This is a genomic window from Fibrobacter succinogenes (assembly GCF_902779965.1).
GTDB classification, from domain to species: Bacteria; Fibrobacterota; Fibrobacteria; order Fibrobacterales; family Fibrobacteraceae; genus Fibrobacter; species Fibrobacter succinogenes_F.
Genome location: NZ_CACZDK010000003.1, coordinates 115,343 through 173,013, shown reverse-complemented (window position 1 = coordinate 173,013; position 57,671 = coordinate 115,343). Strand labels below are relative to the sequence as shown.

General features: G+C 48.2%; 46 protein-coding genes and 4 tRNA genes (2 of these 50 running past the window's edge). 37 read left to right on the top strand and 13 right to left on the bottom strand.

Annotated elements, in window-relative coordinates; all coding sequences use genetic code 11:
* The 15 genes from HUF13_RS02385 to HUF13_RS02315 form a co-directional block, all read left to right on the top strand.
* On the top strand, positions 1-949 hold the 3' portion of the coding sequence (locus HUF13_RS02385; protein ID WP_304038726.1) for an OmpA family protein. The gene continues 569 nt to the left of window position 1, outside the view; only the last 949 of its 1,518 coding nucleotides appear in the window; its start codon lies off the left edge, out of view; it ends in the stop codon at positions 947-949.
* Positions 950-960: 11 nt separating this feature from the next.
* The gene (locus HUF13_RS02380) at positions 961-3,192 is read left to right on the top strand and encodes a tetratricopeptide repeat protein (protein WP_173473641.1); all 2,232 of its coding nucleotides are present in this window, start codon (positions 961-963) and stop codon (positions 3,190-3,192) included.
* Between the two features lie 78 nt (positions 3,193-3,270).
* Positions 3,271-7,149 carry a tetratricopeptide repeat protein gene (locus tag HUF13_RS02375; RefSeq protein WP_173473640.1) on the top strand — a complete coding sequence of 1,293 codons (3,879 nt, stop codon included), beginning with the start codon at positions 3,271-3,273 and terminating at the stop codon, positions 7,147-7,149.
* 190 nt (positions 7,150-7,339) lie between these two features.
* Entirely contained in the window at positions 7,340-7,978 is a 639-nt protein-coding gene (locus HUF13_RS02370) for a MotA/TolQ/ExbB proton channel family protein (protein WP_072829222.1), read from the top strand.
* Between the two features lie 38 nt (positions 7,979-8,016).
* Complete coding sequence (locus HUF13_RS02365) at positions 8,017-8,907, top strand: biopolymer transporter ExbD (RefSeq protein ID WP_173473639.1); 891 nt, start codon at positions 8,017-8,019, stop codon at positions 8,905-8,907.
* 2 nt (positions 8,908-8,909) lie between these two features.
* The gene (locus tag HUF13_RS02360) at positions 8,910-9,404 is read left to right on the top strand and encodes a biopolymer transporter ExbD (RefSeq protein WP_072829218.1); all 495 of its coding nucleotides are present in this window, start codon (positions 8,910-8,912) and stop codon (positions 9,402-9,404) included.
* 3 nt (positions 9,405-9,407) lie between these two features.
* Positions 9,408-10,334 carry an AgmX/PglI C-terminal domain-containing protein gene (locus HUF13_RS02355; protein WP_173473638.1) on the top strand — a complete coding sequence of 309 codons (927 nt, stop codon included), beginning with the start codon at positions 9,408-9,410 and terminating at the stop codon, positions 10,332-10,334.
* Between the two features lie 161 nt (positions 10,335-10,495).
* Positions 10,496-11,803: a hypothetical protein gene (locus tag HUF13_RS02350; RefSeq protein ID WP_173473637.1), complete on the top strand. Its 1,308-nt coding sequence runs from the start codon at positions 10,496-10,498 to the stop codon at positions 11,801-11,803.
* Between the two features lie 156 nt (positions 11,804-11,959).
* Complete coding sequence (locus HUF13_RS02345; RefSeq protein ID WP_304038725.1) at positions 11,960-12,322, top strand: hypothetical protein; 363 nt, start codon at positions 11,960-11,962, stop codon at positions 12,320-12,322.
* Between the two features lie 63 nt (positions 12,323-12,385).
* Entirely contained in the window at positions 12,386-13,408 is a 1,023-nt protein-coding gene (locus HUF13_RS02340; protein WP_173389078.1) for a rod shape-determining protein, read from the top strand.
* A gap of 20 nt (positions 13,409-13,428) precedes the next feature.
* Entirely contained in the window at positions 13,429-14,256 is an 828-nt protein-coding gene (mreC, locus tag HUF13_RS02335) for a rod shape-determining protein MreC (RefSeq protein ID WP_173473635.1), read from the top strand.
* Complete coding sequence (gene mreD / locus HUF13_RS02330) at positions 14,249-14,734, top strand: rod shape-determining protein MreD (protein ID WP_173473634.1); 486 nt, start codon at positions 14,249-14,251, stop codon at positions 14,732-14,734. The genes mreC and mreD overlap by 8 nt, the downstream gene beginning before the upstream one ends.
* The gene (mrdA, locus tag HUF13_RS02325) at positions 14,727-16,577 is read left to right on the top strand and encodes a penicillin-binding protein 2 (RefSeq protein ID WP_173473633.1); all 1,851 of its coding nucleotides are present in this window, start codon (positions 14,727-14,729) and stop codon (positions 16,575-16,577) included. The genes mreD and mrdA overlap by 8 nt, the downstream gene beginning before the upstream one ends.
* Positions 16,574-17,821, top strand: coding sequence for a rod shape-determining protein RodA (gene rodA / locus HUF13_RS02320; protein ID WP_173473632.1), 1,248 nt, complete (start codon positions 16,574-16,576; stop codon positions 17,819-17,821). The genes mrdA and rodA overlap by 4 nt, the downstream gene beginning before the upstream one ends.
* A gap of 412 nt (positions 17,822-18,233) precedes the next feature.
* Positions 18,234-18,962, top strand: coding sequence for a ComF family protein (locus HUF13_RS02315; RefSeq protein WP_173473631.1), 729 nt, complete (start codon positions 18,234-18,236; stop codon positions 18,960-18,962).
* Between the two features lie 91 nt (positions 18,963-19,053).
* Here HUF13_RS02315 and HUF13_RS02310 read toward each other — a convergent pair.
* A tRNA-Ser gene (locus HUF13_RS02310) sits at positions 19,054-19,134 on the bottom strand.
* Between the two features lie 88 nt (positions 19,135-19,222).
* On the opposite strand from HUF13_RS02310, the gene HUF13_RS02305 reads away from it, so the two are divergent.
* The gene (locus HUF13_RS02305) at positions 19,223-20,395 is read left to right on the top strand and encodes an HD-GYP domain-containing protein (protein ID WP_173473630.1); all 1,173 of its coding nucleotides are present in this window, start codon (positions 19,223-19,225) and stop codon (positions 20,393-20,395) included.
* A gap of 167 nt (positions 20,396-20,562) precedes the next feature.
* Here the strand turns inward: HUF13_RS02305 and HUF13_RS02300 are convergent.
* Positions 20,563-20,635 (bottom strand) — tRNA-Phe (locus tag HUF13_RS02300).
* A gap of 166 nt (positions 20,636-20,801) precedes the next feature.
* On the opposite strand from HUF13_RS02300, the gene HUF13_RS02295 reads away from it, so the two are divergent.
* The 5 genes from HUF13_RS02295 to HUF13_RS02275 all read left to right on the top strand — a co-directional run bounded on the left by HUF13_RS02295 (position 20,802) and on the right by HUF13_RS02275 (position 26,295).
* Positions 20,802-23,300, top strand: a complete 2,499-nt coding sequence (locus HUF13_RS02295) for a CotH kinase family protein (protein ID WP_173473629.1) — start codon at positions 20,802-20,804, stop codon at positions 23,298-23,300.
* Positions 23,301-23,476: 176 nt separating this feature from the next.
* Positions 23,477-24,340, top strand: a complete 864-nt coding sequence (locus tag HUF13_RS02290) for a class I SAM-dependent methyltransferase (protein WP_173473628.1) — start codon at positions 23,477-23,479, stop codon at positions 24,338-24,340.
* On the top strand, positions 24,337-24,903 hold the full coding sequence (locus tag HUF13_RS02285) for a UbiX family flavin prenyltransferase (RefSeq protein ID WP_173473627.1): 567 nt from the start codon (positions 24,337-24,339) through the stop codon (positions 24,901-24,903). The genes HUF13_RS02290 and HUF13_RS02285 overlap by 4 nt, the downstream gene beginning before the upstream one ends.
* A 293-nt stretch (positions 24,904-25,196) precedes the next feature.
* Complete coding sequence (locus HUF13_RS02280; protein ID WP_173473626.1) at positions 25,197-26,087, top strand: 4-hydroxybenzoate octaprenyltransferase; 891 nt, start codon at positions 25,197-25,199, stop codon at positions 26,085-26,087.
* Positions 26,074-26,295, top strand: a complete 222-nt coding sequence (locus tag HUF13_RS02275; RefSeq protein WP_173473625.1) for a hypothetical protein — start codon at positions 26,074-26,076, stop codon at positions 26,293-26,295. Before HUF13_RS02280 ends, HUF13_RS02275 begins: the two co-directional genes overlap by 14 nt.
* 60 nt (positions 26,296-26,355) lie before the next feature.
* Here HUF13_RS02275 and HUF13_RS02270 read toward each other — a convergent pair whose 3' ends face one another.
* The 5 genes from HUF13_RS02270 to HUF13_RS02250 all read right to left on the bottom strand — a co-directional run bounded on the left by HUF13_RS02270 (position 26,356) and on the right by HUF13_RS02250 (position 34,073).
* Positions 26,356-30,069, bottom strand: coding sequence for an FISUMP domain-containing protein (locus HUF13_RS02270; protein WP_304038723.1), 3,714 nt, complete (start codon positions 30,067-30,069; stop codon positions 26,356-26,358).
* A 298-nt stretch (positions 30,070-30,367) separates the two neighbouring features.
* Positions 30,368-31,318, bottom strand: a complete 951-nt coding sequence (locus HUF13_RS02265) for a biotin--[acetyl-CoA-carboxylase] ligase (RefSeq protein ID WP_173473623.1) — start codon at positions 31,316-31,318, stop codon at positions 30,368-30,370.
* A gap of 104 nt (positions 31,319-31,422) precedes the next feature.
* Positions 31,423-31,821, bottom strand: a complete 399-nt coding sequence (locus tag HUF13_RS02260; RefSeq protein ID WP_304038722.1) for a hypothetical protein — start codon at positions 31,819-31,821, stop codon at positions 31,423-31,425.
* A gap of 267 nt (positions 31,822-32,088) precedes the next feature.
* On the bottom strand, positions 32,089-33,096 hold the full coding sequence (gene tsaD, locus HUF13_RS02255; protein WP_173473621.1) for a tRNA (adenosine(37)-N6)-threonylcarbamoyltransferase complex transferase subunit TsaD: 1,008 nt from the start codon (positions 33,094-33,096) through the stop codon (positions 32,089-32,091).
* A complete protein-coding gene (locus HUF13_RS02250; protein WP_173473620.1) occupies positions 33,093-34,073 on the bottom strand; it encodes a YbbR-like domain-containing protein in 981 nt (326 codons plus the stop codon). Before HUF13_RS02250 ends, tsaD begins: the two co-directional genes overlap by 4 nt.
* Before the next feature lie 45 nt (positions 34,074-34,118).
* Between HUF13_RS02250 and HUF13_RS02245 the strand changes: the two genes are divergently transcribed.
* The 6 genes from HUF13_RS02245 to HUF13_RS02220 all read left to right on the top strand — a co-directional run bounded on the left by HUF13_RS02245 (position 34,119) and on the right by HUF13_RS02220 (position 44,186).
* Entirely contained in the window at positions 34,119-35,006 is an 888-nt protein-coding gene (locus tag HUF13_RS02245; protein WP_173473619.1) for an ABC transporter permease, read from the top strand.
* A complete protein-coding gene (locus tag HUF13_RS02240) occupies positions 35,006-36,319 on the top strand; it encodes a murein hydrolase activator EnvC (RefSeq protein WP_173473618.1) in 1,314 nt (437 codons plus the stop codon). Before HUF13_RS02245 ends, HUF13_RS02240 begins: the two co-directional genes overlap by 1 nt.
* On the top strand, positions 36,301-37,440 hold the full coding sequence (locus HUF13_RS02235) for an AAA family ATPase (RefSeq protein ID WP_304038720.1): 1,140 nt from the start codon (positions 36,301-36,303) through the stop codon (positions 37,438-37,440). Before HUF13_RS02240 ends, HUF13_RS02235 begins: the two co-directional genes overlap by 19 nt.
* Entirely contained in the window at positions 37,440-39,152 is a 1,713-nt protein-coding gene (recJ, locus tag HUF13_RS02230) for a single-stranded-DNA-specific exonuclease RecJ (protein ID WP_173473617.1), read from the top strand. The genes HUF13_RS02235 and recJ overlap by 1 nt, the downstream gene beginning before the upstream one ends.
* A 4-nt stretch (positions 39,153-39,156) precedes the next feature.
* Entirely contained in the window at positions 39,157-39,675 is a 519-nt protein-coding gene (locus HUF13_RS02225; protein ID WP_173473616.1) for a hypothetical protein, read from the top strand.
* A gap of 119 nt (positions 39,676-39,794) precedes the next feature.
* The gene (locus HUF13_RS02220; RefSeq protein WP_173473615.1) at positions 39,795-44,186 is read left to right on the top strand and encodes an InlB B-repeat-containing protein; all 4,392 of its coding nucleotides are present in this window, start codon (positions 39,795-39,797) and stop codon (positions 44,184-44,186) included.
* A 330-nt stretch (positions 44,187-44,516) separates the two neighbouring features.
* Here the strand turns inward: HUF13_RS02220 and HUF13_RS02215 are convergent, their stop codons facing one another.
* Positions 44,517-44,942, bottom strand: coding sequence for a hypothetical protein (locus HUF13_RS02215; protein WP_173473614.1), 426 nt, complete (start codon positions 44,940-44,942; stop codon positions 44,517-44,519).
* A gap of 38 nt (positions 44,943-44,980) precedes the next feature.
* Positions 44,981-45,063, bottom strand: a tRNA-Leu gene (locus HUF13_RS02210).
* A 218-nt stretch (positions 45,064-45,281) separates the two neighbouring features.
* On the opposite strand from HUF13_RS02210, the gene HUF13_RS02205 reads away from it, so the two are divergent.
* On the top strand, positions 45,282-45,830 hold the full coding sequence (locus tag HUF13_RS02205; RefSeq protein WP_173473613.1) for a Tfp pilus assembly protein FimT/FimU: 549 nt from the start codon (positions 45,282-45,284) through the stop codon (positions 45,828-45,830).
* Between the two features lie 7 nt (positions 45,831-45,837).
* Positions 45,838-46,296, top strand: a complete 459-nt coding sequence (locus tag HUF13_RS02200) for a type II secretion system protein (protein WP_173473612.1) — start codon at positions 45,838-45,840, stop codon at positions 46,294-46,296.
* A 143-nt stretch (positions 46,297-46,439) separates the two neighbouring features.
* Here HUF13_RS02200 and HUF13_RS02195 read toward each other — a convergent pair whose 3' ends face one another.
* Positions 46,440-47,828 (bottom strand): toxin-antitoxin system YwqK family antitoxin, encoded by a 1,389-nt coding sequence (locus HUF13_RS02195; RefSeq protein WP_304038718.1) that lies wholly within the window; start codon positions 47,826-47,828, stop codon positions 46,440-46,442.
* Between the two features lie 34 nt (positions 47,829-47,862).
* Between HUF13_RS02195 and HUF13_RS02190 the strand changes: the two genes are divergently transcribed.
* The 8 genes from HUF13_RS02190 to HUF13_RS02155 all read left to right on the top strand — a co-directional run bounded on the left by HUF13_RS02190 (position 47,863) and on the right by HUF13_RS02155 (position 55,454).
* Positions 47,863-48,651 (top strand): hypothetical protein, encoded by a 789-nt coding sequence (locus HUF13_RS02190; RefSeq protein WP_304038717.1) that lies wholly within the window; start codon positions 47,863-47,865, stop codon positions 48,649-48,651.
* A gap of 9 nt (positions 48,652-48,660) precedes the next feature.
* Positions 48,661-49,281, top strand: coding sequence for a hypothetical protein (locus HUF13_RS02185; protein ID WP_173473609.1), 621 nt, complete (start codon positions 48,661-48,663; stop codon positions 49,279-49,281).
* On the top strand, positions 49,278-50,075 hold the full coding sequence (locus HUF13_RS02180; RefSeq protein ID WP_304038715.1) for a hypothetical protein: 798 nt from the start codon (positions 49,278-49,280) through the stop codon (positions 50,073-50,075). Before HUF13_RS02185 ends, HUF13_RS02180 begins: the two co-directional genes overlap by 4 nt.
* A 141-nt stretch (positions 50,076-50,216) precedes the next feature.
* Positions 50,217-50,300, top strand: a tRNA-Leu gene (locus HUF13_RS02175).
* A gap of 296 nt (positions 50,301-50,596) precedes the next feature.
* Positions 50,597-51,196 (top strand): GNAT family N-acetyltransferase, encoded by a 600-nt coding sequence (locus HUF13_RS02170; RefSeq protein WP_173473608.1) that lies wholly within the window; start codon positions 50,597-50,599, stop codon positions 51,194-51,196.
* 321 nt (positions 51,197-51,517) lie between these two features.
* Positions 51,518-52,363 carry a TIGR02147 family protein gene (locus HUF13_RS02165; protein WP_173473607.1) on the top strand — a complete coding sequence of 282 codons (846 nt, stop codon included), beginning with the start codon at positions 51,518-51,520 and terminating at the stop codon, positions 52,361-52,363.
* On the top strand, positions 52,360-53,634 hold the full coding sequence (locus HUF13_RS02160) for a carbohydrate binding domain-containing protein (RefSeq protein ID WP_304038713.1): 1,275 nt from the start codon (positions 52,360-52,362) through the stop codon (positions 53,632-53,634). Before HUF13_RS02165 ends, HUF13_RS02160 begins: the two co-directional genes overlap by 4 nt.
* Positions 53,635-53,723: 89 nt before the next feature.
* Positions 53,724-55,454 (top strand): alpha-1,4-glucan--maltose-1-phosphate maltosyltransferase, encoded by a 1,731-nt coding sequence (locus HUF13_RS02155; protein ID WP_173473606.1) that lies wholly within the window; start codon positions 53,724-53,726, stop codon positions 55,452-55,454.
* 93 nt (positions 55,455-55,547) lie between these two features.
* On the opposite strand, the gene HUF13_RS02150 is transcribed toward HUF13_RS02155, so the two are convergent.
* The 3 genes in view from HUF13_RS02150 to HUF13_RS02140 are tightly spaced (at most 30 nt apart) and all read right to left on the bottom strand, a layout consistent with a single transcriptional unit that may run on beyond the window.
* Complete coding sequence (locus HUF13_RS02150; RefSeq protein ID WP_173473605.1) at positions 55,548-56,237, bottom strand: aspartate/glutamate racemase family protein; 690 nt, start codon at positions 56,235-56,237, stop codon at positions 55,548-55,550.
* A gap of 12 nt (positions 56,238-56,249) precedes the next feature.
* Positions 56,250-56,585, bottom strand: coding sequence for a DUF3795 domain-containing protein (locus HUF13_RS02145; RefSeq protein ID WP_173473604.1), 336 nt, complete (start codon positions 56,583-56,585; stop codon positions 56,250-56,252).
* A 30-nt stretch (positions 56,586-56,615) separates the two neighbouring features.
* Positions 56,616-57,671, bottom strand: the 3' portion of a protein-coding gene (locus tag HUF13_RS02140) for an NAD(P)H-dependent oxidoreductase (RefSeq protein WP_173473603.1). The gene runs 210 nt beyond the window's last position; only the last 1,056 of its 1,266 coding nucleotides appear in the window; its start codon lies off the right edge, out of view — the gene reads right to left on this strand; the stop codon is at positions 56,616-56,618.

The following is a 57,671-nucleotide window of genomic DNA, read 5'->3' as shown; positions in this document are numbered from 1 at the left end:
GGAAAACCACTACTACGGTGTGTTTGCTGACCCGGCTGCCGGTCAGACGAAGGTGGAATACAACAACATCTACAAGAACTACTATCCGTTCAACCAGTTCATCAAGGTGAACCGCACGAACGTTTCTTTGGACCCGAAGTTCAACAATCCGTCTCTCGGAAATCCGAACTTCTTCTGCCAGTCCACTTCCCCGATGCTCAAGCGCGGTAAGGGCAAGTTGGATATCGGTCTTACTGCAACTGACGTCGTCAAGGAAGAAGAAGCTGTCGAAGAAACACGTAATCCGGATACCGATGGTGATGGTCTCTGCGATCCGTGGGTTTCTGAAGAAGGTCTCTCCGAAAAGTACGCCGGCACTTGCACGGGCTTTGATAACTGCCCGGAAGAAGCTGAAGACTTCGACGGTTTCCAGGACGACGATGGTTGCCCGGATCCGGACAACGACCGCGACGGTCTCTGCGACCCGTGGGTTGAAGCTAAGGGCTTGCTCCCTCAGTTCGCTCACATCTGTAAGGGTGTGGACCTCTGCCCGGAACAGTCTGAATCTTTGAACAACTACAAGGACGACGATGGTTGCCCGGATGAAGTTCCGCAGCCGCCGAAGAAAGTCTTCGTTCTTGAAGGTGTGAACTTTGAATCTGGTAAGGCTACCATCACTCAGGACTCCTACATCTCCTTGATGAAGGTTGTCGATATCATGGAAACCTTCCCGGAAGCTACTTTCGAAATTGTGGGCCATACCGATAACATCGGTAACAAGGACAAGAACATGACTCTCTCCGCAGATCGTGCGAACTCTGTGAAGAACTTCCTTGTCGAAAAAGGCATTGCCGAAAGCCGTATGACTACAAAGGGCTTGGGCGATACTAAGCCTGTTGCATCCAACAAAACACCTGAAGGACGTGCGCAGAACCGTCGTATTGAGTTCATCCGCACGGATATTAAGTAAAGGAGTAGGTGATGTTGCGTACTAGTTTCATCAAGACGTCCGCTCTCGGACTTGCCGTAGCCAGCACTTCTTTGTTTGCAGAGGCAACCTACACGCCGAATAAGTATCAGCAGAATGACTGGTTTGCCGAATATGGTGGTAACACCGCGATGTATGTGAACCCGGCTGGTATTTCTGAAACTGATCAGCTCGAATTCAGTGCTGCTTTCTTTAGCACCATTAGTGGCGAAGCTAGCCAGGAATATGTCAGCTTGACATACCCGATTGACTACAAGCACACTTTGGGCTTCTCCCTTTTCGAAAACGGTGCTTCCATCGAAGGTGGCGAATCCTATAGCGAAATTGCCGTTCAGTTCGGTTACGCTTATAGACTCTTCCACTTGCTCTCTCTCGGTGTTGACCTCTCTGTCTTGTACATCAACCAGTTTGATGAACTCAAGCAGCTCACGATTGGTGCCGACGTAGGTTTGAGCTGGAACCCGCTCGCTTCTTCGAAGTATGGTTACTTGCTCATTGGCGTTGCCGTGCAGAACCTCCTTGCTCCGGCTGTCAGCGAAGCTGATGGTGACGGTAGCTTCAAGTTCGTGTTCATGGGCGCTGCCGATGCTTACAAGATTCCGACGAACTTGAACCTCTCTTTGTTCTATCGCGGATTCAACCGTCTTCTCGAATTCAAGGCCGAACTCTCCGTGATTGACCTTATCCACGATTCTAAGGAAGGTGGTAAGGGCTGCAACCTCGAAATGAGCTTCTCCTTGACCTATTATCTTTCTTCTCACCTCGGTGTCCGTGGCCGCTTTACTAAGGAAGGCTACCCGGTTATCGGTGCTACGGTTAACGTTAAGGATGTCAGCATCTTCCGTTACCTCGCTCTTGACCTCGAAATGTCTCACGACGACCTCTGGGCTAAGAAGAACCGTGGCTTTGTGTGGGCTGTCAAGCTGACTTCTCGCTTCGGTGATACCCGTGAAGAGAAGATTGGTGAAGAACGTTATCGCCGTTTGAAGATCGAACCTGAAAACGACTACCGTGCTGCAATGCGTCTGTACTTGAACCGTCAGTTCCTCGAAGCTGCTTATGCCTTCGGTAAGGTTCAGACCAAGTACCCGGCATTCCACCTTGTTGACCAGGCTGCTTTCTACAAGGCAAAGTCTTTCGAAAACCTCCGTATGCACAAGGCTGCTAAGAACGTCTACGAAGACGCTATCAAGCGCTATCCGCAGAGTGACCAACGCGCCAAGTATCACTTCCAGTTGATGAACATCGACTATAAGGAAGGCAAGTACACGGAAGCTTTGAACAAGTACCAGAATATTGCTCAGAAGTTCGGTGAAAGTGACGTGAAGGCTGACGCTGACTACGTTGCTGGCCAGATCAAGTTCGAACAGGGCCTCTATCAGGAATCTGTTGACCTGCTTGCTTCCATTCTTCCGGGTAACGCCAACTACTTCTACGCTCGCTATACCATGGGTATCGCACACAGCCGTATGAGCAAGTTCGACGAAGCTGAAAACTGCTTCCGTGATATTACGGAACAGCCGGTTTCCAACCAGTCTGAACGCGACCTTCAGGACGCTGCAAGAGTTAAGCTCGGCCACCTCTTCTTCTCTGGTGAAAAGCCGGACATCGCAGCAGCTGCTCAGATGTATGGCCAGGTCCAGAAGCAATCTCCGGTGTACGACGAAGCTATGCTCGGTATTGCATGGTCCTTCCTCAAGGTCAACAAGCCGGATGAAGCTATCAAGCCGGCCAAGTGGATTATCAGCAATCTTCCGGAATCCTTCCTCGTGTCTGAAGCATACCTCGTTATGGGTTACTGCTACTTCATGAAGAAAGACTACCAGAACGCTCTTGACGCTTTGACCCAGGCTGAATCTCGTACGGAACAGCCGATTGTGTCCGTTGCTTCTCGCGACAGTGCTCGTCAGGCTTACGATTCCATGCAGAGCCAGTTCGACTCCGTTCAGGTTCTTGCCTTGGATCTCGCTCGCCAGTTGCCGACTCCGCGTGTGGAAAGCAAACGCGAAGCTTTGCGTCCGACATTCAACAAGGCTAACCAGGCTATTGAAGATTACGCAACGTTCATGCAGAGAGCTATCCAGAGTGACCGCTTTGAATCTAATCGTAAGCGCATTTTGGAAGACGCAGGCTTTACCAAGGCTACCATCATGTCTAAGATTGGTGGTGCAGGCGGTGGAAAGAAACCGGATCTTCCTCCTGTTGAATTGGAAGACGACCTCTAATCGAGTATAATTCGGACCCAGTATAAAGCTGGGCCCGTCACTTTTATTTTTAAGAAAATCATAGGTGGATAGAGAACGATGAAAAATCTATTGCTCGTCTCAGCAATTGTATGCTCCATGGTTGGAACTTCTTTTGCTGCATCGGATCCGTGTAAGGAAAAAACGACCGAAGCAAAGAATCTTTACGCAAAGTGCAAGTCTATCGGAAAAGGCAATGCTGGTTATGATCAGTGCGCTAGCTCCTATAGAGTGATTAAGAACCAGGCTGAACAGGCATGCCGTTCTGGTGGCCTTGATGAAGATGGCATGCGTAAAGCAATTGAACAGTGGCAAAAGCAGGTTGACCGCTGCGCCGGCAAGATTAGTAACCGTTGCGCTAGCTCCTTGCAGCAACTTGGCCACTATCAGTTCCAGCTCGAAGAAAAGCAGTTCCTCGACAAGAACGCCCAATACGAAGAAGATGTTGCTTGGTGCGCTGACCGTGATAACAAGCCGGCAAAGTGCGCTAACATCGGCCAGTTCCCGAAGCCGGATCACCAGAAGTCCTTGGGTTACTTCCTTGAATACATCGACAAGTATCCGAAGGAAGCTAAGGCTCCGACCGTGATTTACCAGGCTGCAGCTGTGCAGGAAGCTAGCGGCGAAGACGACAAGGCATACAAGCTCCGTATGCAGCTCGTCCGCGACTTCCCGGACAACGGTCTTGTGCCGAAGGCATGGCTCCGTATTGCAGAATACCACTTCATGAACCGTAAGTTCAAGGATGCTATCACTGCTTATAAGAAAGTGACTGGCTTCGAAAACCTCACGGGTAAGGAAGCTGCACTTGCCATGTACCACTTGGCAGAATCTTACTACAACACTGCTGAATACGAAATCGCTGCTAAGCAGTACTTCGACTACATCGTCGGTGCTGACAAGGGTAAATATCCGAACGACTTGCGCGCTGAAGCTATGGACTTCATGGCAGCCTCCTTCTCTGACTTGGAAGGTGGTGGCGTTCAGGAAGCTGAAGCTTTCTTGAAGGACAAGAAGGTTGCGTTCAAGGACTCTGTTTACTACCGTATCGGTATGAAGAACAAGGACCATGACCGTAACGAAGAAGCTGTCCAGTCCTTCAAGCGCTTGATGAACATCAACCCGGACTATATCGACGCTCCGCTCGCCGATATTGCTATGATCGAAATCTTGATCGTTCAGCAGAAGTTCGAAGATGCTCAGGCTCACCGCTACGAAGTGGTGAAGCGTTACGACCGCAATTCTTCTTGGTACAAGAAGAACCAGAAGTATCCGGAATCTGTGAAGAATGCTGAAGCTGCTATCCGTGGCGCTATGCTCGACATTCCGCAGTACCATCACGCTCAGGCTGCTAAGCTCACCAAGGAAGGTGATATCGAAGGTGGCAAGAGACAGTATGTAAAGGCTATCGAAGCTTACGAAGCCTTCCTCAAGCGCTATGCCAAGGAACCGACTTGGGACGAATACAAGGTTCACATCAACCTCGCTCTCGTTTATCAGGAAATGGGCCAGCATGCTAACGCTGCCAAGATGTTCAACTGGATCGTTGATACCGATACGACTCGTTACGGCCGTCGCGAAATGGGTTCTGCCGCTCTCCTCTCCAAGGATGAAGCTGGTTATAACGCCGTTCTCATGATGGACCAGGCTCGCGAAAATGCTCGCAAGTCCAAGGCTAACGATGATGCTGTTCAGGCTTACAACTTGCCGGAAACTAAGGCATACTTCGACCAGGTCGATAAGTACATGGCTAAGTTCGGTAAGAATAAGGAAGCTGCAGAACTTGCATACAACGCCGCTATCGTTCATTACGATGCTAAGCAGTTCAGTGTTGCTGTGAACGTTCTCCGCAAGCTCAAGAAGGACTTCCCGAAACACCAGTACATTTTGCTCATCAGCCGTATGCTTGCTCAGTCTCTCTTGGAATCCAACCAGCTCGATGAATCCCTCACGGAATTCGAATGGCTCCTCAAGCAGTACAAGGCCAAGGAAACTCGCAACGACTCCATGGCTGCTGAAATCGAAAAGGCTATCGCTTACGTTCTCTTCCAGAAGGCTGAATCTTCTGTCAAGGCTGGTAAGAATGAAGCTGGCGCCAAGGCTTACTTGGACCTCGTAAAGCGCTACCCGAACATCGACATTGCTGACAAGGCAATCTTCGAAGCTGCTGCCGCTTACGAAGCCACCAACCAGTACAAGAAGGCTGCTGAAACCTTCATGCTCCTCCCGAAGAGCTATGCTAAGTCTCCGCTCACTGTTAAGGGTATCTTGCGTGCTGCAAGCAACTACAAGAAGGACAAGCAGCCGGTACAAGCTGCCAAGACGTTCTTGTTCATTACGGATAACTTCCCGCAGGATTCTATGGCCTTCCCGGCAATCGGCTTTGCTGCTCAGACCTACGACTCCATCCCGGACAAGAAGCAGGCCGCTATTACCTTCGAACTTGCTTACAAGCGTTACCCGCAGAACGAAGAAACTCCGTCCTTCCTCTATAGCGCATGCTTGAGTTATGACGAAGCTAAGATGACTAACGAAGCTATCCGCTGCTCCAAGGACCTCGTCCGCGACTATCCGAAGAGCTCTTACGCTGTTGACGCTGCCTTCTCTATCCCGATGGCATACGCTAACGCTAAGAAGTGGGACCTCGCCATCCAGGAATATCGCAACTTCATCAAGATGTACCAGGAAGACAAGGAAAAGCTCATTGCCGCTTACATCGGTATCGCTCGCGCTTACCGCAATGTGAAGGACATGGAAAACTCTGTTGACGCTTACAAGAAGACTCTTGAAGCTTACGACAAGTACGGTTTGCAGATCAAGAACGCAGACGCTGCTATTCCGGCTGAAGCTGCTTTCTACATGGGTGAATACGAATACAACAAGATGACTCCGGTTGTCTTGAAGGGTAAGGAAAAGGAAAAGGCTAAGATCATCAAGAGCTTGGTCGAAATCCTCCAGAAGGCTATGGGTCACTACTCCAAGTCTGCTGCCTATGCATCTGAAAAGTGGACCTTCCGTGCCACTAACAAGATGGGTATGCTCTTCGTGACGATGGCTGCAAAGATTCGTGAACAGCAGCTCAACGGTAAGAAGGAAGAAGAAAAGTTCGCCGAACGTATCGGTATCGTGCAACAGCTCCCGTCTTACTACGAACAGGCTCGTCCGATCTTCCAGAAGAACATCGACCTTGCTCGTGACCAGGGCTTCTACAACAAGGACGTGATTGCTGCAGAAATGGGCTACATCGAAATGTACTACCAGGGCTGCGCTGTGTTCGTCGAAGTTGCCGATGCATTCGCCAACTCTCCGCTTCCGGATAGTGCTTTGATCGTCCGCGAATACGTGGGCCAGGGCATGGTGAAGGATGACGCTATCATGGCTGCTCACGAAGACTTGGAAGCTTACCGCGAAGAATTGAACAGCCGTTCTGATGCCGCTAAGCAGCTCGCTATCCCGCAGTGCGCAACCGGTATCAAGGCTTCTGCTCACTACGGTATCGACAACGAATGGACGAAGAAGCTCTTCGAAACCTTGAGAACTTTGGACGAAAGCAACGAAGATCTCAATACCCAGATTGAAAAGTTCGACCCGTCTACGCTCTTTGCTGACCCGACTTACTTCAAGATGAAGGCTCGTATCGAACAAATCGAACAGTCTGACGCTATGACTCTTGAAGAAAAGGTTGCCACCTTCCGCAACATCGTCAAGGAAACTAAGGACGATCGTACAAAGCTCGAAGAAGAGCTTGCCAAGCTGAAGCAGTGGATGGCTGATCCGAGCCAGATCCCGGCTTCTGAAAGAGGCGTTGAATCTACTTCTGAATCTTCTAGCGACGACGAAGCCGTTGAAGATACGCCGAAGAAGGGCAAGAAAGGCAAAAAAGCCAAGGCTGAATCCAAGAAAGCCAAGAAAAAAGCCAAAAAAGGCAAGAAAAAATAGCGGTAAAAACTATTTTACGGGGAATCCTGGTTCATGGGATTCCCCTATTTTATTGGGCTTGAGAGCGATTTGAGTGCGGTAAAGAAAGTTTTACTACTAAAATTTCCCACAATGCTCAAAAAAAAAATAAATATGAACGAAGATTATCAAAAACAACAAAAAAACAATAACTCAATTAAAGGAGTCTCTAATGTCTAAATTGCTTCAATCCTTCAGCCCTGAATCTGATGGTTACCAGTTCATGTGGATCATCTTGGTCGTGTTCATCATCGGCCTTGGCTTCTCCCTGGAACGTGTTACCTACATTATGATTAAGAGCTCCAAGGGCCGCGCTAAGTTTATGGCTGATTTCGGTAAGCTCGTTATGCAGAACCAGCTCGAACAGGCTCTCCAGTTCGCTAAGAGCTCCAAGCTCCCGATCGCTAAGGTCATGGACGCTATCGTCGGTGCAAAGCTCAACTGCAAGGATGCTGACAAGGCTCGTGACATGATGACTGCTGCTTCTGACGCTGTGTTCCTCACTGAAGCTCCGCGCCTCACTCGCTACATCTCCATCATTTCCGTTATGGCTTCCATCTCCACGTTGCTCGGACTTATGGGTACGATTTACGGTCTGATCTACACCTTCGACGCTGTTGCTAACAAGCCGGCTTCTGAACGTGCTAAGGCTCTTGCTGATGGTATTGCTATCGCTATGGGTACTACGCTCCTCGGACTTCTCTCTGCAGTTCCTCTCCTCGTTATTGTCGGTCTTCTCAACATGAACTCCGAACGCCTCATCCAGGAAATGGAAGAAAAGGGCCTCAAGATTATCAACTCCCTCGCTTAATCATTCAGAGAGTTTAATTTTAACTGGAGTTTAAAAACATGGCAAAACAAATCAAGAAACCAGGAAAGGTCGAAGAACCGGATTTGCTTCCGGCGATGGGCTTGTTCACCATCTTGATTCCTATGCTTCTGACCATGACTGCTTTCTCCAAACTTGCCATTGTCGAAGTGAATCTGCCTGAACGCAGCCAGATGATCATGGACAATGACGTGCCGCCTCCACCTGATGAGCAGGCATTGAACTTGTCACTCGCTATCGCTAACAACTACCTTGTTATCGGTGCACGCGGTGGTTTCCAGCCGAACGTCTATTTCAAGGAAATGTGGACGTTCCGTTGCAAGTCTGATGCTCAGCTCGTTACCTATGCGATGGAAGACGTGAAGTCGGCTGTTGAAAGTGGACATGGACCGAAGTGCAAAGATGGTTCCGAAATGGATAAAGAGAAGTATCTCTATGAAATCGAAACCATCGAACTTTGGGCTATTCAGAAGGAATCTGAAGAAGACCCGGGTAAGGTCATTTGGGCCGCTTATAAGAACGACGGAAGTGCTGAAGAAGCTCACGCTGACAGTGCTTTCGTAGATGGCGCTAACAACTTCTTGTCTCTTCCGGGTGAAGGCGTAGGTGGTCTTCAGAAGCCGGCTGCTCTCAAGGCTCCGACTCCTGGCATGGCTCTCGCAACGCTTCAGCCGAACTCTGCCCGTACTCTCAAGCCGGGTGACAAGACTATGGTTTATCCGCTTTCCGCATACGATCTCATTGCTAAGGACTTGATCGCTATCCATACTCAGTTCATCGACTTGGACGACGTTGATAACATCATCATCGTTGCAAACGACGATACTCAGTTCGATAAGATCATCCAGCTCATGGACCGTGCTAAGGAAGCTGGTTTCAGCAAGATCAACCTTGCTAAGTTGGGAGGTTAATCATGGCTAGAAAATCTCGTAAGTATAGCGAAGACGTACCTTTCTCCTTAACGTCCATGATGGACATGATGACCATCATCTTGGTGTTCATGATTAAGAACATGGACGCTGAAGGTCAGCTCTTGACCCAGGCAGAAAACTTGATTCTTCCGATCTCTACCTCTAAGGTTCAGCCGAAGGAAGTGTCTCTGACTGTCGTGGTCGATGCTAACTACGTTATCGTTGACAATGAAAAGGTCGTGCCGACCGCTGACGTTCTCGCTCAGGAAGACCTCCTCGTTACGAAGGTGGACGAAATCTTGAAGGATCGTCGCGCAATCGAACAGGAACACGCTCTCAAGATGGGCCTTCCTGCTGACGAAGCCGGTCACATCATTGTTCAGATTGACAAGAACATCCCGTATGATGCGATGTATAAGGTCATGGCTACTTGTGGCTTCTCCGGATACACGAACATCGCATTCGCCGTGATGCAGAAGAACGGCGGGGAGGAATAATCAATGGCTAAGAAGAACATAGATCCGTTTATTGCGTCGCTCATGCCGGAATCCGACAAGAAGATGGGCGCAATCGCCGGTGTCTCTCTTGTGATCGCTTTGGCTATGTGTATTTGGGCTTCCATGTACGAACAGGTCGTTGCTGAAGTCGTATTCGACAACGCTGATTCCGTGGACCTTACTACTTCCATGCAGATTGAGCAGAAGGAAGAAAAGAAGGAAGAAAAGAAGAAGCCTGAACCGAAAAAGCCTCGTAAGAAAGCTGGTGGTGGTGGTAAGCCGCGCGGTAAGGGCCAGCCGAACGCTCCGCAGACTCGCGGCGTGCTCAAGCTCCTCACTGCACAGACCAAGAATGCCTCTGCTGCTGCTTATGACTTGATGAAGAACCAGAAGTTCACCAAGGACATCGATAAGGTGCTCAAGGACGTTGCTGGTCTCCAGACTACGGGTAAGACCGTTCTCGGTGGCCGTCGCGGTAAGGCTAATGGTGGCTTCAACGAAGGTTACGCAGAAGGTGGTTCCGGTGGTATCGGTGACGGCCTTGCTGGCCTCCTTGGCGGTGGTGGCGGTGGTATCGCTACTAAGGCTAAGGGCTCCATCAAGACTCCGTCTATGCGCGATATCGACATGGGTGCCGGTGGTGGTTCCCGTTCCGCAGCAGACATCATGAAGGTTGTCCGCCAGCGTACTCCGGGTCTTCGCCACATCTATAACAAGTGCCTGAAGAAGAAACCGGGATTCCAGGGTAAGGTTACCTTGAGATTCACGATCGCTCCGGGTGGCGAAATCATCAGCATTTCCACTGTGTCTTCCACGACCGGTTTCAGCGAATTCGATAGCGAAATCAAGAACGCCGTCAGCCGCTGGACCTTCAGCAAGGTGAAGTCCGGTAACACGACGGTTACGATTCCGTTCACGTTCTCCGAATAATTCACTTGGAAAGCTTGAAAAAAGACCAGACGAAAGTCTGGCCTTTTTTTATGATGTAATTAAGAAGAATGTCAAAAAAAATGGGGTTTCGTTAAAATTTTGTTGCGTTTTTTCTTTTATAAAACTAACTTTATAAATGAATTTTCAATAGGAGTTATTCCATGAACTTAAAAACCGTAGCTGCAGTTGGCACCGCAATCGGAATTTTTGGTGTCGGTTCTGCGTTTGCAACATTCGCCCGTATCGAATCTATGGGTAAGAATACGACTTACATCATGGATGATGTGAGCATCTTTGATAACCCGGCTAACATCAACCTCTACTCCAACTACTTGATTGGTGAATTTGGCCCTTATACGGACCGTGTTGATGTGGGCGCAAACCGTGATCCGCAGCATCCGAACTTCGGTGGTATTTTCTCCATTGCCATTGGCGGCGATAACAATCCGGACCCGCGTATTTCTATCGGTGGTCTCTTTGGCCGTATCGATGCTGACCTTATCCAGTATTTGCCGAATGCTGTGATTGGCGATAATGGAAAAACAACCAAGGTTCCTGAAACTGTGACTAACTTCGACGGTTTCTTGGGCGGTACGCTTTCGAACGGCAACGCTTGGGGCTTGCATGTCTATATTGCTCAGCAAGACGGCGGTGATTTGGACGAAGATGGTAACTACCAGGTCAATGACGATTCCTACGCTTCTATAGTGCAGGCTGGCGGTGGTATGAACTTCCAGTTCACGAACTACTTTGATTTGGAATTTTCTTTGGCTTTGGCTCGTATCCAGTATGGTCCGGAACACCACAACTTCTTTGATGACGGTAATTTCTCTTGGCTCATCAAGTCCCGTGCATTCTTTACGCTGGATGCCATCAACGGTGAACTCGTTCCGGCCTTGAACCTCAAGTTCATTGAAGCTCCGGGTCAGGAAGATACTCATGCTCAGGTGGGTGTCGGCGTGAACGTCGCTCTCGATCGAGGCTTCTTCTGGATGGGCTTGGACTTTATCTATAACAAGAGAAAGGCTCATGACATTATTTTTGATGTCGCTAGCAAGACCTGGACTTATGATTCCCGTAATGAAGACCATAAGTATTGGGATGAACGTACCGATATCGGTGGCATGATCAGCTTCGGTATCGAACGTAACATCTGGTGGGACTGGTTCGTGATTCGCGTTGGCGGTCAGAAGTCTATCCTTTACACGGATTGCAATGTTCATAATAAGAACATCGACAGATATAAGAAAAATAATGAATATGGCATTTGTAAGGATGACGGCAACTTCTTCAGCACGAACCCGCTTGCAGACGGCACTTCCAAGGACCATGTCGGCTTCGGTTTCGGTATCAACATCGAAGAAAAGTTGAAGATTGACGTGACCGTTGCTGAAGACCTCCTCTTTAGGAATCCGTTCCAGGGTGAAGGCCGCCTCTTCTCCAGAATTTCTGCAACGTACTCGTTCTAATTGGTAGTAGTGGTTAGTAAACAGTGGCTAGTAAACAGGAACGCGATAAAAATGTTCTTATTGCATTCCTGACCACCAACCACTAGCCACTAATCACTAGCAACAATTTTCGAAACGCATTCCACTTGGGTGCGTTTCTTTTTTTATTTTATGGACATGAAGAAAATTTTATCCCTCATATTCCTCGTTTTGCTTTCGTCTTGTTCCGAACCGACGGAGCGTATTGAAAGGAAACTCTTGCCGTACTTGCAAGAAGACTTGAAGTTCATGGTGGCGGAAACCTTGAATGCAAAGGCTACCAAACAAGACTTGCTCGATGAACCGTATTACAAGATTCGCGATTTTAGGTTGTTCGAAGGCGCCGAAGCCGAAATTTATGCGGCTTATGCTGAAGTTGATTTTTATATCTATAAGGACATTGCCATTTACGAAAAACGTAAGTACCGTTACGAGGTCCATGGTAGGCATTGGGACCGTTATTCTAAGGTTCTGAAATTTGGTAAAGATAAAAATCCATAGATAAAATATTTATCTATTTTAGTTATATTTTCGAGTGGGAATTCTATAATAGAGGGTTAAATTTTGTTCGGACTTTTCTCTTGTGATATCGGTATCGATTTGGGTACCGCAAATACGCTTGTCCATGTGGCTGGGCAGGGCATTGTCATTAATGAACCGACGGTGATTGCGGTAGACCGCAAGAGCAATCGCATTACAGCTATTGGTGCTGAGGCTAAGAAAATGCTTGGCCGTACGTCTGGTGAAAGTCGTGCTATTCGTCCGATGCGAGACGGTGTTATTGCTGATTTTGAGCTTGTTGAAAAACTTTTGACTACCTTTATCAGGCGCGTTCAGCGCTATCCGATGTGGATGGCGAAACCGCGTGTGGTGGTTGGCGTTCCGAACGGAATTACCGAAGTGGAAACGCGCGCCGTGATTGATGCTATCAAGATGACGGGTGCAAAGGAAGTCCACTTGGTCCATGAACCGATGGCTGCTGCAATTGGTATGGGCATTCCGGTTGAAGAACCTGTCGGTAACATGATTGTGGATATTGGCGGCGGTACGTCCGATATTGCCGTGATTGCTTTGAACAAGTCCGACTGCAACGGCTCTGTGCGCGTGGGCGGTGACGAAATGGACGAAGCGATTGTGCGTTACTTGCGTACCATGTACAACCTCTGCGTCGGTGAAAGCACTGCCGAACAGATCAAGATTCAGATTGGTTCTGCAAATCCGCTCGAAGAAGAATTGACGATGGAAGTCAAGGGCCTTGACTTTATTGCTGGTATGCCGCGCACGATTCCGGTTGGAAGTGCCGAAATCCGCGAAGCCATCAATGAACCGGTGACTGCCATTATCGAAGCGGTAAAGCAGGCTTTGAGCATGACTCTCCCGGAACTTTCTGCCGATATTTACGACAAGGGCATTATCCTCACGGGTGGCGGCTCCCAGCTGCGCGGCCTTGACGAACGTATCCGCAAGGAAACGGGCCTCTCGGTCAACGTGATTGACGATCCGATGACTTGCGTTTGCAAGGGTGCTGCTCGCATTCTCGAAGACTTGGACAAGTACCGTCCTGTTTTGGTCGCTTCTTCTACGTAATTTTTTGAAATTGCACTTCGATGCTTAGAGCTTTTCGCTTTATTGTCGATTTGTTTACCCAAAGGCATGGCGTTGTCGCTTTTGCCTTTTTTCTCGTTTTAGGCATATTGATGCATGCGTCTTCGACGGCGGTACGCGAGAGTATTGTCTCTACGGCGCTGTCGTCGGTGTTTTATCCGGTACAGTTGCTGGTATCGTCCGTGAATGACTTTAAGTCGTTGCAGGCCGAGAACGAGCATCTGAAGGAAGAAAATGCGCGGTTGCGTCAGGAAACGTACCATGCAAGCGAAGGCCTGCAGGAGTTGGCTAGGCTCCATACGCTGGTGCGTTTTGACGACAAGTGGGATTTCCCGATTGTGACGTCTCGCGTGGTGGGGCATAACCCTGGGCGCTTTCTGACAACGCTTGTCATCAATCGCGGAACGCATCATGGAGTCAAGGACAATATGCCGGTGTTCTCGATGAACGGGCTTGTGGGGAAGATTTCGAAGGCGATGCTCACGCATTCCCGCGTACAGCTCTTGGTGGACCCGAACCTGAAACTCTCTGTGCTTGAACGCCGTACGCGCGTGGTGGGCTTTTTGGAATCTGTGGATGGTCATTTGCTCTCGGCGATGATTCCCTCGCATGCGGGCGTTGCCGAAGGCGATACGCTCATTACGTCGGGGCTTGGCGGCATTTTCCCGAAGGGAATTCCTGTGGGCACAGTGCACAAGGTTCGTAAGGCGGATTTGGACGTGATGAGCCTGATGGATGTGCAGCCGTTTCAGGAATTTTCAACGCTGGAAGAAGTGTTCGTGATGCAGAAGGAACCGGATTGGATTATCCAGGAGTTGCTGAATGAGTAACTACGGATGGTTAAAGACGTTTCTCATGTTTGTCGCTGCCTTTGCCATGCAGTCTTCTGTTGGCGATTGGCTGAAGATTCTGGATGTCGGGCCTGATTTTGTGGTCATCTTTATTGTGTCCGTGGCTTTGCGTCATGGGGCCGCTACGGGCTGTTTCTGGGGCTTCTTGGCTGGTTTTACGCTGGATGTCTATGCTCCGGTGGAATGGCTTGGTGCAAACGCGATTGCGATGACGATTGTGGGCTTTGCCGTGGGGCAGCTCGAAGAGCATTTCTTGACGCTCAACTTGCCTCCAAAGGTTGGAGTCCTTGGCCTTGCGTTTTTCGTAAACGATATGTTCTATTTCCTCATTACAGGCCTTGAAAAAGATGTCGTGACGACGCTTTTTGTCACAAGGACTGTGCCGGAGTGCATTTACACCGTCGTTATCGGTGGTATTTTGTTTTACCTCACTTCGGGGAAAAAGTCGAATGTATAGCGACGCCGAAAATGAAGCGAGGGTACGCAGAAATTGGAACGTCTTGATTTTCTTGGCGGCGACGGTCATCCTTTTTACGGTGATTTTGTTCAGGCTGTTTTCGTTACAGTACATCCATTACGAAGAAAATTTCCAGCGTTCCGAAAACAACCGCTTGCGCAGAATCGAGCTGATTGCCGATCGCGGTTACATTTACGATCGTAATGGTCAAGTGCTGGTGCGTAACCGCCCCTCGTACCAAATAGCGCTCCAGGCCCTCGAAATGCCCCGCAAGAAGGCGGGGCGAGATTCTGTTTTCCAGCGCTTGCTGAATATTTGCGATGCTTCGGGCGCGCGTCTTTTCGATTCGCTTTCGCTCGATACCGCGTTCCAGAGGATTCGTTGGGTGCGCACGCGTCCGGTCCGCATTCTGGAAGATGCCACAATGGAGCAGGTCGCGGTGATCGAAGAGCATTCGACGGAGTTGCCCGGCGTTTCCGTGATTATCGAGTCTCGCCGCGAGTACCCGTACGGGACGCTTGCATCGCATGTGCTTGGCTACACGAGTGAAATTTCGGAAGAGCAGTTGAAGCTTCCGGAATACGCCTCTTATTCGCAGGGCGATCGCATTGGGCAAAAGGGATTGGAACAAGAATACGATAAGGAGTTCCGCGGGAAAAACGGGCTCAAGCTTGTGGAAGTGAATGCCTCGGGACGCGAGGTTCGAACGCTTTCGGATGTGGGTGGCTTTATTGCGCCGGAGCCTGGCTTGCACATGGTTTCGACGATTGACTTGAAGTTGCAGAAAGCTGCCGAGGCTGCGATTCCCGATTCGGTGAAGGGGGCTTTGGTGGCGCTTGACCCGCGCAATGGTGAAATTCTAGCAATGGTATCTTCGCCGAGGCTAGACCCGAATATATTCTCTCTTAAAAAACGTGAACGCAACAAGGGGTGGGCTCATGTGGCGCTTGATTCCATGAGGCCGCTCACGAACCGCGCTATTTCGGGTGTTTACCCGCCGGCATCCATTTTTAAGCTGGTGACGTCGGGTGCTGGACTTGAAAGCGGTATTATTTCGGAGACAAAGTATTATCCGAAGGCCTGTACGGGCGGTTATCAGTACGGGGCGCGTTACCAAAGGTGCTGGGGCGTGCATGGAAACTTGAACGTGGTGCATGCGCTTCGCCTTTCGTGCGATGTGTATTTTTATCAGGCCGGCCTAGAAATTGACATGGCGCGTATCAATGAATTTGCTCGACGCTTTGGCTATGGTGAAAAACTTTTGGGTGTGGATATTCCTGGCGAACGCGCGGGCTGGCTCCCAGATTCGGCTTCGTTCAACCAAAGGAACAAGCGCTTGGGCTGGCGTTGGGCGCGCGGGCTTATTCTGAACCTTTCGATTGGGCAAGGACAGATGGTGACACCGCTCCAGCAGGCCGTGTTTATTGGCTCCTTGGCGACGAACAAGGGCGTTTATCGGCCACACTTTATGAAGGAATTGCAGGACGCGCAGGGCAATGTGGTGCGCCGTTATGAACCAAAAATCATCCGTCCGGGAACGATGAAACCCGAAACGCACCGTGTGCTTTTGAATGCGATGGATTCCGTGGTGAACCATCCGGGTGGCACGGGAAAGAAGGGCGCCGTTCCTGGGATTCGCGTGGGCGGAAAGACTGGCTCTGGCGAATGGAAAAAAGGGCAGAAGACTCACGCCTGGTTTGCAGCGGTAGCTCCTCTGGATGATCCGCAAATAGCTGTTTCTGTGATTATAGAAGCAGGCGGTGGCGGTGGTACCGTGGCTGCCCCGATTGCACACAAAGTGTTAATGACCTTCTTTGGTAAGGAGGAGGAAGAAGAACAATGAGTAACGAGCGCATTTCGGACAAGTCCCTAAAATTTGATTGGTTCTTTATCGGAGTTACGCTCACGCTCATGACGTTTGGCGTGTTTCTTGTGTACTCGGCAACCATGAATGAAGAAATGGTGTTTTATGATGCCCGTTGGTTTAGACAAATTCTTTACTTTGTGACGGGAATTGCCATTGCGATTGGACTTGTATTTGTAAAGATTGATTGGCTCAAGCGCGCTGCTGTTCCGTCTTATGTGTTTGCGCTTCTTTTGCTAGTGTTCGTGCTTATTTTTGCGGGCGATGTGAAGGGCGCAGGGCGTTGGATTGACTTGAAAGTCATAAAGCTCCAGCCTTCGGAATTTGCAAAGATTGCATACCTGATTACGATATCGTATTGGCTTTCGAAACACCCGGTGAGCTTGCATAACCTCAAGACGTTTTTGGTGCCGCTTGGACTTTTTATTGTGCCGTTCTTGCTGGTGCTAAAGCAACCGGATTTGAGTACCGCGCTTGTGTTTACGGCGATGACTTTTGTCGGATTCTTTTTTGCGGGGCTGACTTTTACGGACTTGTTCTTGATTGTAAGCCCTGTGCTATCGGTGCTGTTCTTGCATTCGCAGTCCATGGTGTTTCAAGTGCTGTGGGGTATGCTGATTTGTGTTGTCGTATTTTCGGTGCTCCGTAGGCATTTGTCCAAGAAGCTTTCGGGTGTGATTATCGCAACGAACATTTTGGCTGGGTACGCAAGCTCGATGGTGTGGAACATGTTGGAACCTCACCAGCAAAAGCGAGTGAACACTTTCCTTGATCCGATGAGTGATCCGCTTGGCGATGGTTATCAAGTGTTGCAATCGTTGACGGCAATTGGTAGCGGTGGCATTGGTGGCAAGGGCTTTGGGAATGGCTCGCAGACGAACCTCTCGTTTTTGCCCGAAGAACATACGGATTTTATTTTTAGTGTGCTTGGGGAACAGTTTGGTTTTGTCGGGTGTGCTGCGGTTCTCGTGCTGTTTACGCTATTTCTGTGGCGCGCCTCGTCGATTTGCAGGACTAATGACGACCCGTTTGTGACGCTCGTGACGATGGGCGCTTCGACGATTTTCTTGTTCCACATTACGGTGAATATCGCAATGACGATTGGCCTTATGCCGGTGACGGGGCTTCCGCTTCCGTTCCTCTCTTACGGCGGTTCGTTTGCGTTGGTGTGTATGTTCCTCGTGGGGCTATTGATGTGCCTCAGGTATCAGGGGAATAAGTGATTGTTGGTAGGCAGTAGGAAGTAGGCAGTTGGTAGAACTTAGTTGGCAAAACTTAGAAATTGGTGAAGTCATCCTGAACGCGTAGTGTGAAGGATCCAGTGAAGTTTTAGTTGGCAGAACTTAGAACTTAGAGCTTAGTAGGAAATAGACGGTAGGAAGTAGGACAAATGCGAGTCCACAAGTTGCCTCTCGCTTGATTCCTTTGTGAGTCATTCTCGACCCTGGAGTGCGTAGCACGATAGGGGCGGGAATCCATACAGTTCTGACTGTAGATACGGAACTTCTTGCATCCCTAATTCCTAAAACTTAACGCCTAAATCATGTTGACAAAAAATTACAGTCCAAATGTCTGAAAAAAGCGTGTTATAGAGATGGGGCGCGTTTTGCGTCACCTTTATAGCAGGAGGCTTGAATGGACGTTTTGCGGACTGTTGCAAATTTTGTTTTTGGGATGGAATGCTTGGGGTGCGGGACTTCGTCGGAGAGGTTGGATCCGTGGCTGTGTCCGGCATGTGCGGCTGAACTTGCGCGCGAAGCACTTTCGCCCTCGTTCCCGAGCGATGATGCGTTTTGCCTATTCCCGATGCGGCCTTTGACGAGGCGCCTTGTGCATGCGCTCAAGTACCGCAATATTCCTGGTTTGGCTTCGTACTTGGTGCGTCATTCGTCGGCGGTGAAGCGAGGTGCGGTGGGGCAAGAGCTTTCGATGCTTGCGCAACCGCTTTATTTTGTGCCGGTGCCGCTGCACAGGGCGAGGTATCGCGAGCGGGGCTATAATCAGGCGGCGTTGTTGGCGGCGGCACTGGCGACTGCGACTGGTGGTAGGATCTGCCGTTGGCTAAAGCGCAAGACGTTCGTGGTTTCGCAGACGAAGCTTTCGAAGGAGGATCGCGAATTGAATGTGGCAGGTGCGTTTGTTGCGGATTTTCCGCATAAAATGCCTGAGCGGGGGAGTGTCGTTGTCGTGGATGATGTGTTTACGACGGGAGCGACAACTTCGGCGTGCTTGGCTGCGTTTGGTGCCGATTTCCCGCTACCGCTGAAGGTCTGTACTTTGATTTACGATGAACCGGCATCTGCGGCTGCCGACTATGCTGCTGATTGTAGGGCGGACTGGGACGGGCTTCGCGGTAGGCAGTAGGCAGTTGGTAGAACTTAGAACATTCCTTTCGCTCTAAAAGCAAATGTCAAAGTTCAGCCAAACAAAAAAGCTCCCCGAAGGGAGCTTTTTACGGAGGAAGAGGGACTCGAACCCCCAAGCCTTACGGCGGCGGTTTTCAAGACCGCTGACTTACCAATTAGCCTATTCCTCCAATTGGTGCGCAAAGAATAGAAAAAATACTCCGATCTCGTCAACGATACTTTGCATTTTGTGCTGAATTAATTATTTTTTTACATATCATGGCATACGAAGTCAACGATTCTGATCTTGGGGACAGTCAAGTCGCTGCCCTTTTGTTCGAGTACATGCCAAAAATCGCAGCAGAGTACCATACGGATAGTCTTCTGTTGCTCATGGCGGACTTGGGTAGGCGAATCGTTCAGGCCGACCGTTGTTCGTTGTGGCTTATTGACGAAGAGCGCAATGAATTGTGGACCAAGGTGGCTCATGGTGTGGATGAACTTCGTATTCCTCTCACGGCTGGATTTGTCGGGTATTCTCTCAAGACGGGTCAGCCTGTTTTAGTCGAAGACGCCTATCAAGATTCCAGGTTTGACCGCCGTAGTGATATCAAGAACGGTTATCACACGACATCCGTGATGACAATGCCTATGGAAAGCGAAGGGCGCGTGATGGGGGTGTTCCAGGCCATAAACAAGATTGGTAACAATGTGTTCTTTTCTCAATCGGACTTGGAACATCTAAAGCTCATATCGGTTTATTCCGCAAAGACGATTGAATCGGCTATTCGCGCTCAGGAACTGGAACGCAAGGCTAAGGAACTTGAATCGGCACACATGGAGCTCATCCGCATTTTGGGTGAAGTTTCTGAATTCCGCAGCCAGGAAGTGGGTGATCACATTCATCGCGTTTCTGAATTGGCCAAAATGTTTGCGCGTCATTATGGCTTATCGGCCAAAGAGCAGGACTTGATTTACTATGCATCGCTTCTCCATGATTTGGGCAAGGTGGGCATTCCTGATGAGGTGCTGAAGAAAGAAGGGCGCTTGACGGATAGTGAGTATGTCCAGATGAAAAGCCACGCTGTTATTGGCCGTACTCTTCTTCGCGATTCCAAGACGGAGTTGTTGCGCGTGGCCGCTGATATTGCGGGGGCGCATCATGAACGTTGGGACGGGTCTGGATATCCGGATGGGCTTGAAGGGGAAAATATTCCGCTGGCGGCCCGCATTTGCTCTGTGGCTGATGTATTCGATGCCCTTGTTTGCCCCCGCTGTTACAAAAAAGCCTGGTCGGAAGAAAGCGTCAAAGAAGAAATGAAAAAAAATAGCGGGACGCATTTCCAGCCGGAACTCATTAATATATTGATTGAACATTGGGAAGAATTTTATTCTTGCTATAGGCCTGATGGTGCTTTTGTCAAAAAAGGTCTCTTACCGCGTGTGAAATAAATCACATTTAATCAGATCAGAGAATGCCACGTAGCGGCTACAGACGAGAGACGAAAGAAAATTTTTTCGATGCCTCGTCTTTTTTTATGATGAGGCTTTTTTTGTGCTTTTCTCGGAAAATTGCCGAAAATAAAGAAAAAACCTCGGTTTTCACCGAGGTTTCTTCGTGGTTCCGATTGGAATTGAACCAACGACACGCGGATTTTCAGTCCACTGCTCTACCAACTGAGCTACAGAACCATTTCGATGACCCAAAGATAGTTTAATATTTCACACTTGTCAAGGGTAAAGAGAATATTACTGTTATTTTTTTAAAAAAACTACTAAATTTAGTTGTGTTGGATGGAACAAAGGTGTCCCATGGTAAAATCTATGGGAAGTGTATTCTTTATTTTAGGTGGTCGCCGTGATTCGCTCAAAAAAATGGATTAAAGAGATTCTTTCTCTGGCTGCGGTTCTTGGTACAGCTTTTGTTGTTGGCTGTGCTGATGACAATGATGATGGTAATTTTACAAAACCTGATGAACCCGGAAGTCAGTGCTTGAACACTAATGGTTGTGATCAAAATAAAACGGGCTCTTCTTCTAGTGCGACGATTCCGTATTCCTCAAGTACGGAATACATAAAAATTATTAATTCCAGTAACGATACTGTTTGGGTCCCTATTTATGTCCAGCTTCCGCCCGATACCGCTCTTCGTTGGATTGGACAATCGGCTTTGCGTATAACGGAAATTTCTCCGTTGAATATGGATTGGTACGATGAAGAAGGCAATGATCCGTCTTGGGTTGAAATCTACAACTCCAGTGATCAGGACATCGATCTTGAAGGCTATACACTTGTTGAGAATTTGAAGAACTTGCGCAAGTGGGTCTTTGGCCATGATATTCTCAAGGCTAAATCTTTTAGAGTTATATTCTGCGATAAGAAAAATATTTCTGCAGTAGCTGTTGCTGATAACGATAACCGTCATACGCGTCCGCATACGAATTGGAAGCTAGATAAGAATGGGGGTACGCTTTACTTGGTCGACAGGTTTAACGGAATCCGTGACTCGGTGGCATACCCTGAATTGACTGCCGGTCTCAGCTGGGGCATTGTCGATGGCGGCTATTGGAAGTACTTTGAAAAAGCGACTCCGGAAAAACCGAATACGACAAAATCTTATGATGAAGTTGCTCCTTCTGCTGACATGAGCGGCCTCAAGTCCGGTTTCTATAGCGAAGCATTTACTTTGAATCCGCCTTCTCTTGATGAAGGTGTCAAGCTCCGCTGCACGACGGACGGCTCTGTGCCGACCGAAAATTCTCCGGAATTCAATTCTCCGAAACGTATTGACCATAGCGTGGCTTTCCGTTGCGCTTCGTTTAAGAAGGGTGCACTTTCGAGTAAAGTAACGACCCGTACGTTCTTCGTTGATGAAGAAGCTGTGAAGATGCCGATTGTTGCGATCAGCGTTGACTCCAGCTTCTTCCGTGAACATTATATTAAGACGAAGTGCGATGCCCCGAAGGGTTGTCCGGACAGCGTCGGTCTTTATGCCGATGTGGAATACCCGGTTCATGTTGAATATTTCGAAAAGGGTTCTTCGACTAAGGATGGCTCTACATGGGAAAAGGATGCCGGTATTTCTTTGATGGGTGGCTATAGTCGCTTGAATGACAAGAAGTCCGTTGCCATCCGCCTCCGTGAAGAATATGAAGAAGGTAGCATCAATTATCCGTTGTTCGAAACTCGCAAGGGCGTGAATGACAAGTATAAAGCATTCAACCTCCGCAATAACGGTAACCGCTTTGTGAGTGACTACATTGAAGATGCTATGGGTGGCGCGCTCCTTGAAGGGACAAGCGTGGATTACCAGAGAAGCCGCCAAGTGGTGGTGTTCTACAACGGCAAGTACTATGGCATCCATGACATGCGTGAACGTTTCAACAAGCATTACGTAGAAACGAACTACAAGATTGATGCCAACTCGGTGAACTTCATCAAGCACTTGGGGAAAGAAGTTGAAGCCAGCAATGGTACGATTGACGCCTACAAGAACATGCTTCATTTTGTGGCTACAAATGATTTTTCTGGCGAAAACAATGCCAATTACGCTTCGGCAAAGTTGATGCTTGACGTGGGTAACTTGGCGGATTACATGGCTGCTGAAATTTATATGCACAATGGCGACTGGCCGAACAACAACGTTCGTGCATGGTCTGCTCCGGAACACCCGTGGAAGTTCATGGTTTATGACCTTGATCATGGTTTTGACTGGACTTGGGGCGTAAATGGCGGTGAATTTGCCCAAGGCAGCAACATGTTTGCTTGGATTAAGAAGGGCGGCGGAAATAAGCCGTGCAAGGAAGAAGGTTGCTTTGCTAACCTCTATATCCAGCTTATCAAGAACCCGGAATTCAAGCGTATGTTCATCAACCGCTCTGCATTGATGTTCAATAGCTATACGAACGCTAAGAATGTTGAAAAGATTGTCGATGCCATGGTTGCAACGATTGACAATAACGAAATGAACCGCGACCTTGAAAAGTTCAAGCAGAATGAAAGGTACTATCACAACTCTTGTCCTGATGACAATGGCTTCAGCAAGACTGGCTCATGCTTGAAGAAATGGGCTAAAGATCGCGATCCGGTGGTCCTTCAGGAATACCAGGAAGAATTTGGCTTGAGCGGTACGGCTTCTGTGAGCATCAGTGCTTCTGGAAACGGTTCCGTGCTTATGGAAGGTGCAAAACTCCCGAGCAAGGATTTCAAGGGCAAGTTCTTTGTTGGCGTTAAAATGGAACTCAAGGCAGTTCCTGATAATGGAGCTGTGTTTACTGGATGGAACGATGGCGTGACGGACAATCCGCGTTTGGTGGATGTGAAGGAAGGCGCAAGCTTCACGGCTCAATTCAAGTAAAAAGTTTGCTGTAACGCGGCATCTTGATTTTTCCCCGCAATCTGATTGATTTGCGGGGATTTTTGTATGTATGAAAAGGACCGGTGGGTTAAGGGATTTGATGCCTTGCTTGACTCCGTTCTCTTTGGCTATAAAGTTGTGAAGCGGTAATCGAAATAATTTCTAAATTGTCTTTTATGAAAAGTCCTGTGCGTCATATGTTCGATGGCATTGCGAGCCGTTACGATTTCTTGAATCATTTCTTGAGCTGTTATCAGGATGTGCTGTGGCGCAGGTATTGCTGCAAGTACTTGAAAAAGTTGATGGCGGTGGATGGAATTGCACCGGAAAATGCCGGTTGCATGACGAGTAAAGGGCCGAAGGTTGCAGACAATGCGGTAGAAAATGCGCGGAAGGTTCGCTTGTTGGACTTGTGCGGTGGCACGGGTGATTTTGCAAACACGTTCCGCAAGATTTTTGAAGGCGGATGTGCTTGCTGCTCTGCGAAAGCGTATCCTCAGAAAGGGACTGCGCAATTTTTGTCGCAAAAGGGGACTGCGCGCGAATTTGTTGTAGACCCGGCGGTGATTGGCGATTTTTCGTATGGGATGCTCGCCGAAGTCAAACCGAAAAAGATTGACGCGCATGCGGTGCAGCTCGATGCCATGAAAATGCCGTTTGCGGAGCGTCAATTCGATGTGATTCTGAACGGCTTTGGCATGCGCAATGTGCCCGATGCGCGCGGCGCCTTGCTGGAATCGTACCGTGTGCTGGATGCTGGCGGATACCTTTGTGTTTTGGAATTTTTCTCGCCGAGGAACTTGTTCAATAAGTTCTTTTACAAAGTGCTCGCGCCGCTTTTTATCCCGGTAATGGGTGCGTTTTTTAGTGGCAAGCGTGACGCTTACGAATACTTGGTGAATTCGATTATCCGATTCTTGCCGGTCGATGATTTTTGCAAGATGGCCGAAGAATGCGGTTTTGAAGTCAAGAAAGTCAAGATGTTCGATGGTGGAATTTCTTTTGGCGTGTTTTTGCATAAGCCTGTGAGTGCATCATGAGTCGATATGTGCTAGGCGTTACGGGTGCGAGCGGTGGCATTTATGCCACGCGCACAGCGATGCATTTGCATCGCTGTGGTCACGATGTCACGCTTATCGTGACGCACCCTGGAAAGCAGGTGCTGGAATATGAAGGCCAGAATGCGCTTTATGACTATTGCAAAGACGTGTGCAATGTCGATGAGTTCTTTGCGGAATGTGCAAGCGGTAGCGCCAATTATGCGGGAATGGCTGTGGTGCCGTGCTCTATGGGAACGCTTGGGCGCATTGCCGCCGGAACGTCGGACAATTTGCTTGTGCGCGCGGCTGATGTTTGCCTCAAGGAACGCCGCCCGCTTGTGATTGTGCCGCGTGAAATGCCGTACAACTTGATTCATATCGAGAATATGAAGCGTGTGACCTTGGCGGGGGCGGTCGTGATTCCGGCTTCGCCGCAATTCTATAGCAAGCCTGCGACAATGGAAGAACTTGTCGATACCGTCGTTGCGAAAATCTTGAAACACTTGGGCGTGGAGCAATCGCTTGTTGCGCAAGTTGCGAGAGTCTGGAGCAAGAATGCTTAATGCTCGAACCTTAACTGGATCCTTCGACTGCGTGCTGCGCACTTCGCTCAGGATGACAACTAGCGACCAATCACTAACCACTAACCACTTCCTACTTGCACTTTCACTTCGTTCAAGTGCCAATAGTGCGCAAGGTTATGACGCAGCAAAGTACTTGTATTTTGATATGTCATAATTGCAGTCACGAACGCCTTGGCGTTCAATGCTGGCCTCGGTCATGTCCAAGCAAGCTTGGCCGCGACGCTCGACCTATGCATTTGTCCTACTTCTAACTTCCTACTGTCTACTAAATTATGAATAAACTTCTCGAATTTACACATCTTGTTCGTTTAAGCCATTCGTTGTTTGCGATGCCTTTTGCGCTTGGTTCTATGTGGGTTGCTGCAAACGGATTCCGCGATATGAGCGCTTACGAAACGGCCCGCATTATCGTTCTGATTGTCCTTTGCATGGTGACCGCCCGTAACAGCGCCATGAGCTTTAACCGCATTGCCGATGCCAAGTTCGATGCTGAAAATCCGCGTACGGCAAAACGCCATTTGCCGGCTGGTCGCCTGAGCCGCAAATCGGTGATTGCGTTTCTCGCTTTGAACGGAGTCTTATTTGTCGCTTTCGCTTGGATGCTCCAGCCCCTCGCGGGCGCGCTCGCATTCCCGGTGTGGCTATTGCTTCTTTCATATTCTTACTGGAAACGTTTCTCGTGGCTTTGCCATTGGTTCCTCGGCTTTGCTATTGGAATGAGCCCGCTCGGCGCCTGGATTGCCGTGCGTGGCGAATTTGCGGTGTTCCCGATTTTCCTCTTGTTCATTCTGATGCTCTGGATGGGCGGCTTTGACATTATCTATGCGACGCAGGATATCGAAATCGACCGTAAGCAAGGGCTGCATTCCGTACCGGCCCGCTTCGGCCTCGAAAAAGCTTTACGCATTGCGCTTGCGAGCCATTTGGCAATGCTTGCGCTTTGTGTGGTATTCGGCTTTTTCTGGGATATGGGTTGGATTTGGTGGACTGTCACGGGACTCATGACTGCTGCGATAGTCTACATTCACTTGTTCAGAAAATCCAATGATTTGGATGCCATGAACCGCGATTTTTTCCTCGCGAATGTTGCAATTAGCGCACTCGTGATGGTTGGACTTATTGTTTGGATTTGCCTTGGAGGTGATGTTAATGCCCTTTATTAATCGACCGAACGGAAAATTCACGAACGAAGAAAAAGTGAAGATGTTCCACCAAATGGGAGGAGTGGCTGCCGTTTTGGCGCTTGTTTGCGTAATACTCCTCGAAACTGGTGCCGCAGGTCAAAATCGTGAATTGGTGGACATGGGCCTTACCGCGATGATTGTGATGCTAGCCGTTTCGCTCATTGGCAGCATGTATTTTAAGCGGTAGAAAAAAGGCTTGGCCGTTGAACCGCCAAGTCTTAATTATTTTGAATAATCTTTTTGAATGCTATTTCTTTATGCAGCGGACGGATAATCCGACTCTTTTTTGGACTGAATATGTAAGGTTTGTTCGTGTTTCTATTTTAAAATTCATTATCAACGCCGTTGAATCTGACTTTTGCTCTGAAGTCCAGTAAGCTGTGGTCAAATTGGTTGAAGGCCAGTGGTTGTCTAAGAGAAAATAATCTGAGCGAGTTTCGCTGTAGTCGATTCCGTTTCTGTAAAAGACGTTCATGTAGCCTGCCGGCAATGATGAAAATCCACAAATATCTGTATTTGAAGCATCGTAACCGTCGTCGGTTTTGCGTAACTCGGAATCGTCGCATAATTTGTGCAAGGTTTCCCAGTCTGCCGATGTCGGGAGTCTCCATCCGTTGGGGCAAATGCCTTGGTGTGATTCTGAATTGGAAATTTCAACTAAAGTGGGGTTGGCATTCTTGGGTAAGCCGACGGTCATGTCCCAGCTGTACAGGCGGCCGTAGGTTGAGCATCCGTTGTCGTTCCCGCCGCACCAACTGCCATCAACTTCGTATTTTAAGTTTTCTGCCATCCATTCTTGCTTGCCAATTTTGATGGTCTTGTATTGGGTACCGTCTCTAGCGTCTGTCATGGTGCCGTAATCGGCAGGGTCTCTACGCCAGTTTCCATCGAAGCATTGAAGGCGCTTTCCGTTAAAGATTGCCGATGAGCCTTCGTTGGCTACGGAGCATCGGCCGAGATATTGAGCCAATGTTGTTGCCTGAACCCATCTGTAATATCCATTGCTGTTTGTACCGCAATAGTAGGCGGAATCGTTAAATGTCAAAGTGTCGCCTAGTTTGTCTTTGTAGCAAGGGCCTTTGAGGCTGTCTATGGCTTGCAATGCGTACCAACCATAATTATATGTTGAAGAAGTGCTATTCAAGTTGGTGTTGCAATAGTAGTGTTGTCCATTCAAACCTACTGTTAAACCAAGCGCTTGAGTTTCAGAGCTACTGCACCTACCGTACATACTCCAGAATGAACTATTATACCACTCTCCACTACTTCCTCTTGCACAAGCGTAATCCTTGCCATTGTATTCTTTCCATGTTAAACCGGTTCCGTGGCAGAAACCGAGTTCTTTGTCGAGATTATTTTCTTCACGCCAAATGAATCTTGTTTCACTATTTATGTTCTTATAGGTGCAACCGTATTTTTTCCCTTTGTATTCGTGAATTTCATTTTGGTTTTTGCCGGTGCAGAATCCCAGTTCTTTTTCAAGATCGGTGTACTCTTGCCATGTATTGCTGGCGGAGCAATAGTAGTTTTTGTCTTGGTAGACTTCGATTTTACCGAACAGTGCATCGGTGCACTTTTCTAGAACGTATCCGACGGGAGCGATACTCCAGGTGGAACCTGAACAGTAGTAATATTTCCCTTTGTATTCGTATACCTTGGTGCTGGATGTAGTGCAAATTCCTAAGGCGACTTCGATGGAATCAAGAACTTTCCAGCTGGAATTTTTGCATCCGTAGCTTATGTTTCCGAATTCCACAATCTTTCCGGCGATGGCGGAAGTGCAGTTACCGAATGCATCGACAACGGAGTATTTCGACCAACCGCTTTCTTTGCAGATGTAAGTGGTGTCGTTAGATTTTGCAACTTTGTCCAAAACGGCCTTGTAGCAGAGTCCCAAGGTGTTTTCCAATTTGGTCAGTGTTCGCCATTCGTCATTGGCACAGGCATATTTGACGGAGTTATGAATCTTTTCAAAGCCTTCTCTGTCATCGTCGCAGAGTCCGAGAACTTCGGATTTTGTGGCTTGGCGCCAAAGTGAATCGCAAATGTAATCGCGGCCGGTGCTATCTGTTTTTAGCGTACCTTTCAGCTTGGGCGTGCAGAATCCGAAAGCCGATGTGGGGTGCGTGAGTTTTTCCCACTTGGTTGGCGTTTGGCAACCGTATGTGGTTCCGTTGTACGTTCTTGTCGTGTAGAGCTTTGTGGAATCGCAGTTGCCGTAGTAATCGTAAATAGTTGTTGTGCGCCAACCTGTAGAATCGCATATATAGCTTGTGCTGCTCGACTTGAGCGTGTCAATTTTGCCGTAAATTTTTGGTGTGCAAATGCCGAAGTTCTTTTCGGTCGAGAAGAGCGTATCCCATTTCTTGGTGGTACGGCAAACGTAGGTGGTGCCCTTGTATTCAATCTCGTTGTAGAACTTTGTAGAATCGCAGTTCCCATAGAAGTCGGTGAGGACGGTGCTGCGCCAGCCCGTAGAGTCGCAATAGTAAGATTCGTAGCTTCCGTAGCTCTTGAGTGAATCGATCATGCCGATTTTGTTCGGAATGCAGAATCCGATGGAATCTTCGCGGGCGGTAGCTTTGCGCCAGCTCGAATCCTTACAGAGGTAGTTCTTTCCGTAATTTTTCTTCTGTTCCCATTGCCTGTCTTTAACGCATTGGCCGATGGAATCGAGGAGGACCGCCTTGCGCCAGCCCGTTGTGTCGCAGAAGTACTGCGTGGAATCCGATCTGGTTTTTAAGGTTTTCATTTTCTTTAAACTGTCGGGAGTGCAAAGCCCAATGGAATCTTCGATGGTGGTGGGCTTGCGCCAAGTGGAATCGTCGCAGACGTACTTTTGTTCGTAATTGATTTTGAGCGCCCATTGATTCTTGACTGTGCATGTTCCGATGGAGTCCGTGAGCACGGTTTTGCGCCAACCTGTAGAATCGCAGATGTAGTCCGTGGATTCCTTTTTGTTGATGTATGTACCCATTTTTTGGAGGCTGTCCAAATTGCAAAGGCCGATTGCTGTTTCGATGGCCGAGGGCTTGCGCCAAGTGGAATCATCGCAGATGTAGCTTTGACCGTTCAGTTTGCGGACTTCCCACTGGTTTTCCTTGGTGCAGCTTGCGCTGACGTCGTTCATGGTGGCGTATTCCCAGGTGTTGTTTCGACAAATAAACAACGTGTCCTTGTAATAGTGCTTTTCGCCTCTTTCCGAAGAGGAACAGTAATTTTCGTCGTCCTTGACCCACTTCTTTTTATTGCAGTAGTAGTTCTTGCCTTTGCTTGCCACAAAGAAATCGTCAAGTGTCTTGTAGGTAGAGGAATCGCAAGTGGGGAGTTGATTTTCGTTTTCCACAAAATGCGAAAGTTTCATGCAACGGAGAGCGTAATAGGCACTGAAATTGGCTTCGGAAAAATCGTATTTGCCCTTGGAATTGGCTCTGAATACGTTGAAACCAGAGGTAAGGAGGTATGCTTCTTTGTCCATGCGGCTGCATTGAAGATCGCCATTGACGGTTTCGCAGTAACCGGACATTTGCAGGTTGAATCCGAAATCGCGGTCAGCGATGTTGTTGGCAAAGTTGACCAAGTATTCGAAATCGGCTTCGGTAGGAATCTTGAACCCGCTAGGGCACGCTTGGTCGGCATTCATGCTTTGATACAAGCGGCCTTTGGATTCGCAATTTTCGTAATCTTCTTCGTAACAGGAACTGCGGGAGACTTTGTAGTTGGCGTTTTCGGCCATCCAAGTGTAAGGGCCGAATTGAATGGTTTTGTAGGTGTTTCCGCTTTTGGTATCCAGGATTTCGCTTTTGATGATGGTTGCGATGCCTGCTTTGGATTTGTAATTACTACCTATAATGGTGGAATCTTTGAATTCTTCACCGCCAAGGTTGTCTTCGTCATCTTCTTCGTCGGTGTAGTCATCTTCTGTTGCGCTGCTGCCGCTGTCGCCGCCGCATGCGTACATGAAAAACGGAAAAATTAGACACGCTGAAAACAGTGCCTTCCTGGATGCACTTTGAAAAATGTGCATATTGCCTCCTTATTTTAGGCGCAATATACAAATATTATTGTTGTAAGAGCATGGTTACACTTTTCTGTGTAAAAGAAATGTTGTAAAATGTTGTACGTTTGTGCAGATAAAATTTTTGTGTTTTGGGTGCAATCGTAAAATGCGCGTGAAGTGCTTTTGAAAAAGCGTTTGAAATTGCATTTGAAAATGCGCGGGAAATGTGCATAAAAAAGTGCACAAAATGCGCGGAAAACTAAATCTCTAAGTCTGCGGAAATGACAGTTTCGATGGTGCCGTCATCGCATTTGAAAAGGAGGCTGCCGTCTTCTTGCATGTCGAGGATGGTGCCGGATTTTTTGATGGCACCTTCACCTGTTTCGCGATTTTGATCGGTGCAGCGATTGTTTACGACAATGGTGCCGCGTGCGCCGATGAATTGGTCCATTTTGCGCCATGCTTTGACCCAAGGGCGAATGCCGAATGCTTTGAACTGCCCGATGGCGCGTTCTAGGCTGCCGATAAGCTGTTGCAAAAGCTTTTCGCGGTTGATGGTGTGCCCGAAAATGGCTTTGAGTGTTGTGACGGCGCGGCCGATGTGTGCGTAATCTTCGGGATCGCTGTTGACGTTGATGCCTACACCCATGTTGAGGGCCGGGGCTATTGTCATTCCTGCGCTTTCATTCGCCATCTCCGTGGAGGTGGGGATCTTTGCGTAAACAACTTCCGCTAAAATCCCGCAGAACTTGCTTTTGCCGTAGAGAATGTCGTTCGGCCACTTGACCGTTATTTTTTGTGGAGGAGTATTTGTGTTGCTAGTTGAAATTGTGCAGTTTTTGAGGACCGCGCATTTTTCATCTGCACTTTCAAGAATCGCGGAGTCTTGTAATCCATTGAACACTTCGGCAAATGTGAGTGCGGCGACTTGTGTAATTTGTGCAAAACGATTGGCCGGGATTCCTTCGAGCGGGATTAAAATGTTGAAGTAGAGATTTTTTCCGGCGGGGGAGTCCCAAGTGCGTTCGTGGCGACCGTGTCCGTTGCTTTGCGAGTCGGCAACAAAGAGTGTGCCCGGTGCAATCTCTCCGGCGCTTGCCATGGACTTCATGAGCTTGTGCGTACTTTCGATCGTCTCGAAAAGAAACGCCGGTGCGCTACTGAATCCTGTAAGCTGCCAATCTGTGAAATTACGTTCTTGTGAAATCATCGGATAGTTACTAGTTGTTAGAGCTTAGAGCTTAGCTATTCTTCTCTAGGGACTGCCAACTAAGTTCTAAGAGCAGAGCGGACTAAGTTCTGCTAACTGCCGCTCTATTCATCCGCTTGCTTTTCTTGAAGTTCCTTGAGAGCTTCTTCGGGAAAGATATTGAAGAACTCCTGCTTGCGGTCTTCGAAAAGTTGCAACATGCGTTCCTGCTCGAACTGCTCGCGGTCGATGTTTTGCATAAAGAACTCGTCGAGCGCAAAGTTGCGGCTCTGGATCATCTTTTTGATGTCTTCGGACAAGTCAACATTGTCCCAAAGAATGTAGTACGAACCGATAAATCCATCAGCAAAAATATCAACGTTCAACTTAAGGTCGTTTGTTTTCGACGAATCGACCATTTGAACTTTTGTTTCGCGCTTTTCAGGGCGGAAAACGTCAACATCATTAACAGGTTTGCTCAAATCCTGTGCCCAGCAGAATGCTGTTGCACAAAAGAATAACATTACCTTATGCTTGAACGATAAAATCATATTTACAATATACAATGAAAAATGCCAAAAGAACAAAAACGTTTTAAAAAGCGCTGCTGAAAATACAGCTAAAAAAGTGCCGAAATGGTATATGCAACGCTTTTGTTCTGCGAAGTGTATTATATACCCCACTTGTCCGTACTCGTCCTAAGCTCAACCAACTAAATCAATTTCCTACTAAGTTCTAAGTTCTGCCAACTTCCTACTTCCTACTTCCTACCGTCTACTGTCTACTGTCTACTAAATAGCCAGCGGCATCCACGGTTTTACTACGTCGATGGATTCGAGCTTGCCTTGCAACTTGCGGCGGATGGCCGCGGCAGCAATCATCGCTCCGTTGTCTGTACTCAGGCTGCGGTCCGGAACGCAGAAACGGATTCCCTTTTTATCGCAGTAATCCTGCAGGCGCGTACGGAGCCAGCTGTTGGCGCTTACACCACCGCCCATCACGAGCGTTTTCATCTTCGTTTTCTTGAGCGCGTTGATGGTCTTTGAAACAAGGCTATCGACAATGGCATCTTCGAGCGAGGCACAGATGTCGCCGAGGTTCTGCTGGATAAATTCCGGGTCGTGGGTTTCGGTGTAACGGAGTACGGCGGTCTTTAGGCCGCTGAACGAAAATTCGCAGCTGTCGTGCGTGTGGAGTGCACGTGGGAATTCTACGAATTTGCGGTTGTGGTCTTTGCCGAGGCGGCTAATTGTTGCGCCTGCGGGGTACTTGAGGCCAATGAGCTTTCCGCATTTGTCAAATGCTTCACCGGCAGCGTCGTCGCGGGTGCGCCCGATGCTTGTGTACTTGAATCCCGGTTCTTCCATCACGAGTTCCGTGTGGCCGCCCGAGACGGTGAGTGTTAAGAACGGCGGTTCGATGTCCGGGTTAGAGAGCCAGGCGGCGGCAAGATGCCCTTCGAGATGGTTCATGCCGTAAGCCGGAATGTTTAAGTCGCGGGCGAGTCCTTTGGCAAAACTGGCGCCGACGAGGAGCGGCCCCATAAGGCCAGGGCCTGTGGTGTAAGCGATGGCGTCGATGTCTTTAAGCTCGATGCCTGCTTCTTTAACGGCGGCTTCGGCAATGGGCGCAATCTTTTGCAGGTGCGCACGCGCTGCAATTTCGGGAACAACTCCTCCGTAGAGCGCGTGTTCGTCAATTTGGCTATAGAGCGGATTCGAAAGGACTTTGAGCGGGTCGTCCTGCAAAACGGCGCACGCGGTTTCGTCACAGCTGGATTCAATTCCAAGCCAAATCATATTCCGTATTCCTCGTCTTTATCATCGCTTTCGGTATGGGTTTTGATGAGCTTGATCTTGTCAGGTTTGACAAGAACGGCCTTGATGGACATGCTGCGGTCGATGTCTGGCGGCAAGTTCAACTTGATGGTCGGGGCAAGGCTGTCGGCGTCTTCAATAGCGAAGCGGTTGTATTCAATGAAAAGTTCAATGTCGCTGTGCTTGATGGCTTCGATGACTTTTTCACCGCCTGTGATTTCGACGGTTGCCTGTTGCGGCGATAGCGTGTTCAAGGCGCGGTCATAGAAGCCGATAAGCTGGATAGGGATACTCTTGAATTCCTTGGACTTGATTTTTTGGACATCGACAAAAATCTTTGCGACAGAATCGCTAGGCGTTACAAACGGCGGGAGCTGATCGGTTGCGAGCGCAACAGAGAATGTCTGGCTTTCCTTGATGCTGTCTTTGAAGATGGAGTCCGTTGGAATGTCGATAATGCGGGTGAGGGCGTTCCTTGCGCCAGAAACCATGAGGTCTTCTTGCATGAGTTTGGGCTGCTGAACGATGACATAGCCCGGGGCTGCCCCGAAAGTCACATTGTTCTTGATGGGAATGCTGCGTTCGATTCTTGTATCGACGGCGATATCGATGAAGAGGTATTGGTTATCGGGCTCGATGTAATGCACCGATGCAAAGTTCGGAGCGACGAAATTCTTGGAGTCCAGATGAATGCGCTTGGATCCGAGTTCGGCGTTGTGCATATCGACGACCATCGCGGATTGCTTTTGCGATTGCAGACGGATGAGGTCGAGCGGTTTTCCTTCGACGGTTACGGAAACGGTGCTGGGCGGTTTCGATGCTATCGCAAGCGCTTCGGGCAACTTCACGAATGTAAGCGGAACTTCCATCGTCAGTTGGAAGTCCTTGAGCGAGATGACGTAGAACCAGAGGGCCATCGCGCAAACCAATGCGGTTATCTTTAATATGATGTTTCCCATAAAAGCCCCATAAAGAACCTCTATAAATTTAATTATATTCCATGCGTGTTCGGACAATTAGGTTACTTAATATCGGAATCTTTTCGAGGATGGAAGCAACACCGCACGGTGATTCTCCCGTCTCTTTTGACGATTTTTCTGTGCTCGCTCCTTTTGACATCTTCTTTTACGGCGTTGGGCGTTTCGTTTAAGCTCATCTCTGTCGAAAAATCATTGTATGTCGTTGAAGCGTTCTTGAGCGAGGACGTTCCCGAAGATTCCATTCCGGTAATCAAGACGCGGCTGGAACATACCCGTCATGTAGAATCGGTGTCGTTTGTGAGCGCGGATTCTGCGCTGGCCGATTTCCGCAATCATTTTTCTGCAGACATGTTGGACCTTGTCGAAGGGAACCCCATCCCGGCGTTTTTCCGTGTGTCTCTGAGTAAAGAGGCTCGTAACCCGCTGGACCTTTCCGAAGTGCGCCATGCAATCGCCGAAGAGTCTTACTTTGAAGAGGTGCAGGCTCCGATAAAATGGGCCTCGCGAATTGCCTCGTGGAAGTTCAAGATGGTCTTTTGGCCGATTTGCGTCAGTATCCTTTTGCTGATTACGCTTTCGCTCATTATTTGCAATTCGGTTCGCCTTTCGCTCATGTCCCGTAAACTCTTGGTCGAGAATATGAAATACGCCGGGGGCAGTTACCTGTTCATCGAGTTTCCGTTTGTGCTGGAAGGGGCTGCTCAAGGTTTTGTCGGGAGTAGCGCTGCTATCTTGTTGCTTGGGCTTATGATTAAGTCCGTGGTGAAAATGTTCCCGATTGTGGCAACCGGTGTTGAATATTTTTTGATCGTTGCACTCTTTACGGTGTTCCTAGAAACGATTCTTGCTGGCTATTTCAGCTTCCGCACGGTGCGCAGTTTCTTGTTTGAAAAGAAAGGTGAGCAAGACTAATGCGCCTTGTTTCTTTGTCTGCATTTTTGCTTTTCGTCTTTGCGGTTGCCGCTTGGGGGGCACCTCTTAAACGGACTGATACGCAGATTGACGAACAAAAGAATGCCTTGAAAAAACTTGAAGTCGACTTGGCGAAAAAGCGCGAGGAACTGGCGGTTCTTGAAACCGAAGAAAAAGGCGTGCTCAATACCATTTCGCTTTTGGACCAGAACTTGAACCGTACGCGATCGTACTTGTCGGAACTTTCGCGCAATGAGGATATGTTGCAAGGGGCGGTAAAGCAACTTGTGATGGATATAGATTCGCTCGATACGAAAATCAAGGATCGCAAGCGCGCTATGCGAAAGCGTGTTCGTAATTTGTATGTACATGGTCGCAGTAATGATGCCGAAATTCTTTTTGATCTTTTGACCAAGAACGGGAACCCGGAACGTGAAGTTTATTGGGTTCACCATTTGCTGAACCGCGACCGCGAGGACGTGGAAACTCTCCGCAATCTCGTGACGGAACGCTCGCAAAAACAGCAGGCGCAACAGAAACACTTGGCTGAACTTTCTAGGTTGCGCTCCCGCAAGGCGGTTGAAGAGCGAGGTCTTGTGGCTCAGATGAACGGTCAGGAACGCATGCTGAATTCTCTCAAGCACGACAAGGCCGTGCAGCGCATGGCGCTCAAGGAATTCGAACGCAACCAAAGGACGATGCTTGCGCTTATCAAAAGGCTCGAAGAGCGCCGCAAGCGCGAAATTGAAGAAGCGAAAAAGGCCGAAGCCGCTCGCCTAGCTGCCCTCAAGAAAAAAGAACGTGATGCCGAGAAAAAGCGCGAGGCTGAAAAAATTCGTGAAGCCGAGAAGGCGCGTGAGGCGGAAAAGGCCCGCCAGCAGACAGAAATGGCAAAAAAGACGGTTCAGGCGCAACCATTCAAGGGGCCGAAGTGCATGCCTCTCGATGGTCCGATTATCAGCGAATATGGTTTGCAAGAACATCCGGTGCTCCATATCATGACGCGTAACTTGGGTGTAGAAATCCGCGGTAAGCGCGGTGGTCATGTTCGTGCTGCGGCCGCGGGAACTGTCGCGATGGTTGCCGAAATTGATGGCCGCGGGCCTTCGGTTATCATTGAACACGAAGATGGAACGTACACGGTGTACGGTCACATGAAAGCAATCCACGTCCAAGAGGGAAAAAGTGTCAAGAAATGCGAAGAAATTGGAGAAGTGGGCGATATTGCTTCGTTAAATGGAATTAAATTGTACTTTCAAGTAAGCGAAGGGACACAAACCGTGGACCCGTTGCAATGGTTAAAACAAAAATGATTGAATATCGCTTGAATGGCCCTGCTTCCCAGGAACGAATCCGCATTCGTCTTATGGCGGCGTTGCGTGAGAACCGCTTCCCGCAGTCGATTCTGATTGACGGTCCTGTGGGTATTGGCAAAAAGGCCTTGGCGATGGAAATTGCCCAGGCGTTGCAGTGCACGAACCCCAGCGTTCGCCCCTGCGGTAATTGCTTTGGCTGCAAGATGGCCGCCGATACCGGCGTAACGGACAACTGGGTTCTTCCAATGGAAGCGAAAGAGGCAAGCGCCCGCAATGCGGCCGATGTCTCTGCTGGGAGTTCTGCAAAGACTATCCAGGATTTTAAACAGGCCTACATCGAAGAAATCACGAAGAACCCGTACCGCGTCGATATTTTCAGTGCCGGCGCCCTTATTTCGGTGGAACTCATCCGTACGATGACCGCCTCTTTTGCGATGAAGGGCGACCGCGTGCGCGTGGTGATTATCGCCGAGGCCGACCGCATGAACGATTCTGCGGCAAATGCGTTCCTCAAGACTCTCGAAGAAGTCCCGCCGAACACTTACTTCATTTTAACGACGTCCTCTCGCGAAAAACTTTTGCAGACGATTCGTTCGCGCTGCTTGGCGCTCCACTTGCCGCCCCTTACCGACGAAGAAGTTCGCGCTGAGGCCATTCGCGTGGGTGGTGAAGATTTTGACGAATCGACTTTGACCGATGATGTCATCGGGCTTGCCGTGGGTTCTCCGGGCATGGCGCTTTATTATGCGGAACATGCTAAAGCTTGGTGCTCCCTTGCGGTCGATTTTATTGAAAAATCGCTTTCGCAGGACTACACGGACCTCTTCTTTGAACTTGAAGATGCCGAACTTGAAGACCCGGCTATCGTGAACCGTTTCCTCGAAGTCCTGTCGTTCTTGATCTCGGATTTGCTGCGCCAACAATCGGGCGCTCCGCTCCGCATTCCGGATGCTACTGGTCGCGTGAACCTCGAACGCTTCCCGCAGGTGGGGGCTTCGGCCTTGGAACTTGCGCTCGTGTGCGTCCAGGAGACCATGTCGAGAATCGCCTCTAGGCGTATGGCGGCGGTGATGTGCCTCCAGAACCTCTCGATGAAACTTTTTGAAGGCTACAAGTGATGGAAGATCTTGTCGCCTCCACATTATCCTCTACGCTTAAGATTCCGCATGCGGTCGCGAGATTCCTTGTGTCGCGTGGCATTAAGACGGTGTCCGATGCGTACCACATGCTGTGCTGTAGCGAAAGCGACGTGCATGACCCGTTCCTCATGATGGGGATGGATAAGGCAGTGGAATGGATTTTGGCCGTTCGCGAACGTGGCGAGCGCGTGTTTATTTTTGGCGACTACGATCTGGATGGCATGACCTCGGTGACGCTTTTGACGCGTTGCTTAAAGAAGGTTGGCATTGAATCGGAATGGCGACTCCCGAATCGCTTTGGCGATGGTTACGGACTTTCGGTTTCTGCTGTCGATGAAATGTACGAGGCTGGCGCTCGTAATTTGATTACCGTGGATACGGGTATTACCGCAAATTTGGAAATTGCCCATGCCAAAGAACTTGGCATGGCGGTCTTGGTTATGGACCACCACCAGCCCTCGGGCGATGGGCTTCCGGTAAGCGATGTGCTTTTGGACCCGCACCAGGATGGGGACGATTATCCGAACCCGGAACTTTGCGGTGTCGGCGTTTCGTATAAGTTTATTTGTGCCTTGTACAGCCGCCTTGGACTTTCGAATCCGGTGGAATACTTGGATTTGGTGGCGCTTGGAACCCTTGCCGACCTTGTGCAGATGACGCCTGAAAACCGTTATTTTACGCGGTCGGGGCTTGAGTGTTTGAAGAATAGCCGCTGGCCTGGCGTGCAAGAAATGTATTCGTCCCTCATGAAACCCCATAGCTGTGTGGGTGGCATCGATGTGATGTACAAGCTAGCTCCGCTTTTGAATGCTCCGGGACGTATGGAGCGGCCGGATCCGGCCCTTAAACTTCTTTTGTGCGAAAACAAGAGCGAGGCTTCGCAGCTCCTTACGGAACTGAAAGAATGGAATAAACGCCGTAAAGATAAAGAAGCCGAAATCACCGAAATGGCGATGGAGCAGGTCAAGGCGCTTTATGGCGAAACTATCCCGACGGTGATTGTTGTGGCCGGTGAAAATTGGCATGTGGGCGTGATTGGCATTGTGGCGGCAAAGCTTGCGCAGGAATTCCACAGGCCTTCTGCAGTGCTTTCGATTATTGACGGCATGGCGCATGCGAGCGCTCGTGCAGTGCCGGGATTCAACTGGCACAAGGCGCTTTTCGAAAGCCGCGAACTTTTTGACCGTTGGGGCGGCCATGCGAACGCTGCTGGTTTCTCGCTGGAAGCGGGGAAAATTGAAGAATTGCGTGGGCGCTTGTTGCAATCGGCGAGAGATCAAGGCTATACGGGTGAAGTTATCAATACCGAAGAATCGTATCCCTTTGATATCAAGATTGCACTACGTGAACTGACTGTAGAAACGCGAGTCCCGACGGGCCGCTATCCGATCCGCGAGCGCTCGATTCTTGAATACATCGATTTGCTGGAACCGTTTGGCGGAAACTTCCCGTATCCAGCATTCCGCGCCGAAGGCGTTACCGTGCATCGTGTGCGCGAACTTCGCGGCGGGCATTTGCAAATGGAAATTTCGCAGGCGGGAAGCGCTGTTTTTCCGGCGATTGCATTTGGCCTCCGCAAGAGCAAGGCCTTGCTCGGGCGTTCTCGCCCGATAACGGTTGTGTTCGAACCGATCTGGAATTATTACAACAACAATAAGACGGTGCAACTTTGCATCAAGTCTATTGAGTAGTGCCATGTTAAAACGAAACGCTCCGCTGCTCGCCTTTTTACTCGTCTTTGTGTCCGTGCTGTACTTTGTCTACAGTATTCCTCAGTATGACCCCATTGTAGATGCTCCGGACCACGAAGGTGGTGCAGTCGAGGACGCTTTTGTCGGGCGTGTCGAAATGCCCTCGATTGATGAGATATACGTGATTGAAAATACGGCTGGTCGCGATTTGAATAAGCTTGCGATGTTCTTGGAAGGTCGCGCTGCAGGGCTGCATTACCTTTCATCGGAGTATTTCAAAAAAGTCAAGGTGCACCGCAAGGAGAACAGGTTCGTTAAGTCCGATGACGATGTGTTCCTTGGACTCCACCTCACGCTCGATAGCCTTGGACGATTCATGGATCCGAAGATTATGTTCTCGGATAGCGATGACGATGTGTTCAAAGTGAAGCTCTTAAAGCACGTCGAATATTTTTGGCGCCTTCCGCCGAGCAAGCAGGGCAAACTCGAAATCTGGATCCCCATTCGCTTCCACGCAAATTAATCCTTTCTTACGAAAGTATTATGAAAATATAACCCATTTGGGCTATAGTATTGTTCCTTTGTTTTTTTTAGCATTGTACTTTGTAAAAGTTTATTCAACAAATACGGTGCTAAAATACTATGACCAGTCATCTAATTCATTCATTACGTTCGCTCCGTTTGGGGCTTGTGCTCATCTTTACCCTGCTTATGGCGGCAACTTCGTGGGGATATATCTTTTATATTGACGAAAACGGAGAAAGGGAGCCCGTATCTCTTTTTAATTATCTCTCAAAAGACATTGACCATATGACGCTTATGCAGAATAACGGTATTTATGTGGTATATGACACCGTAGATCTGGGTGATAAGAATATCGGGTTCGAGGGTAGTATCAAGATTATTTTAATGGATGGAGCTTATTTAAACTGCAACAAATTATATTATAAAAAAGATTTAGGACTTTCAGATGTTCCTTCTATATCCATTTTCGTAGGATCAACTAGCTACAATAAACCCATTTTAGGTACGGGTGTATTAAATGTCAAAAATGGTATTGACCCTACTACAGCATCTAATGTCTCTATAGCTATTTATGGCGGTCACGTCACAACGGATTATAATAATCCTAAAAACGATAGTCATAAAGATAATGTACGCATAGATGTTCAAAATTTTGAATTTCATGGTGGTAATGTCGATGTAGAAGAACTTGACGCAACATCGATTACGCTTGGTTGGAAAAATCCCACAGATTCTTTTAGAGTGCGCAATGTAATTCATGCAAACACCTTCACCATAAAGAATGATTTATACGTCAAGGATGAAAACGGCAAATTTTACAGCGGCCAATTATCTGTTGACAATATTTATAGCATCCTAGACAAAACACTTGTGCCCGCAAAGACTCCTTTCTTCTACATGGACGAAAACGGAGTCGAGCGAAGTGTTGAGGATTATGTCATCCTCGATACACTTTTACCGAACATTAAGGAGTCAACGAAATTGCCGGGTGGCTGGTATGTAGTGAGCGATCGTGTAACTTTTGAGGGCCAAATTGACTTTGGGGACGAGGATGTTAACCTTATCATTGCGGATAATGCCGAATTTAACGTTGTGGAGTATGAAAAGGATATTCTCTTCGGTATAAAAAGCCAAGGAAACTTGAATATTTATGGTCAGAAGAATGGCTCTGGAAAATTGAATGTTTATAGTCAGAAGGGTAGCTATGAATACGTACAAGGTGATATAGGTGCAGGAAGGAATAAAGATCTTATTATAAACGGAATTTCCGTGAAAGTAGGTGGTCAATTGTTTGCTAGTAAAGGTCGTGTTATATTTAACGGTGGTTCTTACAATGTTGGTAGAGTTGAGTCTGGTTCAATCACTTTGGATTGGCGTAAAAAAACTGATTCCATCAAAGTTGGAATGTTTATCGTGGCTGGTGGTCATCAACCGGGGAGTTTTGTTCAAATAGCCGAAGGCAAAGCTTTTGGAGATGAAGACGGCAAAGCCTATACCGGTAAAGTCTATTCGACGGAAACCGTATATGATGCGCTATGGGAAAAAGATGAATATTTAAGCTCGCTTAACGGCAAGACACTTAAGCCGTGCTATGCGGTTACATTCCAAGCGCTGAACGGCACGGAACCTGTGGTTGCTGCAGCGACCTTCAACGAACAAGGCTATGCCAACATTGCTGAGCCGCCGGCTCCAACCCGCAACGGATCCAAGTTTTATCGCTGGTCCACCACTGAAGATGGCACAAGGGGATATTTTTTCAATATCCCTGTCACTGAAAATATGACCCTCTTTGCTCAATGGAACAAAGACAGGCTTGAATATATTGACGAAAATGGTCAATCTCAATCTCTAAATAGTTATACCGTGCTCACAAGCGACCTTATCAAAGCCAACGAAGAAGAAGGCGTCGTCAACCTCCCGGGCGCTTGGTATGTGGTGCATAATACTTTCTACGATAGCGTAGACGTTTATGTTGAGGATTACACGCTCTCGTTCAATGGGGATGCGCATATCATCCTTGCGGATGGCGCAGAACTGAAAGCTGTTGCATATGATAAGACTGTAATCCAATCTTCAGGCAACTTGACGTTTTATGCTCAGACGCTTGGCACGGGTAAGCTAACGGCCTATGATTCGTCAGAAACAAACAGTACAATTCTCGCCCATCAAAAAGTGACCTTTAACGGAGGAATCGTAACCGTAAGAAATGGCCATGCAGCTGGTCGCCCTGCTGTAAAAACCGAATATTATCCCGGAAGAATTTATATTAACAGCGGTATCGTGAATATTTCCTCTAATACCGATGCAGAAGAACCTGAATATACACTCAAGGTTTATGATGTTATCTTGGATTGGCGCAGTGCAAAAGACCGTTATACCTTAGGTTCTGCGGATCGTTTTTCTATTGCAAATGGCAAGACCTTTAAGGAAGAAAATGGCAAAATTTGTCATCGTTATGAATTTGACAACGCCTTTAAGGATAAACCTATAGTGCCATGCTATATCGTGTACATTGATAATCAGGATGGCCTCCAGCCCAAAGAGACTATTGCATCCTTTGACGAAAATGGCGAAGCGCACGTTACAAAGCCCGAAGATCCGACCCGTGTAGGTACAACATTCGTTGGATGGGCTGCTACGAAAGAAGGCTCCAAGGTATTTGACTGGTCCGCCCCTATTTCTGGCCATACAACAGCCTATGCAATATGGGACGATATGAAGCCTGTTGAATATGTCGATGAAAATGGCAAGACGCAGAAAGTGACTGAATATTTCTTGCTTACAAGCGATATCGGTGAACCTGATGAAAATCATTATTTAAGATTTACCGGTGGATGGTATGTTGTGCAAGGCGAAGTGACCTTCTCAAGTGATGCTTTAAATGCTCTCTCATTCAGTGATGATGTTCACCTTATCCTTGCTGACGGCGCCAAACTCAATGTTGAAGCGCAAAACATGTATTTCGATGCTCTTTATATTCATACGCAATCGCGTGGCACGGGTTCGTTCAATGCAAAAAAACTTGGGATTTATGAGAATTTGTGCATCTATGGTGGTAATTTCACTTTTGATGAAATTGCGGCAGATGGTGATGGGGCTACAATCAATGGCGGTAATATAAACGTAGGTCGAATCTATGCTTATGATTTAGTGGTAAATGGAGGCTCCGTAGATGCATCACTAATGGAAGGATGGTCAGTCACTTTAGGTTGGAATTCCACCGATGATCATATTACCGCAGAGGAACTCCGTATAGCAGCTTCTAGCCCCTCCATGGCCATTGATATTGCCAAAGGTAAAGCTTTTAAGGATGAAGATGGCAATATTTATGATGAGCCTGTACCCATTAATTATTATGGATCTTCACTCAGTGGCAAGATGCTTACCCCTCTAAAGTGGATTACCAGTGAGGATATCGTTGTCGATGACATTGCTATTCAGGCTTACACGGGTAATCCTGTTTGCCCCGATGTTGTCGTGAAGGATGGCAAAAAGACGCTTAAAGTCAAGACGGACTACACCGTGGAATGTTTTGAAAATGTGGAAAAATCTTCGACCGCGCCTTATGTGAAAATCACCGGCATGGGTAATTATAGGGGTGATATTGAAAAGCACTTTGCTATCCTCGAAAGGACTGCAGATTTCGCCTCAGTCGGAATTTTCAAGGATGAGGATGGACTTTCGATTGCAGCCATCGATGCTAATTATGGTGAAGACGGAACTGTGAATATTGACGAAGAAATTACGGTCGATTCGGTTAAGTTCGAACGTAGCTTTACGAAAGAATCTCGTTCTACCATCGTCTTGCCGTTCAGCGTAAGCACGAGCCAAATCAAGGGTCTAAAGCAAGTCCTTGCATTCAGCAAAATCGTGGTGGAAGACGGTCAAAAGGCTGTCGGCATGCATGTCGTCTGGGAAAACACATCGTCTGAACATGTGACATTGAACGCTTACACGCCGTATATCGTTTTGATGGATGGCGATAAGTTCGATATCGAAGGCTCTGTGACGCTCGAAGTCACGAGGGATGCTGTTGACAATGGTACGAACAAGTCTTCGGAATGGGAATTCCGCGGAAGCTTGACTTATAAGAAATGGGAAGAAGGCAATCCTGAACTGGGTAGCATTTACGGATTTGCCGGCAACGCAGACAAAAAAGCCGGCGTAGAAGTGGGTGATTTTGTCAGGGTTGCCGCAGGAGCATGGGTTAACCCGATGCGTGCTTACCTTGTCAAGAAACCTTCCGCTTCGGCTGTCCGTGCTAACGGTGCCATCGCCAAGACGGCTACGACAAGCTCTATTGACGAACTCCCGGCGTCTATGCGCATCGTGATTATCGACGATGAAGAAACCGAAGAAGAGCATACGACCGTTATCGGGCAGCACAATGTCCGCACGACTCCGTACCGTGTGAACTTTATGCCGCATACTTACGACCTTAAGGGCCGTATCGTGAGCAACGGAAAGAAGGCTCGTGGAGCTTACTACGGAAAGAAGTTTGTGAAATAAAGCCGTTGAAAAATGACGAAATTAGAATTGAAAAAGAGAAAATATAAACGGCCTGAAATGAAGGTGTTTCCCATCCGTGTGCAGGGAGCACTCCTTGATTCCAGCTACCCGGACAGAATGAGAATTATCATTTTGGATGACTAAATAATCTAGAATTGTAATAAGTCTTTCTATCCATTTACGAGGCGGTATCGCATGTTGCGACCGCCTTTTTTGTCGCTATTCGCGCCTTTTGGGAACAAAAAAATACCCCAGACTTTTAGTCCGGGGCGAAAATGCTTGTAGCTCAAAGTGAGCCGTAGGCGGGTACGCCCATGGCCCGTATTGTTATTACGCTCTGAGAATATCAACGAGCTCTTTCGCGTTCTTTTCGATGAGAACGAAGGCTTCGAACATGCGGGCTTCACGCCACTTGGTCAGGTACTTCGTCTGCCAGTCCACGGCAATCATGTCCGGATCTTTCGGACCGTTTTCGTTCTGGTACCAGACTTCTTTCGTGATTTCGCGGATCATGGCGCCCATTTCGGCAGCTGGCTGGAGCGATCCTTTGCAAAGGAGCAACGCACGCAGGTTGTCGAGCAGAATTTCATCAGAAGGGATTTCAGCATCTTCGTGAGCGCATTCCCAAATTTCTTGGCGGTGGCGTTCAGTCCAGCCCATCAAGTAATTTTTGGTCTTTTCAAGCTCGCCTTTGGCCAGCTTTTCATCGACCGCTTCGCGCGGATAATATATGCTATTTGGATAGAATTCAATCATGATCTACCTCCTTCTGCGAAGTTGAAGCACAAAAACAATGCCCGGGGCGGGACTTGAACCCGCACGGAGTTGCCCCCAAGGGATTTTAAGTCCCCAGTGTCTACCATTCCACCACCTGGGCAGGTTGTGCGTGCAGAATATAGCAAATTTGAACGGACTCGATGACAAAATTGTGCTAAATTGCGTGGAAATAGTCATATTTTTTCTTAAAAAAATATTTTCTGTTTACAAATATTTACTTTTGAGTGTGCATTAATATATATTTCGAGTTAGGCCAAAGTTAAAAAGAGGATTACTTTTATTGTTAATTTTGGAGTTGTCCACTTTGGAGATTTCTGTATGTTGAATCACTGTTCTAAAAAAAGCGGCTTTACCCTAGTAGAAGTTGTTATTGTCGTAGCAATAATGGGTGTCTTGGCTACGATGGGGGTTGCTGGCCTGAGAGGGGCTGTTGCCAATAGTCGAATGAAAGATTGCGCTATAAATACAGCTGCTTTTTTGGAACGCATTGCTAACGATGCAAACCGAATGTCGAAGCGTCTTTGCGTGAAAATGTCTAGTAGTAATGAACAGGAACTTCAAGTTTATGAACCGGTTGAAGGCTCTTGCGACGTAGATAAACCTGATGCATTGTACGATGTGTTTAATATCGAATCTCCGGCAAAATTTAGCTGTGATGATGTTGATCTAGATATTTTTAGCGGTAAAGATTGGGCTCAAAATGGAGCTATGTTTGTTCCGCGTATAGGACTTTCTGCTACACCTTCGGAAGGGTATATTTGTATGCAGTACGGTGGCCAGTATGTTTACGGGCTAATCGAAAAAACGAAAAACAATAACGCGATTGTTCCGATGTGGAGAGCGGGAGACTTCTGGAGCAAGTTGTAGGTAGACTATGGCGAAACTCTTCAAAAATAAGAAAAGCTTCGGTGTTGTTGTATCCTTGGTCGTTGTGGCGCTCCTTGGTTTTAGCTATATGGCAATGCGGAATCTGGGCGGAAACGGCGATGCTTTGTTGCGTATCCGAGGACGCGATGGTGCTGTCGAAGTTGCCCAGCAAGTTTTGGACTCTTTGAAATCTGTTGGGGTGGAATCGATTCCATCGAAGGCTCTAGCTGATACAACTTTTAATGTCCAGAAAATCAATCGCAAGTGGGCTCGTGGCCTTGGCGATTCCGCTACTGTGACATATTCTTCGCAGGTGACTGTTGCGGCTACGTCCAGTAATTCGCTGCAAACTCCGGCTCCGTTCGAGCTCGCTTCACATATTTACGCCAAGCAAGTTACGGTTACGGTCTTCTGGAATTTCAAAGGTTCCAAGCAATCCATCGAAGTTTCTAGCGTTATTCGATAGATGAGAGAACGAAAAAGTAGACAGTAAACAGTAGGCAGCCCTTCGACAGGCTCAGGGACCTGACTAGGTTGGTGAGCTTGCCGAACCATGCCGCGATTATATAACTTCCTACTGACTACTTCCTACTTAATTTCCCATATTAACTATTTCAATAAATGCATAATCACGGGCCGGTTCTTGCCGGCTTCTGTTTTATGTATCGTGAGCTTTCCTGTGCTGTCGTAGCTGAACTGATCGCCGATGCGCTCGCCGAATACATAAGTGAGACTGTCGCGAAGAACTCCATTGGGGTACCAATTGCGCCAGATGCCGTGCGGTTTATCTTTGCCTTCTGGACCTACTATCCAAAAACCTTCGCTAGCCATTTTGCCGCCTGTGCTATCGGGATAAAAACTGCGACTTTCGATGAGGTGGGATGTGCCGTCGTTCTTTTTGTCAAGTTCCCATAATTCCTCGTACAACAGGCTGTGCTTTGCCTTGATATAACGCAGTGATGCGGGATGTTTCCCGATGTTTTGTTTGTATTTGTCTTTGAAACTCAGGGTGCAGCTATCGAGTGTTCCGCTTGGGAGCGTGGAACGGACAAACGAAGTTTCGGCGCAGAATAGTGTAGACGAGTTTTCACAAGTGCCATAAGAAATCCCGGAACTTTCAGTTGGACCGTCTGTTCGTTGCGGAATAAAGTTGCTTTCGCGAATGACTTTGCTGTTCTCGTCAAACCACTGTATTTTGGTGATGCCGTCTATTTCATTAGATTCAATTCTCTTGATGAGTGAACCGTCTGCTCTGTAGTAGCTTGGCGAGAGAATGAGGGCATCGGCGTAGTATGTGCCTTCTTCCATGATTTGAGACTTGTTGCAGTCTTCTTCGGTGGAGGCGGGTTCTCCATATGATTCGTAATATTTTTTGTAAGAGCCGTCTAAACGACCGTTGATGCATTCAAATTCTTCCAAGATTTTGCAGTTGCGGCCATAGCGTTTGATGAATCCCGCAATTGGTTCGTATTTGCCGTCTTTGGAAAATCCCTGTTCGTTTTGATGGCAATTGTTTTCTTCGGCGAGTATGCCGTTGTCGTGCCATTTTTTCCACACGCCAGTCGCTAATCCGTTCTCGTCGTAATGCTCTTCGAACGCTTTGTTCTGGTTGTGGTGCCAGCCTTCCCAGTCGCCAACAGGGTGGTCGTCCTTGTAATATTGGACGGCTTCGACTTTCTTGTTCTGGTAATAGATGGTCCACTTGCCGTCTTTCTTCCCTTTGTTGTAATTGCCGATCATCGCAACATCGCCAAAACCCGTCCAGCGCTTGAATTCGCCGTGCGGTTCACCATCTTTATAAGGAATTTCGAATTCCTTGATACCATCGTTGTACCATTCATTGCGTTTCAGAACGGTTCCGTCCGGGTAAACCCAGATGGAGGTCTTTTTGACACCATTTACGTGCCTGTCCAGGATTTGTTCTTCGGCTCGCTCGACAGTACAGCCGGCGAAATAGCATAAAAGTGCAGAAAATGCGATTAATTGACGGAGCTTCATTGTTCGTAAAGTAGAAAAAAAGTAATTTCTAGATGTGAACGAGCAAACAAAAAAAATAATTGCAGAAACTTTGCACATGAAAATCCAGACGCCATGGGTGTGGCTCGTCGTTGTGCTGACGATTTGCCTCACGGCGTTGTTCTATGTTTCGCAAAAACCGCAGGTGGCTGTTTATTCCCAGTATGTCAAGTCGCTTTGCGATTACCAGTATGCCGATGCGAGCCTGATGCGCTCGATGGAACATGTCCGGAGCGGTTATGGGGTGGATTCGGCGGTAGTCCTTGCGCAGGTGATGACGCTTCGCGAAGTGGCGCTTTCGTTCGAAGGCGGCATCCAGAAGTTGGAACAGGCTGGGTTCTCGGCTCCGACTAAGGCTTCGGTCGCCAATTTCAAGTCGAGTGTGCTTGCAAAAGTTTCTTGCTTGCAGCGTTACCTTTCGGAACGTTCTGCCTGGTTTGACGAACTTGAAAAAGTTTACCGCCTAATGGAAATGAATTCGGCTGGCGTCGAATTGCCGCTTATGCGTAAATTGGATTCCGCGAGGGCAGGGTATGCTGTATTGCCCGATAGCCATTTGGATTTGCCCGTGTCGATTAATCGACGCGTAGAATTGTTGCTCCAAAAGAATCTGGATTTGCATAACGCCTGGCTCCAGTTCGACAACGACAAGACGCTTAGCGCGAGTGACGAACTGCTCCATTTTTTCCAGATGGAAAACGTCAAAGAAATTTCGTTGTCGGCAAATATCCCGCTAGCGTTCTATTTCTTGTCGCTAGTCCTTTTGCTTGCAACGTTCTTCTTTATATTCAAGTCTAAACAGTAAGGAATTGAAATGTCTTTTTTCCGTGTCCGTAAAGTTGCCTTTATTAATTTCGGTTTGTTGTTTATTTTTCTGGCTAGTTGGATTTCATGGTACATTTATCCGCTTGCAAGAACTATTACAAAAGAATTTTCAGCCTATGAAATGACGGATGGCTCATTTGAATACGGAATGTCAGAAGAACTGGGATTCCTTGCAGAGCATGTTTTTTATGGCAAGGTGAGCTATGCGGCTGTGCCGAGCTTGTTCGGTGGCACGAATATCCCGTTTTTCGATAAAATCTTTTTCCAGCTCAACGGCGACACGAAGTGCACGTTCGTCCTTTATGCAAACGATGAAATTCTTGACGAGATGGCGGAATGGTATGATTTCTCGGCGACGAATGCAAGCGATGTCCCGATGGAAGTACGTGCTGTAAAAGTGGGCGACAAGTATATCGTTAAGTCTATGGAATCGACGGATGGCTCGCTAAGCTGGAATTTCTTGATGGACGGCTATCATTTTTATTGGTGCTTTATGGGCGTGAGTTTAGTCGCCTTTATGTTTACGGTTGGTCTTGTGCTGGTGGTTGTTGGAATTTTGTACAAACCGCGCCGAGTTGTGGAACAGGAATCGTCTAGCGACGAGGAATGATGCGTTTAAGTTTAGTTGTTCCTGTGTTGTTAGCGTTGATGCTTGTTGGTGTGCAGGCTTTTGCGACACCTAATGCACTTGCCTCTAATGCGCCGGATTCGCTAATGGTTCCAGTTGGTTCATCGGATGTTCAAAGCCCAACGGGGATCTGGTGGCCGAAGGCTGTTAAAGCAAAATCGAAGACAACCCACAAGAATGCTTCGCAAATGAAAAGTCGCGCGAATGCGGCCAAGTCGTCCGTGGTTGTATGGTTCCATGGTGGCATGGGGAGTAGCAATTGTGCCAAAGGGCTTGTCGCCGGTATGGACTTTGCAAATCTTTATTCTGAAAAAATTGTGATAAGCGTGTCCGCTTGTCGCGAGAATCATTGGGTCACGAAGAACATGATTGGTGTGGTTGATGCCGCGCTTGATTCTGTGGCTGCAAGGCGCAAGTCTCCGGTGGAGCGTGTTTCTTTGGTGGGTGTTTCGGATGGTTCTTTGGGCGTGCTAGTCTATTCGCTAGAAGGGCGCCGGTTGGTGGATGACCGCTTGCTCATGAGTTCGTTTGGCGGATTCTTGGGAGAACCCACTCCGCTTGCGGTGTCGCCAAAAATGCATACGGGGCGGTGGCGCTTTTTGCAGGGCGGCAAAGATCGGCTTTATCCGTCGGACCAAACGGTTCCTTGGATAACGGATTTTTGCAAGGCGGTTCAGGTGGACTGCGAACTCCGGTTTGACCCGGAGGGCGAACACGACTGGTCGTATTGGAAAGACAAACGCATGGAATGGATTCGCGAAGCTGTTCGCAAATAGCGCGAAAGAAATGGCGCGGATGATGACCCCGCCCGCATGACGTTCATTGTGCATTTCTCTTTAACGGCCTTCTATAAATACCCTTATTTATAGACCTCCCCTTGACAAAAGGGCTTTTTTTTTCAAAATTTGGTGCACCACGCGGATGTGGTGGAATTGGTAGACACGCTAGATTCAGGTTCTAGTGCTCGCGAGGGCATGAAGGTTCAAGTCCTTTCATCCGCACTGAAAAACCCGGTAGTTCGCTACCGGGGTTTTCGTTTTGTGTGAGTGCAGTGACGCGGTTTCCCTCGACCAAGGTCTGCTTGGTGATGCGGTTACCCTAGGTCAAGGTCCGGTCGGTGGAGAGGTCATCCTCGTGAAACGAGGATCCATACGATTCTATTTGCGATTATGTGAAGTATGGATTCTCCTCCGGAGAATGACGATGGCTCGACACACGTTCTGGAGGTTGTCTCCTTCGGAGAATGACGTCTTGTGGGCAATTCCGCTATAATTTTTTTTGCTAGCATTGAATTGCGATGAGCGAAGCTTTTGAAGAAATTGAACCTTGCGAATTTTCGTTAGAGGAAATCGTTGGCGAACATGTTGTTTTGCGACCGCTTGGTGAAGCGGACGCGCAGTCGCTGTTCGAACTGATTGACGAATCTCGAGAGTTTTTGCAGGAACATTTGCCGTGGCCGGAGGAATGTACTTCGGTTGAAAGCGTTGCCTCAAGAATCGATTCTTGGAACTTGCAGGCGCAGATGGCGAATGGCGCTTGCTGGGGCATTTTCGAGAAGGTCGCTAATGCAGACCTGAAAATCGCAGGTTGCATTATGCTGGGGTGGGTGCAGTGGAAGCACCGTTCGGCAACAGTTAGTTATTGGCTTGGAAAGAATTTTTGCGGTCGAGGCTTGGCGACGGAAGCGTTGTTGTTGGCATCAAGCGAAGCTTTTGCGATGGGACTGAATCGCCTCGAACTGACATCTTCGGTCCATAACCCGAAGAGTGCTGCGGTTGCCCGCCGTGCTGGCTTCCAAGAGGAAGGTCTCTGCCGCGAGTACGAACGAATCCACGGGAATTTCGAGGACCATTTGCGATTTTCGCTCCTTGCGCGCGACTTGCTTGATGCGGAATAGCTGACGCACTCTCGTCTGAATTTCGGGGCGTTGCGGGGTGTCCCCGCTAGAGGGGGTGTATGGAAGACTTGCCCTAGATCCTTCGACTGTGTTCACTACGGTCCTTCGGCAGGCTCGGGGACCTTTTCTGGTGGGTGTGCTTAAAGGGCAAGGCTGCAATCAGGGGGAGACTTCCCCCACAACTTGTGTTCTCGCAACGGTTTAACGCCTAATTTCTGATGGTTGTGGGGGCAATGTCCTGTAACCAAATGGTTACCTCAGTAAACGAGAAAGCGTTTTTAGTTTTTGAAATTGCCTTGAAACTCTTCTATTTTTGAAAATATGGAAACAGGAGAAAATCACATAGTTGAACCTGATGTTCTGCAATACACGAACTACCGTGTGTATTTGCGGGACTACTATGAGTATAAGAAGAAGACGGTTCCAGCGTTTAGCCTCCGTTTCTTCGCAGAGAAGGCTGGGCTTTCGAGCCACGCCCATCTTAAGCTCACTATTGACGGCAAGAGAAACATTACAAAGAATACGGTAGTAAAGCTCATTCACGGTCTCGGCTTGGATGGCCAGCGTGCCGCATATTTTGAAAGTCTTGTTTTCTTCAATCAGGCTCAGACGGATGCGGATAAACAGGTTTATTACGCTCAGCTTTTGAAGGCTAGCCCGCGTTCTAAACTGCACAAGATGGACAAGGCCCAGTTCCGTATTTTCCGTGAATGGCACCATTCCGCCATTCTTGAAATGGTGGCTCTCAAGGATTTTCGCCCGATTCCAGATTGGATTTCTAGACGCCTCGGTGGGCTAGTGACGCCTGCGCAGGTGACCGAGTCGCTTAAATTGTTGGTGGAAGTGGGACTTTTGGTGAAGACCGCTAACGGTTTCCGTCAGCGCGACCCGCTGATTACGACGGACGATGAAGTCCAGGATTTGATGGTCAAGATGTACCATTTGCAGATGTTGAAGCTCTCTGCGAGCATGCTTTCGGCGCTTCCGGGCGCACAAAGGGACGTTTCGGCCCTGACTTTTAGCATAAAGCGCGAAGATTTCCCTAATTTGAAAAAACATTTGCAACTAATGCGTAAAGAACTGCTAGATTTTTCTGCTAAAGCGGGTGAAGCGGAAGAAGTTGTGCAAGTCAACATTCAGCTGTACCCTCTAACACGAGGAGTATGATGCGTTCTTTGATTTCAATAATCGGTTGTGTGCTTTTGGCACTGTGGTATGCTGGGTGTTCTGAATCCGACACTACAGCCGGTATTGAAATTGGAAATCCGGAGATTGCTTCTAGGAACGTTGGTTTTACGGCTAATTTCTCGATTGATTATTCGGAAACGAAAAAGGCTTCTCTGGCGAAGTCCGCATCTGACGATGAATATGTGGTCATCGATACGTTCCGCCTTGTGCTTACGGAGGTCTTAGCCACTTGTAGTTATTATAATAAAAGCAACGGAAAACGGCAGGATAATGGTGATTACCTTGGGCCGGACAGGAAAAACACAGCTGCTGTGCTCCCGGTTTCGTTTGCGGACGGGGCTGTTTACAGGGATCCTTTTAAAAACCTCGATTTGTCAACTCATGGAATCCTCAAGGAAATAAAGGTTTCGTTCCAGATTATTCGTGAGGGTGGCTTTAACTCAATTTCTGGTCGTGTTCGCGTTGGTGATAAAAAGGTTCCTTTTGTTTATGAATTGTCCCATTTCCAGTTGTTCAGCTTGTTTTATCGCAATTCGCAGATTGATATTCAAGATTCGTTAGTGAACTTGTCTGTAATATTCCATGTGCACCGTTTTATCGACGGAATTGATTTCGCATCTGCAGAAGTTGGCGAAGATGGCGTGATTCATATAAGTGAAAATTCCAATGAAAACGTTTGGAAAATCTTGAATGAACGCTTTATTCCTAGTTTCCTTTCCTTGCAGTATGAATATACGAATGACGAAGGTTTGACAATTAAAGATTATACCTCTGATGTATTGAATGAACTGAATAATGTGTTCTATGAAAACATTATTACTAACGGAAACTTTAAGGACGGTGGACAAGACTGGATTTTCTATACGCAATTTGGCGGTGCTGCGGATACCGCGATAATTGAAGAAGACAAATCTAATTTGATGAAGGTCCATGTTTCGGAAGGTGGTTCTGAGTCCTATAGTGTGCAAATCCTCCACGAAGATATTTCTGTAGCGAAAGGTGCTAAGTACAAGTTTGTATTTACGATTTGGTCTGACATCGAAACAGAAATTACGGCACGTCTTGGATCGTATATCACGTATGAAAAAATTGGTTTTGAAGAACATGTGCCTGTCACGAAAACGGGTCGTTCGTTCGAAGTCGAATTTACGGCGATTGTGACGGACCCGTTTGCTCGATTGGACTTGAATCTTGGAAAGAATGAAGCCACGTTCTGGATCAAGGATGTGCAAATTATAAGGATTAAATAGTTATGGGACTAAGTTACTAGAATGTTTTAATGCTTTTTTTCTAGTAACTACTAGCTATTAATTAGTAACTTTTCTACATTCAGGCCATTATGGCTACTATTCCAACTCTAAAAGAAAATCTAGTTATTGAAAATATTCGCCCGAGTATCGAGGGCGGCCGTTTCATGCTTAAGCGTGAACCCGGCGACACTGTGACATTGCAGGCTGACATTTTCCGCCACAGTCACGAAAAGTACGATGCTGCGATTTTTTACCGCCACGTTTCCAAGAAAAAGTGGGAACAGGCTCCGATGCATTTTGTCGATAATGACTTGTGGGAAGGTACTTTCACGGTCGGCAACATCGGCTATTACGAATACAAAATTTGCGCTTGGACCAGGGAGCCGAAAGACGTTCCGACTGAAAGCCCGGTGATGAAGCTCCGTGTGGATCCGACTTACAGCCGCGTCGGTACATGGTACGAAATGTGGCCGAAGAGCCAAGGCACGGATCCGAAAAAGTCTGCAACGTGGAAAGATTGCGAAAAGCAGCTCGACTACATTGCCGGCCTCGGTTTCGATACGGTTTATCTTGTTCCGATTCACCCGATTGGCGTTACGAACCGCAAGGGCGCGAACAATGCGCTCCATGCCTTGGTTGATAAGAAGGGGAATCCGATTGAACCGGGATGCCCGTATGCTGTAGGGAACAAGCATGGCGGCCATTACGATGTGGACCCGGAACTTGGGACCATGAAGGACTTCGAGCATTTTGCAAAGACGGCCCGTGCTAAGGGACTCCGCTTGGCGCTTGACATCGCTCTCAACTGCAGCCCGGACCATCCGTATGTGAAGTCGCATCCGGAATGGTTCTATCACGAACCGGACGGAAGCATCAAGTTTGCTGAAAATCCGCCCAAGAAGTACGAAGATATTTATCCGTTCGATTACTACAACGAGAACTACAAGGAACTCTGGAAGGAAATCGAGAACATTATTTTGTTCTGGGCTGATAAGGGCGTTGAAATTTTCCGCATCGACAACCCGCATACAAAACCGTTCCCGTTCTGGGAATGGCTCATTGCCGACGTGAAGGAAAAACGCCCGGAACTCGTGTTCCTTGCTGAAGCTTTCACCCGCCCGAAGATGATGCATCGCTTGGCGAAGTCCGGCTTCGACATGAGCTACACGTATTTTGCATGGCGTTCAGCAAAGTGGGAATTCGAACAGTACTTGAAGGAACTCACGCAGTCCAATGCTAAGGAATACATGCGTGGTATCTTCTTCCCGACGACTCCGGATATTTTCCCGAAGTACCTTGCATACAAGGGACCGAATGCGTTCAAGCAGCGCTATTTCTTGGCAGCAACGCTTTCGAGCTTGACCGGTATGTACAACGGGTATGAACTTTGCGAAAACATTCCGAGCCCGATCAAGGAAGAATTGGCCGATAGTGAAAAGTATCAGTACAAAGTACACAATTGGTCTGGCCCGGGCATTCAAGACTTTGTTCGTCGTCTGAATGTCGCCCGTCAGGAACATATTGCGTTGCAGGAATACGATAACCTTGAATTCCATTATGCGCAGAATGACCAGCTCATGGTTTATTCCAAAAAGACTGGCGATGACGTGATTCTTTGCGTGTGCAACATGGATATGGACCACGTGCAAGAAGGTATCGTTGAACTCGACATGGCAAAGCTTGGACTTGAGAACGATTCGTTCTTCTTCTTGAAGGATGTCGTGACTGGCGAAAGCTATGTTTGGCGTGGCAACAAGAACTATGTGAAGCTTGATCCTGCAAAGGCTCCTGGTCACATGTTTATCTTGAAGAAAATCTAAAATTGTTGCGCTCGAACGAAGGCGCCTAACCGCAATTGAAAACGTCCCAGAAGCTTAGCGCTTTCGGGCGTTTTTATTTTAATTATAGCAGCTTTATTCTAGCGTCATCTTCGCGGCTTCGGTCGCGTGGATGATTGTTGTATCGTATGTGGGGAGCACGCTGTCTTTTGCGCTGATGAGCATGCCGATTTCGGTGCAGCCGAGAATCACGCCTTCGGCGCCGCGTTTTTTCATTTCCGCAATGATTCTTTGGTATTCTTTGCGGGATTTATCGAGAACTTTGCCGAGGCAGAGCTCGTTGAAAATCACGTCGTTCACGAGTTCGATGTCTTGGACGTCGGGCGTCATGACTTCAAGGCCTGCGTCTATGAGGCGGTTCTTGATGAAGTCCTGCGTCATTGTGAATTTGGTGCCGAGAAGGGCGACTTTCTTGATGTTATCGCGCTTGATGCTGTTGGCGGTCGCATCGGCAATGTGCAGAATCGGGATGCGGATTTCTTTCTCGATTTGCGGGACGAGCTTGTGCATGGTGTTGGTGGCGATGTCGATAAAATCAGCGCCGGCGCCTTCGAGGCGCTTGGCTGCATCTGAAAGAATGTTGGCGTTTCCGTCCCAGTTGCCGCTCGACATGTTCGCTTCGAGTTCGGCAAAGTCCACATTGTACATCATGATTTTTGCGCTGTGGAATCCGCCGAGCGCTTTTGCAATTTCTTTGTTCAGAATTTCGTAATAGGTGATGGTGCTTTCCCAGCTCATTCCACCGATAAGTCCGATAGTTTTCATTTTACTTTCCAGTTATTTTGATTTTAAGTTGCTGAGAGCGTAATCGTTGTGGCTCGTAATCATGCTGAGCGTTTCGCAGTGCTCTACTTCGTTGCATTCACCACAGGTGGCAAAGCCTTTGCCTTGTGCGCATTTGCGGATAGGGCAGAGCGATTGGCAGAATGGAGTTTTGGGCCCTTCGATGCGGCAACCGGTACAGTTGATCATTTGCGGAGTGATTTCCACTTTGTTGAGTTCTGACCATTCTTTTGCGACTTTTTCGCGCAGTGTGTTGTCGTTGTTGATGGTGGCAAGGCGGGCTTCGCACTTTTCGCAGTCGAGGCCGCAGCAGGCGATGTAGCTATTCATAATAAATTTCTCTATTGAACTGTTCTGAAATTACTTTTGTTGAATTAAATACGGTTTGTCGTCTAGCGGGCGAGTGCAGCCCCATTTTTGTGCGATTCGTTCGAAATTTTTTTTGACAATGCGCTTGAAAATGAGATTGAATAGCAATCGAGCTATCCAAGGATTCTTTTCGGGGCCCGTGAACTTCTGTGCTTCTGGCGTCATGAAGTTGCCGTTGCGGGCAAACGACAGTCCCATCTTTGCGTAAGAGGCTAGAATTTTGTCAGTCATCTTTTTGATGTAGTTGTTTTCGCGGTCACGGAGCATAAAGCTGCCGCCTTTCACGAGAACGCCGCCGTAAGTGCAACCGAGCTGAGCGGGGAGTGATTTCAAGAATTTTTCACCGAGTCGCAGCTGATGGCCTTCGTCAAATCCGCTGTGAAGAATGAAAGAGAGCTTTGCGGGTCGCTTGCGTTCCGTGGGGAGCGTGCTCAAGAATTCAAGCAACAGGCTCGGCGTACATTCCACAAAGAGTGGCAAGGCTATGATGATGTTGTCATTCGTCATGAACGCTTCGCGGGCTTCATCCCATTCCGCATGGTTCGAGAGCGAATAAAGTTTGTGCGTGATTCCCGCTTCTTCGAGCCCTTCGGCAAATGCTTGGATAATCTTGTTTGTGTTGCTGTTCTTTTTGATGCGCGGGCTTCCATTAAGAATAAGGATGTGCTGGGGGAGGGGCGCGGCGCATTCTCCCGGAGTCGCGGCCGTTCCCATCGCAATCTCCGGTGCAGTATCTGTCGCACTTTCGAATACATCCACGTTCGCATTAGCTCTTGCTTGCTGTGCATCCAGTGCGATTACGCCGAGCGATTTACCCGCCATGTTCCTAGCAACTCGCATGCTCCATTCTTCGAGCAGTTCTCGGTTGCCGTTGCCCTTGTAAATGACTCCAAAGTTTATGGCGTGGTAGCGCAGTTGGTGGCGTTCCCATCCGTCGCGGATTTCGATGTACATATTCAGCATCGGAACAACGCGATCTAGGACTTGCTTGCCGCGGTAGTCGATAAAGCCAAATTTCGTATCTGCTACAACCCAGAAGTTCTCAGC

Coding starts and splice junctions, on each gene's coding strand:
- HUF13_RS02380 (WP_173473641.1), top strand. CDS start 961: ATGTTGCGTACTAGTTTCATCAAGACGTCCGCTCTCGGACTTGCCGTA.
- HUF13_RS02375 (WP_173473640.1), top strand. CDS start 3,271: ATGAAAAATCTATTGCTCGTCTCAGCAATTGTATGCTCCATGGTTGGA.
- HUF13_RS02370 (WP_072829222.1), top strand. CDS start 7,340: ATGTCTAAATTGCTTCAATCCTTCAGCCCTGAATCTGATGGTTACCAG.
- HUF13_RS02365 (WP_173473639.1), top strand. CDS start 8,017: ATGGCAAAACAAATCAAGAAACCAGGAAAGGTCGAAGAACCGGATTTG.
- HUF13_RS02360 (WP_072829218.1), top strand. CDS start 8,910: ATGGCTAGAAAATCTCGTAAGTATAGCGAAGACGTACCTTTCTCCTTA.
- HUF13_RS02355 (WP_173473638.1), top strand. CDS start 9,408: ATGGCTAAGAAGAACATAGATCCGTTTATTGCGTCGCTCATGCCGGAA.
- HUF13_RS02350 (WP_173473637.1), top strand. CDS start 10,496: ATGAACTTAAAAACCGTAGCTGCAGTTGGCACCGCAATCGGAATTTTT.
- HUF13_RS02345 (WP_304038725.1), top strand. CDS start 11,960: ATGAAGAAAATTTTATCCCTCATATTCCTCGTTTTGCTTTCGTCTTGT.
- mreC (WP_173473635.1), top strand. CDS start 13,429: ATGCTTAGAGCTTTTCGCTTTATTGTCGATTTGTTTACCCAAAGGCAT.
- mreD (WP_173473634.1), top strand. CDS start 14,249: ATGAGTAACTACGGATGGTTAAAGACGTTTCTCATGTTTGTCGCTGCC.
- mrdA (WP_173473633.1), top strand. CDS start 14,727: ATGTATAGCGACGCCGAAAATGAAGCGAGGGTACGCAGAAATTGGAAC.
- rodA (WP_173473632.1), top strand. CDS start 16,574: ATGAGTAACGAGCGCATTTCGGACAAGTCCCTAAAATTTGATTGGTTC.
- HUF13_RS02315 (WP_173473631.1), top strand. CDS start 18,234: ATGGACGTTTTGCGGACTGTTGCAAATTTTGTTTTTGGGATGGAATGC.
- HUF13_RS02305 (WP_173473630.1), top strand. CDS start 19,223: ATGGCATACGAAGTCAACGATTCTGATCTTGGGGACAGTCAAGTCGCT.
- HUF13_RS02290 (WP_173473628.1), top strand. CDS start 23,477: ATGAAAAGTCCTGTGCGTCATATGTTCGATGGCATTGCGAGCCGTTAC.
- HUF13_RS02285 (WP_173473627.1), top strand. CDS start 24,337: ATGAGTCGATATGTGCTAGGCGTTACGGGTGCGAGCGGTGGCATTTAT.
- HUF13_RS02280 (WP_173473626.1), top strand. CDS start 25,197: ATGAATAAACTTCTCGAATTTACACATCTTGTTCGTTTAAGCCATTCG.
- HUF13_RS02275 (WP_173473625.1), top strand. CDS start 26,074: ATGCCCTTTATTAATCGACCGAACGGAAAATTCACGAACGAAGAAAAA.
- HUF13_RS02270 (WP_304038723.1), bottom strand. CDS start 30,069: ATGTACGCATGCGGCGGCGACAGCGGCAGCAGCGCAACAGAAGATGAC.
- HUF13_RS02265 (WP_173473623.1), bottom strand. CDS start 31,318: ATGATTTCACAAGAACGTAATTTCACAGATTGGCAGCTTACAGGATTC.
- HUF13_RS02260 (WP_304038722.1), bottom strand. CDS start 31,821: ATGTTATTCTTTTGTGCAACAGCATTCTGCTGGGCACAGGATTTGAGC.
- tsaD (WP_173473621.1), bottom strand. CDS start 33,096: ATGATTTGGCTTGGAATTGAATCCAGCTGTGACGAAACCGCGTGCGCC.
- HUF13_RS02250 (WP_173473620.1), bottom strand. CDS start 34,073: ATGGGAAACATCATATTAAAGATAACCGCATTGGTTTGCGCGATGGCC.
- HUF13_RS02240 (WP_173473618.1), top strand. CDS start 35,006: ATGCGCCTTGTTTCTTTGTCTGCATTTTTGCTTTTCGTCTTTGCGGTT.
- HUF13_RS02235 (WP_304038720.1), top strand. CDS start 36,301: ATGGTTAAAACAAAAATGATTGAATATCGCTTGAATGGCCCTGCTTCC.
- recJ (WP_173473617.1), top strand. CDS start 37,440: ATGGAAGATCTTGTCGCCTCCACATTATCCTCTACGCTTAAGATTCCG.
- HUF13_RS02225 (WP_173473616.1), top strand. CDS start 39,157: ATGTTAAAACGAAACGCTCCGCTGCTCGCCTTTTTACTCGTCTTTGTG.
- HUF13_RS02220 (WP_173473615.1), top strand. CDS start 39,795: ATGACCAGTCATCTAATTCATTCATTACGTTCGCTCCGTTTGGGGCTT.
- HUF13_RS02215 (WP_173473614.1), bottom strand. CDS start 44,942: ATGATTGAATTCTATCCAAATAGCATATATTATCCGCGCGAAGCGGTC.
- HUF13_RS02205 (WP_173473613.1), top strand. CDS start 45,282: ATGTTGAATCACTGTTCTAAAAAAAGCGGCTTTACCCTAGTAGAAGTT.
- HUF13_RS02200 (WP_173473612.1), top strand. CDS start 45,838: ATGGCGAAACTCTTCAAAAATAAGAAAAGCTTCGGTGTTGTTGTATCC.
- HUF13_RS02195 (WP_304038718.1), bottom strand. CDS start 47,828: ATGAAGCTCCGTCAATTAATCGCATTTTCTGCACTTTTATGCTATTTC.
- HUF13_RS02185 (WP_173473609.1), top strand. CDS start 48,661: ATGTCTTTTTTCCGTGTCCGTAAAGTTGCCTTTATTAATTTCGGTTTG.
- HUF13_RS02180 (WP_304038715.1), top strand. CDS start 49,278: ATGATGCGTTTAAGTTTAGTTGTTCCTGTGTTGTTAGCGTTGATGCTT.
- HUF13_RS02170 (WP_173473608.1), top strand. CDS start 50,597: ATGAGCGAAGCTTTTGAAGAAATTGAACCTTGCGAATTTTCGTTAGAG.
- HUF13_RS02165 (WP_173473607.1), top strand. CDS start 51,518: ATGGAAACAGGAGAAAATCACATAGTTGAACCTGATGTTCTGCAATAC.
- HUF13_RS02160 (WP_304038713.1), top strand. CDS start 52,360: ATGATGCGTTCTTTGATTTCAATAATCGGTTGTGTGCTTTTGGCACTG.
- HUF13_RS02155 (WP_173473606.1), top strand. CDS start 53,724: ATGGCTACTATTCCAACTCTAAAAGAAAATCTAGTTATTGAAAATATT.
- HUF13_RS02150 (WP_173473605.1), bottom strand. CDS start 56,237: ATGAAAACTATCGGACTTATCGGTGGAATGAGCTGGGAAAGCACCATC.
- HUF13_RS02145 (WP_173473604.1), bottom strand. CDS start 56,585: ATGAATAGCTACATCGCCTGCTGCGGCCTCGACTGCGAAAAGTGCGAA.